The following is a 56,795-nucleotide window of genomic DNA, read 5'->3' as shown; positions in this document are numbered from 1 at the left end:
CACAGACCATGGGGCCGCTCGATATCGGGCGGGTCATGGCGGCGCTGCCGCATCGCTATCCGATGCTGCTGGTCGACCGGGTCGAGGAGATCGTCCTCGACCGGTCGATCGCGGCGATCAAGGCGGTGACGATCAACGAAGGCTTCTTCCAGGGGCATTTCCCCGGTCGTCCGATCATGCCGGGCGTGCTGATCGTCGAGGCGCTGGCGCAGGCCGCGGGCGTGCTTGCGGTCGAAAGCCTGGGCCTCGCCGGATCGGGCAAGCTCGTCTATTTCATGGCGATCGAGGGTGCGAAGTTCCGCAAGCCCGTCGAGCCCGGCGTGCTGCTGCGCCTGGAGGTCGAATTCGTCCAGAAGCGGTCCAGCGTCTGCAAGTTCGCAGGTGTTGCGAAGGTCGGCGGGCAAGTCGTTGCAGAGGCTAATTTTACTGCGATGATCGCCGATCCGCCCAAGGCGTAACGCGTGTGACTTTCGCTGACTTTTGACTTTTCGGCGGCGCTCCGTTACGGGCGCCGCTTCCCTTTCAGGCTGGTCGGAACCAGCCGCATACGGAGCGTGTGACGTGAAGAAAGATACCCACCCCGACTACCACATGATCAAGGTCCAGATGACGGACGGCACCGTGTTCGAAACCCGCTCCACCTGGGGCAAGGAAGGCGACACGATGCAGCTCGACATCGATCCGCTGGCGCACCCCGCCTGGACCGGTGGCCGTGGTCAGCTGCTCGACGCGGGCGGCCAGGTCGCGCGCTTCAACAAGCGCTTCGGTGGCGGTCTCACGCTCCGCAAGAACTGATTGGATCGTTGACTCGGCGTTAACCATCGACGCGATACCTTTGATCGATGTTTGCCGCCGAGTTCGAACCTGCAGAACCCAATGGCCGGCGCCGCTCCCCGCGTGCGCCGGTTTCGTTGGATGCGCATATCGGCAAGGCCGCTCGCACCTTGTGCAAGGTGGTCGATCTTTCGATCCACGGCGTTCGCCTGCAAACCTATTCCGCGCTGGCCAAGGGCAGCACGATCTGGCTGACCTTGCCCGAAGCGGGCACGATCGCGGCCGACGTGATGTGGTCCGACGATTATCTCGCCGGCTGCCAGTTCAAGAAGCCGTTGGAAATCGACGTCTTCGACAGATTGCTCGCGCAGAATCGCTGACTGCGCTATGACGGACGCGTAAAGCGTCTTGCTGCGATGCAGCATCAGCGATTATGGATGCGAGGATGAACCAGCCCTCTGCGCCGACCGGACCGGTGCCGACGATGTTCGAAGCCATCGTCCGCCAGATGACCGTCACCGCCACCTACAACAAGGGTGCGGTTACGATCGCCCCCCACATCCTCTACACTCGGCACGGCGAGATTTACGTCGATGCGACCACGGTTGAGCGTGATGGCAAGCCGCCGCGCGAGGAGAAACTGGGCACGTTCAAGCTCGATGGCCTGGGCGATCCGACGCTGACCGCGAACACCTTCCGCCCGAGTGCGCTGTTTGAACCCGAGGCGGAGAAGTATGTCGGCGTGACGCTGATGGCGGTGGAGCTGGGGTAAGGCTCGGGAAGCTTACGGCTTACGCAAACTCCCCCGTCACTCCGGACTCGTTCCGGGGTCCACTCTGCGGCGAGGGGGGTGGTTTGAGCCTCCTGCCACCCCCTAGCGGCCCGGTGAACCCCGGAACGAGTCCGGGGTGACGGGGTGTGAGGGGACGCACCGTCGTCGGCGCGCCCCGTGAACTTCAGCGGCAGCGGACCTGCGACTGGTTCTGGTCGATAGCCTTGCCGGCGAGCGCACCGGCCGCACCGCCGAGCAGGGTGCCGACGATGCGGCTGCGGCCGCCATCGATCACATTGCCCAGAATGCCGCCCGCGGCGCCGCCGATGACGAGCCCGGTCGTGCCGTCGCTGCGCTTGCAATAATAGCGACCGTCATTGCCGGCATAGACACGCTCGTCCGCGCTCAGCACGCGTTCGCGATAATTGTCGCCGCTGCGATAATAGCGCGACGGATCGTAGCCGTTCTCGTCGCGATCGCCGGGGTAGCTGTTGTTGTTGTAATAGTTCGCGGCCGGTGCCTCGCGATAGCCGCCGGTGCCGGTGTAGCCGCCGCGCGACGCGCGATAGCGATCCACTTCGGCACGATAGCGGGCCAGTTCGGCGTCGAACCGCTGCTGCGCGGCGGTGAAGCGCGCCTCATCCTGCGCCGACTGGGCGACGACCGGAGTGGCGGCGGTCAGCGCGGCGGCCGCGGCAGCGGCGAGGGACAGCGACTTGAGCATGGCGATCGTCCTGAGCTTCTTAGTCCGTTGATTCGGAACCGTAACGGCCATACGCGGAACCTACCCTGCCGGTTCCTGAACGGATGGTGGGCGGCATGTCGCAGAGGCGCGGTTGCCGGACGACGCCAAGGTGGGATCGGTCGCCTCAGTCCGTCGCCTCAGTCCGTCGCCTCAGTCCGTCGCTGCGCTCGCAATGACGAGGAGGGTAGTACTCGGGTGGGGACGCCTGGCTCACCCGATCGTGACGAAGCTGTCCATCACCCGCTTGCGGCCGGCGGCTTCGAAGTCGATCTCCAGCTTGTTGCCTTCGATCTCGGCGATCGCGCCATAGCCGAACTTCTGGTGGAAGACGCGCATGCCGACGCTGAGGTCGCTGCGCCCCTTGTTGCCGATGCTGACCGCGCTCGCCCGGCTCTCGACGATCCGCGTCGGCTGGGTGGTGAAGCCGGAGCCGGACCCCGCCGCGCGCTGCCAGCCCGGACCGCGGCCGGTGCCGCGTGCGACATTGGCGAAGGGATCGGCGCGCTCGCTCCAATTGGCACGCCACAGGCTTTCGCCACCCGACATGGTGGTGTCGCTGTCGGTATGTTCGGGCGGCAACTCGCCGACGAAGCGGCTGGGAATGCTGGAGGTCCACTGGCCGTAGATGCGGCGGTTGGCGGCGTGGAGGATCGTCGCGCGGCGGCGCGCACGCGTAATCGCGACATAGGCGAGGCGGCGCTCCTCCTCCAGGCTGCGCGTGCCGCCTTCGTCGATCGCACGTTGCGAGGGGAACAGGCCCTCTTCCCAACCGACCAGGAAGACGGTGTCGAATTCGAGGCCCTTGGCGGCGTGGATCGTCATGATCGTCACCTCGGGCGCCTGCACCGCGCCGTCCTTGTCCATGACGAGGCTGACGTGCTCGAGGAATGCGCCGAGGGATTCGTACTCCTCCATCGCGCGGATGAGTTCGGACAGGTTTTCGAGCCGCCCGGATGCCTCGACCGACTTTTCGGCCTGCCACATCGCGGTATAGCCCGATTCGTCGAGCATCTGCCGCGCCAGCTCGGCATGCGGCAGGTCGCGCGCCCGGTCGCGCCAGCGGGCGACGTCGCCGACGAAATTGCCGAGCGCGCGGCGCGCCTGCGGGGTCAGTTCGTCGGTGTCGAGAATGCGCGCCGCGGCGATGGTGAGCGGTACGCCCTCGGCGCGGGCGAGCTGGTGGATCTTGGCGATCGCCTTGTCGCCAAGGCCGCGTTTGGGGACGTTGACGATGCGTTCGAAGGCCAGATCGTCCGACGGCTGGTTGACGATGCGCAGATAGGCGAGCGCGTCGCGGATTTCGGCGCGTTCGTAGAAGCGATAGCCGCCGACGATGCGGTACGGCATGCCGATCGAGATGAAGCGGTCTTCGAACTCGCGCGTCTGATGCTGCGCGCGGACGAGGATCGCGATATGGTCGAGCGGGGTGCCGTTCCGCTGCGCGGCCTCGATCTCGTCGCTGACCCGGCGGGCTTCTTCGGGCCCGTCCCACACCCCCAGCACGCGCACCTTTTCGCCTACGTCGAGTTCGGTCCACAGCGTCTTGCCGAGCCGACCGCCGTTATGCGCGATCACGCCCGATGCGGCGCCGAGGATGTGGGGCGTCGACCGGTAATTCTGTTCGAGGCGGATCACCTTGGCGCCGGGAAAATCCTTCTCGAACTTCAGGATGTTTTCGACCTGTGCGCCGCGCCACGAATAGATGGACTGATCATCGTCGCCGACGCAGGCGATGTTCTTGCGTGTCTGGGCGAGCAGCCGCAGCCACAGATACTGGACGATGTTGGTGTCCTGATATTCGTCCACCATGATGTATTTGAAGCGTTCCTGATACGTCCGCAGCACATCGGCATGCGTCTTCAGGATGGTGAGCATGTGGAGCAGCAGGTCGCCGAAGTCGCAGGCGTTCACGTTGCGCAGCCGCGCCTGATATTGCGTATACAGCTCGCCGCCGCGTCCGTTGGCGTAGCGCTCGCTCTCGCCGGCATCGATATCGGCGGGGACCAGACCCCTGTTCTTCCAATCGTCGATCAGGCCGGCGAGGCTGCGCGCGGGGAAGCGCTTTTCGTCGATGTCCGCGGCGACGATCAACTGCTTGAGCAGCCGCAACTGATCGTCGGTGTCGAGGATGGTGAAGTTCGACTGCAATCCGACCAGCTCGGCATGGCGGCGGAGCATCTTGGCGCCGATCGCGTGGAAGGTGCCGAGCCACGGCATGCCCTCCACCGCGTCGCCGACCATCCGGCCGACGCGCTCGCGCATCTCGCGCGCGGCCTTGTTGGTGAAGGTGACGGCGAGAATCTCCGACGGCCACGCCTTGCGCGTCCACAGCAAATGCGCGAGCCGCGCGGTCAGCGCCGCGGTCTTGCCCGTGCCTGCGCCGGCCAGCATCAGCACCGGGCCTTCGGTGGTGAGCACCGCGTCGCGCTGCGGCGGGTTCAACCCCTTGAGATACGGCGGATCCTGCAGGGCGGCGGGGGAGGCGGTGTCGGTCACCGGCGAACAGGTAGGGAACGGCGCTTGGCTCGGCAAGCTGCGAGCGCGGCAAGCCCGGAAAAATCGGGGCAGCCACCGGTGCGGCCGCCCCGTAGTTCAGGGAGCACCAGTCGACAGAAAGGCGACCGATACATCGCGACCCACAGGGGGAGGGGAGCCGCGGTGGCATCGCGGTAGCGGCGGAATGTTGCGAAGGGATGGCAACTTTGTTGCCAGATGCCTTTATTTGGGGGTTAGAAGGGCGGCATGAGCCAATTCCCTGCCGCCAAAGTTCCGGACGCCGCCGTCGCGCCAGCCTCGCCGCGCCGGATCCTGACCGCGAGTCTGGTCGGTACGGCGGTGGAATTCTACGATTTCTACATTTACGCCACCGCCGCGGCGCTGGTGTTTCCGGCGCTGTTCTTTCCGGGGGAAAGTGCGTCGGCGCGGCAGATGATGAGCTTCGCGAGCTTTGCCGTGGCCTTCTTCGCGCGGCCGATCGGTGCGGCGCTGTTCGGGCATTTCGGCGACCGGATCGGGCGTAAGTCGACCTTGGTCGCCAGCCTGTTGCTGATGGGCGGGTCGACGGTCGCGATCGCCTTCCTGCCGACCTATCAACAATTCGGCATCTGGGCGCCGCTGCTGTTGTGCCTGATGCGATTGGGGCAGGGGCTGGGGCTGGGCGGCGAATGGGGCGGCGCGGCGCTGCTCGCGGTCGAGAATGCGCCGCCGCATCGGCGCAACACCTGGGGCATGTTCCCCCCGCTGGGGGCGCCGGTCGGCTTCATCCTGGCGAACGGGCTGTTCCTGCTGCTGGGTCTGGTGCTGAGCGACGGGCAATTCCGCGCCTGGGGGTGGCGCCTGCCGTTCCTGGTGAGCGCGGTGTTGGTCGCGCTCGGCCTGTGGATCCGGCTGAAGCTGACCGAGACGCCCGCCTTCGTCGAGGCGGCCAAGGCGGAGGCGCTGCCCAAGGTGCCGCTGGCGACGCTGTTCGCCGGTCATGGTCGCGCGCTGCTGGCCGGCACCGGCGGGGTGGTGGCGTGCTTCGCGCTCTTCTACCTCGCGACCGCCTTCACGCTGAGCTACGGCACGACGACGCTGGGCTATGACAAGACGGCGCTGCTCGGCGTCGAGTTGGTCGCGATCCTGTTTCTGGCCGCAGGCGTGATCGTGGCGAGCGTACTGGCAGACCGGACGGGGGCGGAGCGGATGCTGGTGATCGGCTTTCTGGGCTGCATCGTCGCCGGCGCGCTGATGGGGCCGATGCTGGGCGCGGGATCACTGTTCGTGGTGTTCGCGTGGCTGGCCTTCGCACTGTTCGTGATGGGCTTTGCCTATGGCCCGCTCGGCGGCTGGCTGCCGACGCTGTTTCCGGCGGGCGTGCGCTACACCGGCGTGTCGATGACGTTTAACGTCGGCGGCATCCTGGGCGGGGCGCTCGCGCCGATCGCGGCGCAGGCGCTGGCTGCGCGCGGGCTGTGGTGGATCGGGCTGTATCTGGTCGCGGCGGGCCTCGTGAGCCTCGCCGGCCTCGCGCTGTTGCCGCGGGTCAGGACCGTCGACTGAACCAGCGCGGCCAGCGCGACACGCTGCGTTTCGGGACGTCGGCCTCGGAATAGCCCGTCGCGTTGAGCAGGAAGCTGGCGAGCAGCAGCGCCTGGTTGCGGCTCAGCACCAGCCGCGTCGTCGCGATCTGCTGATTGTCGAGCGCCTGTGCGGACGGCGTCGTCTGCACCTCCAGCTCGATGCCCTTGGGCAAGGGATGATGCACCCATCCGACCACCGCCTGCGGCCCCGACCGCCGCGGAGCATCGTAATGGTGGGGAATGAACTGCGTCGCCATGGCTCCCTCCTGTTGCGATCAGGCGGCCCGCAAGAGTGTCACGCGGGCCTTTCCATGCACGCGGCTGGTGTCGATGGCGAACCCCGCGACCTCGACCGCCTCGTCGCGTGCGGTCTCTATGCTGACCCAGGTCGCGGCGTTCGTCCAGCCCAGCCGCGCCAATTTATCCAAGGCTACCAGGCCTGCACCGGTGCCGTAGGGCGGGTCCATCATGATGAGGTCAAGCGGCGCGCGCGCCGGCCCCAGCGCCATCACCGACCCGCTGCGCACGTCGCCGCGCGTGCCGAGCTTGGCGAGGTTGGCCTTCAGCGCATCCAGCGCCGCGCCGTCCTGTTCGACGAACAGGCACGATGCCGCACCGCGCGACAGCGCCTCGATCCCCAGCGCGCCCGATCCGGCGAACAGATCGGCGACGGCGAGCCCTTCGAAGCTGCCGAGCCGGCTGGTGAGCATCGAGAACAAGGCCTCGCGCGTGCGGTCGGCGGTGGGGCGCGTCGCGTCGCCCTTGGGCGCGACGAGCGGACGCCCGCGCCACTGGCCGGCGATCACCCTCACGAGCGGCCCCCGCGCGGTCCGCCCTTCGGCCCGCCCTTGAAGCCACCGCCGGGAGGACGCCCGCCCGATGGGCGCGGCGACCCGCCGCCGCTTGCGGGGCCGCCGCGCGTCGGTCCGTCGCCACGCGGGGCGCGGGGGCCGGAGCGGGAGGCGTCGGGCTTGTTCCGGCCGAAGCGGGGAGCACCCGAGCGGTTGCGGTCGCTGCTGCGATCGGCGCCGCGCTCATCATGAAGCTCCCACGGCTTCATCGCCGAGCCGCCGGTGGGGACGTTGGCCTTGCCGGCGCGGGCGTCGTCGCGGGCGCGCGCGTCGGTTCGGGTCCGCGTGCGGGCGCCGCGATCGGTCGTCGCGGGGATGCGGAAGCCGGGGCGGGGCGCTTCGCCCGCGGCGGCGGCGCGCGGGTTCGCGGTGCGGGCGGCGGCAGGACGGTCCATGCTACCCTCGGCGCGCGGGCGCGATCGCGTCGGGCGCTCGCCTGGGGTGGTCGGCCGTGCAGTTGCCGGCCGCTCCACGCCACGCTCGGCGCCGCGACGCGTGCGGGTGGTGCGATCGACGCTGGGCGCGGTGCGGAAGCCGGCACGGGGGGCGGCCGCGATCGGCTCGTCCGGCGCGCCGCCCTTCAGCGTCTTGCGGAAGCCGACGATCTCATGCTGCTTCACCTCGCCGATCCCGCCGACCGGCAGGTCGCCGAGCACGAACGGGCCATAGCGGGTGCGGATCAGGCGGCTGACCTGCAGCCCGAGATATTCGAGGACGCGGCGCACCTCGCGGTTCTTGCCTTCGGTGATCGTGATCTCGATCCACACGTTGGCGCCGGTGCGCCGCTCGATATTGGCGTCGATCGATCCGTAACGAATGCCCTCGATTTCGACGCCCTCGGCCAGCTCCTCGAGCTGCTGCTGCGTGACGTTGCCATAGGCGCGCGCGCGATAGCTGCGCTCGACGCCGGTCGCGGGCAGCTCCAGCTGCCGCTTGAAGCCGCCGTCGGTGGTCAGCAGCAGCAGCCCCTCGGTATTGAGGTCGAGCCGCCCGACCGGCACCAGCCGCGGCAGATCGTGGGGCAGGCGATCGTAGATCGTCGGCCGCCCCTTGGGGTCGCGTTCGGTGACCAGCAGCCCGGTCGGCTTGTGATACAGGAACAGCCGCGTCGGTTCGGGCGAGCCAACGGGCTGGCCATCGACGGTCACGCCGCGCAGCGACGTCAGCACGGTGGCGGGGGTATCGAGCACCGTGCCGTCGAGCGCGACGCGCCCTTCGGCGATCATCCGTTCGATCTCGCGGCGGCTGGCGACGCCCGCGCGGGCCAGCAGTTTCGCGATCCGGTCGCCGGGCGTCTTGCCCGCGGCGGCAGGGGTGCGGGGGTCTTTGGGGTCGGCCATCGTCGCCCCATACGCGCAATTGTGCCGGACGTGAAAAAATTTGCGTCACTTGCCGCCAGATGCGCGTTAACCGAATCGGGCGTGACACGGGATAACGCCGTCAACCAAGGGGCATAGCGGCATATGTTGTTCGGGCGGAAGAAGCGGCTGATCGAACGGCTGCTGGTGGTCGAGGATGAACCACTCATCGCCTTCGATACCGAACATATCCTGCGGGAGGCGGGCTACACGATCATCGCGACGGTGGACCGGGTGGCAGAGGCGGTGTCGGTGCTGGAATCGGGAGAGGCGCTCGATCTGGTGCTGGTCGACGTCAATCTGGCGGACGGATCGGGGCTGGACGTAGCGCGCAGTGCCCGTGCCGCCGCGGTGCCGGTGCTGTTCGTCACCGGTCGCTTCCCGCCCGAGGCGGAGGCGCTAGCGACCGGGCGCCTCGTCAAACCCTATCAGCAGCGCGACCTGATCGGATCGATCGAGGCGATCGACGCCGCGCTCGCCGGCAAGCGTCCGCGCAAGCTGCCCACCGGCTTCGCATTGTTCGCCGTGCCGCCGGGGGAAGCGCCCGCGGCGTAATCCCGCTGGTCGGCGGCGAATAAGCCGTTAGTGTTGCCGCCATGTTGACCGGCAACAACCTCTACTTCCTCATCGTCGCGGCCCTCGCCGCACTCGTCATCGCGATCATGCGCCGCTCGCCGGCGATCCGGGCGCGGCTGACGCCGCTGGCGCCCTATGCGGAACGCGGGCCGATCGCGGTGTTCTTCATGGGCATTTCGTCGGGCCTCGCCTTCACGATGATCGGCGCGACGCTGACGACGCGGCTGAAGCAGGACGGGCTGGACAAGGCGACGATTACCGCCTTCACGCTGGGCTTCCTCGTCTACAATCTGAAGCCGTTATGGGCGTGGATGGTCGATGGCGTACGGCTGCCGCTGATCGGCGCGCTGGGGCAGCGCGTGTCGTGGATCCTGCTGGCGGGCGTGATGGTGATGGCGGCGGTCACCAATCTGGCGCTGGTCGATCCGGCGGCGAATTTGCAGGCGACGATCATCGCTGTCGTGCTGGTCGGCTTTGCCGGCGCGACCTACGACATCGTCATCGACGCCTATCGTATCGAGACGCTGGAGCCCGAACAGATGGGCGTCGGATCGGGCATGACGCAATATGGCTGGAAGATCGGGTCGGTGCTGGCCGGCTCGCTGGCGCTGGTGATCGCGGCGCGATCGAACTGGCATGTCGCCTATCTCGCCTGCGTGCTGTTCGCGTTGCCGGCGATGATCGTCGCGCTGACCCGCGGCGAGCCGTCGCGGCGGCGCGAACCGGCGCAGCGGCGCGGGCTTGCCGAGGTGCAGGCGTCGATCGTCGGGCCGTTCCTGGAATTCTTCCGCCGCCACGGCGCGTGGCTGATCCTCGCGTTCATCCTGCTCCACAAGATCGGCGATACGCTGGGGCAGCAGGCGCTGCGGCTTCTGCTCGACGACCTGGGCTTCACCAATGACGAGATCGCGCTGTACGACGTGGTCATCGGCTTCTGGGCGTTCTGGATCGGTCTGGCACTCGGCGGCGTGCTGTATGCACGGCTGGGGCTGAAGCGATCGGTCATGCTCAGCCTGATCCTGATGATGGTGTCCAACGCCAGCTTCGCGCTGCTGGCCGCATCGGGGCATTCGAACCTCGGCCTCGCGGGCGCGATGGCGTTCGAGAATATGGCGAGCGGCATAGGCGGCGTCACCGTCGTCGCCTATTTCTCGGCGCTCTGCGACCTGCGCTTCACCGCGTCGCAATATGCGTTGATCTCGGCGGCGGCGAGCATCGTCGGCCGTATTCTGACCGCGACGACGACGGGCCAATTGGTCGATCGCTTCGGCTATGTCGCCTTCTATTGGGGCACGACCTTTGCCGCGCTGCCCGGCGTGCTGCTGTTCTGGTGGATGAGCCGGTCGGGCCTGATCGACCGTTCGATCGGCAGCGCCGGCACGGCGGGCGAGGGCGACGTGCGCGAAGCGCCGAAGGACTGACGCGTCAGAAGGCGTTGCGGTGTACCAGCACCCGCAGCGTCATCAGGATGATGCGCAGGTCGCGGAACAGCGTCCAGCCGCGCAGATAGGCCAGGTCGTGGTCGACGCGGCCGTGCAGGTCGTCGGCATGTTCCGTGGCGCCGCGATAGCCGCGGACCTGCGCAAGGCCGGTGATGCCGGGCTTGATCGCGTGCCGCTGCCAATAGCGGGGCTCGACGTCCCAGAACAACCGGTCGCCCGCCAGGCTGCCGAGCGCGTGGGGACGCGGACCGACGATGCTCATCTCGCCCCGCAGCACGTTGAGCACCTGCGGCAGCTCGTCGATGCTGGTCGCACGAATGAAGCGGCCGACGCGGGTGACGCGCGGGTCGCCGCGCTGCGTCGACCGATCACCCGCCAGATCGGCGCCATCGACGCGCATGCTGCGGAACTTGAGGACGTGGAACAGCCGGTTGCCGCGCCCGACGCGCGGCTGGCGGAACAGCACCGGCCCACGGCTGTCGAGCTTGATCGCCAGCGCGGTGAGGAGCAGGATCGGGGAGAGCAGCACCAATGCGCCCCCCGCGACCGACAGGTCGAAGGCGCGCTTGAGCAGGCGGCTGCGCGTGTCGAGCGGCCCCAGCGACACCACCGCGCTAGGCATGTCGGCAAGGTGCGAGAGGCGGACGGGCGCCAGGCACTGCCATTCGGGCAGCAGCACTTCGCCCTGGACGTTGGCACCGCGGAGCAGCCGCGCCCACGCCTCGCGCCGGTCCGCCGCGCAGGCGACGATGACGCGCTCGGCGTCGGCGGTGCGTTCGCTGAAGGTAGCCAGGATATGGTGGGGTAGCGCGGGTGCCGTGATGTCGATGCCGGTCATGTCGATCGCCGGCAGCCGCGCGATCGATGGATCGTGCAACGCGGCGGGCTGAATGCCGTCGATGACGACCATCGTGGCGATATGCCAGCCGCCGGTATGCGCTTCGGCGAGTTTGTGCAGAGCCCAGCGGCCCGCCACCATCAGCGCGGCGGCGATCACGACCCCGGCCAGCAGCAGGCGGAACGACACGTCGACTTCGGCATGCAGATAGGACACGAGCAGCAGCGCCGTTCCCGTCGCGGTCAGCAGCGCCGTTACCGCATCGCGCGTCGTCCGCCGCCAATTCTGGAAGAACCGGCCGCTGTACGGCTTTCGCTGCAGCACGATGCCGAAATAGATCGGCAGCAGCACGGCGAGATCGTTAACCACCCACACGTCGAGCGCGTCGTTCAACGTGACCGCGCCGGCCAGGGTGAAGGACGCGAACAGCGCGGTGAGATCCAGCGTGATCAGCGCCGCATAAATGCCGAGGCGAAATCCGCGTCCGGCGATCGTGCCGCTGGCCGCTTCGGGCCGCACCGAAGCGGCCTGGGTCACTCGGCCGCCGCCGGCAGCTCCGTCCGCGGCGAGGCGGAGGGCAGGCCGGCACCATGCGCGGCGACCGCGTCGGTCATCGCGGCGATCATCATCGCGATATGCCGATTGCGCGCGAGCGTGCCGTTGAAGTGATGGTCGGCGCGGTCGAGCGTGACCATCCGGACGGGCGGATATTGGCGGAGCAGGCGCGCGCCGCGGCCGAGCTTCATGCCCATGTCGGCAAGGCCGGGGTCTTCGTCGCTGAAGACGAGGTGGACGTGGGCGCCGCGCGCCGACAGCGTCTGGAGCTGTTCGCGAACCTGCGCGGCTTCCGATCCGGGCTTGGGCGGCAGCAGGCTGGTCGCCGCGTGACGCAGGCGGACGGCGCTCCGCTTGGCGAGGACGCGGGCGATACCGGGCAGGTCGGCCTCGCCCTTCAGCATCCGGCGCCATTCGCCCGGATTGCGCATCGCGCGGATATAGCCCTTCAGCGACCGTTTGTTGTCGCGCACTGCGACGCGGATATCGTCGCCATAATGCCAGATGAACTTTTGCAGGTTGAGCACCACGCTGCCCACCGCGCGCTCGTCGGCGAGCGTCACCTGCAAGGCGGTGTGCGCGCCCGAACACAGGCCGGCGACAATCGCGCGGGGGAAGCCCTGCGCCTCCAGGCAATCGAGGCTGGCGACGCCTTCGGGAATGCGTTCGGGGTCGTAATGCGGGTGGCGCGGATTGTCGCCCGCCGGGCTGTCGCCCATGCCGGTCAGGTCCATCCGCAGCGAGGCGAAGCCCTCTGCCGCCAGCCGGCGCGCGAGGCGCACATAGGCGCGCCCGTTGCCGATGTGATGGGTGCTGCCCTCGTGCATCAACAATGCCGCGACCGGCGCCGCCGGGCGTGCGGCGGGCCGGCACAGCATGCCGAACAGCGCGTCGTCCGGACCGAAGCGCAGCGGCTCTTCGATATAGGCATCGGTGGCGAGCGTTGGGTCGTCACGCAGCGGCGCGATGGCAGCGCCCGCAGGCGTTCCGGCATGCCGGGCCACCCAATCGGCGACGGCGGCGAAGGTGTCGACCGGCGTCTCGTTGGTTGTGGGATCCTGCATCCAGCCGTCGTAATCGGCGAAGGGCAGTTCGGTGGTTGCACCGCCCGCGTCGCGCCAGCGCTGAGCCAGCTTGCCCGAACGCCGGTCCGTCCGCGGCGGCACGAACAGCGCCGTCTCGACGGGCGCCTCTACGACCGTGAGGTCGATCGCCGCCACCTCGCGCTGGAAGGCGGCGGTCCAGCGGAAGCCGTTGGTGTTGAGCGGCTGATCGCTCTCCAGAGGCGGGACGGGGTCGAGACCCGAGAGGCTCGCGACCGCCGCCGAGGCGCGGGTTTCGCGCAGGAACGCCTGCCCGGATAGCGCCGGCGCGAGCAGGATGAGGGCACTGACATCATCGAGCCGCTTCGCCGCCAGCATAGCGATCGCCGCGCCCAATCGCACGCCGGCCAGCATCACGCGATCGACGTGGGCATGGCCGCGCAGCCATGCCGCCGCCGCTTCGGCATCGGCGATCAGCCCATCCAGCGTCACCGGCCCGTCGATCGAATCCCCGGTCCCGCCATAATCGAAGCGGACCGCTGCGATCCCGCGCGCGGCAAGCGCCTCGCCCAGCGCCATCAGGCCGTGGTGGGTACACACCTCTTCCTGCGCGAAGGCGGGGCACAGCACGACGCCGACCGGCGCGTGTGCGCCTTCGGTCGGCGCATGCAGCCAGCCGAACCGGCCATCGATATAGATCGGGGTCATCGCCATCGGATGCGCTCAGCCGAGGCCCAGCGTCGCGCGCACGCCTGCGGGCCAGGCGGCGAGGTCGAAGCCGTGATGACGCAGCAACGCCAGCACCAGCCGCTCCATGCCGAACGCGCAACAGGCAGTCTGCGCCGGTGCGCCATCGGGCGTCCGGATGTTCCAGGTGTCGCCGAAATAGGTCATGTGATAGTTGAAGCTGAGGCAGGCCGTGGGTCCGGCACCGTCATTGACCGGCACCAGCAGCTCGAATTTCAGATTCTGCATCCGCTGATTGTCGGCGAGCAATTTACCCGCACGGCCGAAAAACGGGTCGTTGGCGACATCGACCTCGAACGGCAGCTCCAGCGTGCGGACGAAGTCCTGCCCGCGCTCCATCCAGTCGGCGCGGAAGGCGAGCACCTGTTCGGGCGTGCCGATCCGCACATATTCGCGCATGCGGAACAGCTGCAGGCGCGTCGGTTCCAGCGAGGGTTCGTGCCGGAAGCAATAGGACGCGACATCGACGAGGTGACCGTCCTCACGGAGTACGCCGCGTTCGGCGACGATCGGGTATACCGCGTAACAGGCGGCGGGCGTCAGCACGAGGTCGGCGGGTTGCTGGTTCCCCATCCAATCCTCGCCGCGCTCCATCTGGCCCATCAGCTTGTGATGCGCGCGATCGTCACCGCAGAAGCAATGCACCGTTCCCGCGAAATGCGGGAAATTCTTCATATAGCCGCTCTTCTCGAACGTCTTCTGCGCCATGGCCGGTGGAAAGCGCATGACTTCCGGCTTGTCCTTCAGCCCCGCCGCGGTGATCGCGCGCTCAAGACCGTCGAACACCGCCTCGAACGTGCCGCTGCGACCCCACAGGCCGTCGATGCCGGTCGGGAAGACGAGGCCGGCCTCGATCAGGCGGGTGCGGAAGCTGGTGGGCATGTCCATGGTTCAGAGCGTTCCCAGTTCGGCGCGCTGTGCGAACAGCATGGCGCCGGTGCCGCTGGCGATGCGGTCGTTGTTGATCATCAGCTGCGCCGACAGGATGTCGCGCAGATGACGGCCGATGCTGAATTCGGTGCCGTTGCGATATCCGGCCATGCCGCAGATACGCAGCGCCTCCAGCACCACCTCGTGGGCTTGCGTCGATACGTCGTGCTTCAGCATGTTGAGCACGGTCGCGCGCGCCATGCCTTGCGGCCAGCCCGTCTCCTGCGGATCGGCCACGGCGCGGTCGCTGCCGAGCGCATAGGTCGCGTCGAACTGGTCGATTAGCGTGCGCAGTCGCGCCTGCATGCCGTCGAGCAGGCCGGCGGCGTGCATCAGGCGATGCGCGCCGGGCTGCGTCTGGCCGGGCTGGCGGCGCGCGGCGGTGCGCAGGAAGGTGCGCGCGCGGGTCAGCGCCTCCACCGCGATGCCGGTCCACACGCCGCCCCACATCAGGTGCGATGCGGGCACCATCGCCTCGGCGGCGATATCGGCGAAGGGCACGGCCATGATCTGCGCGGCCACGCCCTCGGCGCGGAAGGTGAAGCCGACCGTGCTGGTGCCGCGCATGCCCAGCGCGTCCCAGCCGCCCGTCGATTCGAACGAGGCGTCCTCGCGTGGCACGACGACGAGGACCTGATCGGACGGCGGCGCCTCGGCATGGGTGCGTGCGGTCACGAAGAAGACATCGGCATAATCGCCGTAGGAGACGGTCGGCGCCTGCTTTTCCAGCGTGAAGCGGCCATCCTGCACGTCGACCGCGCAGCGGCTCGACCGCATGTCGCCGCCGATGCCGACCTCCGACGTGATCGAGGCGATCAGCAAATTCTCGGTCGCGATCCGGCGCGCGAAATCGCGCTGCCAGGGGTCGTCCAGCGCATGCATCACCAGGCAGGCGAGCTGGCTGTGGTGCATCGCATAGACCATCGCGGTCGATGCGCAGACGCGGCCCAATCGTTGGCATTGCCCGACGATCTCCGCCATCGTCGCGCCGCTGCCACCCAGCGCGACCGGCACCAGCGCGCCGAGCAATCCTTCCTGCCGCAGCGCCGCGACGGCCTCGGCGGGAAAACGGCCTTCCCGATCCACCGCGTCGGCATGCGCGGCGGCGACGGCGACGACCCGCTCGATCGCGGCGGCCATCGCACGTCCGGTCGCGGACGGATCATGCAGCATCGGCATCTCCCCGAATGCTCTCGATCGCCGCCGTCAGCGCGGCGATGCTGCTGAAGGTCGCACGGGTGAGCAGCTGGTCCGGAAACACCACGTCGAATTCCTCTTCGATCGCGAGCATCACGCCCACGGTCTTGAACGAGGTGAGACCAGCGGCGAACAGGTCGTCGCGCGGCGACAGCGACGCTGCCGGCTTCAACAGCCCGCCGGCGTCGTCGAGGATGTTACGCAATTGGTCTTCCAAGAAAATGTCCTCAGCAAGATGAGATTATTTTAACGCGACTGACGCAGGTCTGCGACCGCTGCACGCAGAAAGCCGATCGTACTGGGTCCATAACGCTGTAGCATGCGGCGCGGCTCGAGGACGATGCGCCACAGCCATTCCAGGTTGAGCCGCACCATCAGGTCGGGTGGGGGGGCATTCATGCCGAGCAGCAATCGAAACGACTGACCGACGCACAAGGCCCATGCCGGCGGCAGCAGCGCGCGATAGCGGTAGGCGAACAGCTCGCTCTTGGGCGCGCCGATGCACAGGAAGATCAGGGTCGCGTCGAAGGTCGAGATCGCATCGGCGAGCGAGCGGCAATAGGCGGCGTCTTTCTCGAAGCCGAACGGCGGCACCAGCGTCTCGACCGCGAAGGCCGGCGCAAAGTCGTTGAGCCAGCATTCGATGCCCTCCGCCGTGGCGCGGCTGTCGACGACGAAGAACCCCCTGTGGCCCGCCAGCGCGGCGGGGTCGGCGAACATCCGCTCGATCACGGCGCGCCCGGCAACGCGGCCCGGCAGCGAGAGGCCGCGCAGCTTCGCGAAGCGATAGACCGGAAACCCGTCCGCGACGATGATCTGGGCGCTTGCTAGCGCGCGATTGAACTCGTCGTCCTTCCGCGCCAGCGCGATATGCTGGATGTTGGGCGTGACGAACACGCCCAGGCCTTCGTCGGCGCTGCGCGGCGTCTGCAGCATGTATTGCGCCGCGCCGTTTTCATCGAGATCGCGGAACCGCATGCCCAACACTGGCACACGCAGGCGGCGTTCCACACCCCGATAGGGTTCGCCGTGGTTCGGATCGGTCGTAGTGTCGGACGTCAAGACCACGGACTCCGGAAACGGGCTTGAAAACGCCTTACGCCACAAAGGCTTAACATTGCGTTTTCCGACCGCCGCCGCCAAGGAATTTATGACAACATAGCGGGCATTTATCGGCCACGTCGAGCCGTTCGCTCATTGCGGTAACGCTGTCCGGCGGTTCTGCCACATCGCGTAGACGGCACCCAGCGGCGTGAAGCCCAGTGTGTCGCGCGCGATCAGGCTGCATCCGATCGCATTGACCAGCATCGTCGCACTTGTCGCGATCGCCGCGCCCTGCGCGCCCAAAGGCGCCGACAGCAGCACCAGGCCGCCGATCAGGACGAGCGTCGCGAGGCCGTTGACGCGCAGCAGCGCGCGCGCATAGCCGGTCATGCCGAGCAGTTCCGGCGTGGTGGTGGTGAGCGCGGCGGCGATCTGACCGATAATCAGGACATGAAGCGCGGTGACGGCGGGCAGGAATTGCTGGCCGAACAGGGCGAGAATCCGGTCCGGAAACACGATGACGGCGAGGATCGGCGGGATCGCGAGCGTCAGTGCTAGGGCGAGGGCGCGCGCGGCCTCTTGTCGAAGGCCGGCGAGGTCGCCGATCATGTAGAGCCGGGCGAAGCGTGGCGCGACCATCGACGCGACGCCGCTGACGAACATGTAGATCACCAGCACCACCCGCCAGGCGATGGCGTACAGGCCCACTTCGTCCGTAGAGGCTAGGATGCCAAGGATGAAGGGCGGCGCCGCGCTGATGAGCAGCTGCACCAGTTCCAGGCTGAATAGCGACAGGCCGGTGCCCAGCAGGGGTTCGGGCGGATTGGACGGCCGGCCCGGCGTCACCGCCGGCAGATCGCGCAGCAGCATCACGCCGCCGATCAGCGTCGCGAGCGTCATACTCGCCGCCACGGCCGCCAGCGCATGCGCGTCCGACATCGGCAGCGCGAACACCAGGACGCAGAACAGCCCCGGCCACAGCCAGGTATAGACGATCTGGCTCTGCGTGACGCGATGCAGCCCGGCGAGCGCGCCTGCGACGAGATTGGCGAAATTCTGCGGCAGGATGGCCAGCGCGCCGATGACGAACAGCGGTGCCATGTCGGGCTTGCGCATCACATAGGCGGCGAGCGGCCATGCCGCGAGCAGCGCCAGGGCGGTCAGCGCGAGCGACAATAGCAGCACCATGATCGCCGCCCGCCGCATCGCTGCCCGTGCGCCCGCCGCATCGTCAGCAGCGAGCAGGCGTGCCATTTCACGGGTCAGCGCGCGGTCGATCCCCAGGCGGCCGAGGCCCGATGCGATCATCAGCGCGCCGAACACGATGTAGAAGGCACCGACCTGATCCAGCGACAGGCGCAGCGCGATCATCAGGTGCATGCCGTATCGGCAGGGAATGTCGATCAGCCGCGTGCCGACCGTCACCAGCGACCCGCCATAGCGCTGGTGCAGGCGACGCAGCAGCGAGTGTTCGGCTGCGCTACTCATCGACGACGCCCTCCAACCGCAGGCAACTCGCGGGCGTAGAGGGCGATCGCCATGATCGACGTTATCTCCCCGGGGGCGAGGGTCATGGGGAGCATTTCCGATATCAGCAGCGAATAGACGAGATAGTCGCGGAGTGCGGCGAGGAAGGGCGTGTCATGCAGGCGGCGGGCGCTATCCATCAGCAGCACGCCGCGCAAGGGGACGGCCGCGATCAGCAGCGCGCCGATGATCCCATATTCGAAGATGATCCCCATCCAGGTGATGTCACCCAGAAAGAAGAAGTGGTTGAAATAGGTCATCAACCCGGCGGGATCGATCGGGCTGATCGTGCCGACGCCGAAGATCCAGCGAAACGGATCGGTGCCCAGAAAACCGATCGCCTTCATCGTCGAGATATAGCGGACGTCGAACGCGAAGGCTTTGTCGGTGCTGAAGATCGACGCCATGAACGGCACCGAGAACAGTGCGGCGAGCGCGAAGGGAATGAGCGCCAGCATCAGCAGCCGCAGGCGCGGGCCCGCCGCCAGAAAGCCGTTGATCGCCGCCATCAGCGTCAGGCCGAGCACGAAGGTGCGCATGCGGACGAGGCCGAACACCATGGCAAAGCCCGCCCCCCAGGCCGCGAACCAGCGCGGTTGCCAGCGCGCGGTGAAGCGGCGCCAGGCGTAGAGGATGCCGATCAGGCCGAAGTACATCGGCATGCGGATGCGATTGCCGCGGGCGTCCGCCGACAGAAGCGGGGAATCGCCCGCCACATAATGTTCGGCATAGGCCGATTGCGGCGCCAGCCGCCAGATCGCGAGCAACACGACGAAGGTGACGACCGCACAGATCAGGAAGGCGGCGGCGATCTCGCGCAGCGTCGGCCGCAGCCAGCGCAGCAGCCCGAGCAGCGAGAAGATATAGAGCAGCGGCAGCAGCTTGAGCTGCGAGGCCAGCGCGATGAAGAAGGTCTGCTGGAAGGTGAAGAGCGAGATGAAGGTGGGGACGAGCACCAGCCACAGGATCGTCACGACCATCTGCCGCGACCCTTCCGGCCGGCGCCCGGCGAACAGGATCAGGCATAGCGGCAGCGACAGCAGCGGAAATGCCTTGGACAAGGCCCAGGCGGGCTTGAGCAGCTTCACATAATGAAAGCTCTGCCCGAACAGCGGCAGCAGCGCGACCAGCAGCGCGACATAGGCCCAGCGGACGTCGGCCGCCTGCATCCAGCCGCGCAGGCTGCGTCGCGGAAAGGGCAGGGCGCGCGTCGCGGCGGTCATGTCAGCGGCCGAAAACGGCTCCGCCGCCCAGATTGTAGTTCAGGCTGCGGCTGAACGGCAGCAGCTTGTTGATATGCTGGTCGATCCACAGATTGGCCTCGGCGATCGACGAACGTGGTACGAACACGATATCCTGCGATTGCAGATCGATGCCGGTCGCGACGCCGCTTTTCGTATAGGCCTTCAGATCGACCTGACGCTGGGCGATCGTGCCGTCGGCATTGCGGTGGATCACCACCACCTTGCGCGTGCGCGCGGTGTCGAGCAGGCCGCCGGCGCCGATCACCGCCTGCATCGGGTCCATCGTCGCGGTGAGCTTCACCGGTCCGGGCTGGCGGACCTCACCACCGACATAGACGACGCCGCCATATTGCCGCACCGCCACCGTCGGGCGGGCATCCTCCACCACGCCCTGCCGGCGCAGATCGGCCGAGATGAGCGCCGCGACCTCATCGATCGTGCGGCCGCCAGCGGGGACGTTTCCGACGAGCGGAATCGCGATGCGGCCATCGGGGCCGACCGGCCCGGCATGATCCAGTTCGGCGTTGTAGGGGAAGCTGATCGCCAGCTCGTCGCCGGGCGCGATCCGATAGGCGGTGCGATCGACCACCGGGGCAGGGGCAGGAGCAGGGGCGGGGGCTGGCGTCGATGCCATCGTCCCGCGCGCGGGCGGCCGCACGATCGGCGCGACCTGCGCCAGTGCGTCCATCGTCGGCGCGACAAGCGTCAGCACCGCTGCCATGGTCGCTAAGCCGTATCTGCCCATCGTCACCGTCCCGTTGCCCGCGCGCCACCGGCCGTCCCACTGCAAGACACGGGACGGGCCGCTTCCGATAAGTCGATATAGCGGAAGGCTTAATGGAAAGGTAAGAGGAACCGACCATAAGGCGCACCAGCCCTTTCCAGCAGCCTTGGACAATCCACCAGATGCTTGATTTCACGTCTTCGTCCGAGCAGCAGGAAACGGAGACGCGCCACGGGCAATTCGCACTGCGCGACCTGCTGAACGGCATTTTCTATTATCGCCGACTCGCGCTGATCGTCGCGGGATCGATCATCGGGCTGGGCATCCTCGTCGCGTTGCTGTTGCCGCCAAGCTATAGTGCCGAGGCGCGGTTGCTGCCGCTGAGCGCCGGCATCTACGACATGCAGGACGCCGGGCGCGCGCCCTTGCCGGGGCAGGTGCTCGACCCGGGGGCGGTCGCCAATGTCGAACTTCAGATGCTCGACAGCCTGGAGCTGCACCGCGACGTGGTGCGCGCGCAGCTCGGCCCTGCCGCCTCGCCGGCGGAGATCAATGCGGCGCTGGAGAAATTTCAGTCGCACCTCCACGTCACCAAGGCGAACGAAGCGAACGTCATCCAGCTGACCTATACGGCGCGCGACCCGCAACAGGCCGCCGATGCGCTGCGCCAGCTGATCCGCCGCTATTTCGAAAGCCGCGCGACCGTGCTGACCTCGGGTCGCGTCGCCTTCCTCGAACAGCAGCGCAACGCAATCAAGCGCCAGCTGGACGAAGCGAGCGCGCGGATCACCGCCTATCAGCAGCAGAACGGCATCGTCGATATCGCGGCGCAGGTGGCGGGCGCGGTCGCGCAGGACGATCTGCTGCGCAAGAGCAAGCTGGAAAGCGATGCGGAGCTGGCCGATGGGCGCCGCAGCCTGTCGAGCCTCAGCAGTCAGGCCAAATCGGTGCCCGCCGATATCCGCCTGTACAACGACAATACCGAGGCGGCACGGGCGCTGGGCGAGATGCAGGCGCAGCTGCTGGGCCTGCAGGCCAAGCGCGCCGATCTGGCGTCGCGCTTCATGGCGACGTCACCGCAGGTGACGCAGCTCGACAAGCAGATCGCCGCATTGCAGGCGACGATCACCCAGCAGAAATCGTCGCTGGTTATGACGCAGCGCACCGGCCGCAATCAGTATTTCGATTCGACCAAGGACAAGTTGATCCAGTCGCGCGCGACGGTGGCCGGCGCGGAGGCGCGCGGCGCCGAACTGGCGGGGCAACTCGGCCAGTCGCGGGCGCGGCTGGCGCAACTCAATGCGATCAGCGACCGGCTGACCACGATGAAGCTCGACCGCGACGTGCTGGCGGACAGCTTCAAGTCGCTGTCGTCGCAGGTCGAACAGGCGCGCGTGCAGCTCAACCAGACGACCGAGGCGGGCAGCCCCAACGTCCGCGTCATCGAGGCGCCGACGCCCCCGACCAAGCGCACCAATCCGCCGCTGCTGCTGATCGCCGGCAGCATCTTCGCCGGCATCCTGATCGCGGGTGCGGCGGTGTTCATCGCCGGCAGCCTGCGCGAAACCTTCCTGACCCCGGTGGAGGTCGAGCGGGCGCTGGGCCTGCCCGTGCTCGCCGCCCCGGTCGCCGAGCAGGGTGAGGGCGTGGCGCGCGATTACAGCCGGCTGATCGCGGCGGTCGACGCGCACCATCAGGGCAGCGGGCGGGCGGTGCTGCTGGTCGCGCCGAGTTCGCGGATGAGCCTGCAAACCGCCGCATTGGGCCTGGGCCGCGCGATGGCGCGTCGCGCCGGCGCGCGCGTGCTGCTCGTCCGCTTCGCCAGCGATGCGCCGGTGCCGGAGACCGCCGCGAGCCTGGAACTCGAACCGTTCGAAGACATGATGACGACGATCATCGGCACCGCGGCCTGTTCGCTGCAACGGCGCGACGTGCGCCTGCTCGCCGAGCTGCGCGAGCGGTTCGATTATATCGTCGTCACCGCGCCGCCGATGGCAGTGGGTTATGAGGGGATCGAGCTGTCGCAGGCGGTCGATGTCGTCGTCCCCGTGGTCGAGGCGGAGGCGACGCGTCGCCCAGTGGCGCGGACGCTGGTGACGCAGCTGCGCGATGCCGGCGCGGTCCTGATCGGCGCGATCCTGCTCGGCCGGCGCTGGCATATCCCGCAGCGGCTGTACCGCCTGCTGATCGAGCGGCGCGCCTAGGCAAAGCGACGCGCGCCGGCCCGTAGCGGCTTGACGACACACGCCATTCGGGGCGACGCCCTTCGGCAAACGCTGGAGAGGACGCCCGATGCCCGATGCCTTCATCTGTGACGCGATCCGCACGCCGATCGGCAAATTGAACGGCGCGCTCGCGAGCGTGCGGGCCGACGACCTCGCCGCGATCCCGTTGCGCGCGCTGATGGAGCGCAATCCATCGGTGGACTGGGGCGCGGTGGACGATGTGCTGCTCGGCTGCGCCAATCAGGCGGGCGAGGACAATCGCAACGTCGCGCGCATGGCGGTGCTGCTCGCCGGCCTGCCCGACGGCGTGCCGGGCGCGACGGTCAACCGCCTGTGCGGATCGGGGCTGAACGCGGTCGGCAGCCTCGCACAGGCGATCCGCTGCGGCGATGCGGCGTTGGGGATCGCGGGCGGCGTCGAGAGCATGACGCGCGCGCCCTATGTGATGGGCAAGGCGGCCGGCGCCTTCGACCGGGCGCAGCAGATCGAGGATACGACGCTCGGCTGGCGCTTCGTGAACCCGGCGATGCGCGCGGCCTATGGTGTCGACACGATGCCGCAGACCGCAGAGAATGTCGCCGACCAGTGGCGTGTGGCGCGTGAGGATCAGGACGCCTTTGCGCTCGCCAGCCAGCAGAAGGCGGCGGCGGCGATCGCCAGCGGGCGGCTGGCGGCGGAAATCGTGCCGGTGACGATCGCGCAGCGGAAGGGCGATCCGATCGTCTTTTCGACCGACGAGCATCCCCGCGCCACCAGCCTCGACGCGCTGGCGAAGCTGAAGCCCGTTGTGCGGGCGGACGGCACCGTCACCGCGGGCAATGCCTCGGGCCTGAACGATGGCGCCGCGGCCATGCTGGTGGCAAGCGAGGCGACGGCGGCGCAGCACGGCCTGACGCCCCGCGCGCGAGTGCTGGGCATGGCGGCGGCGGGGATCGCACCGCGGATCATGGGCGTCGGCCCGATCGAGGCGGCGCGCAAGCTGTGCCGGATCACCGGCATCGGCCTCGACCAGCTCGACGTGATCGAGCTGAACGAGGCCTTTGCCGCGCAGGCGATCGCGACGCTGCGCGATCTGGGCATCGCCGCCGACGATCCGCGGGTGAACCGCAACGGCGGGGCGATCGCACTGGGCCATCCGCTCGGCATGTCCGGCGCGCGGATCGTGATGAGCGCGGTGGAGGAGCTGCATCGCAGCGGCGGCCGCTACGCGATGGCGTTCATGTGCATCGGCGTCGGCCAGGGGATCGCGCTGATGCTGGAGCGCGTCTGACCGACGCGCCCCAGCCGGTGGGTCAGCCGATCGCCATCAAACTCGCGTTGCCGCCCGCCGCCGTCGTGTTGATCGACGTCGACACCTCCTCGACCAGCCAGTCGAGGCGATAGCCCGCGCAGCCCGCCTGGGGCAGTACGATCGGACCGGGCAGCTCGGCGAGCGCGGCCAGCGCGGCGGAGACGTGCGCGGCCTCGCCCTCGATCAGCGCGCCCGCGAAAGCAGGCGCACGCCGCCAGTCGTCGGCGATCCGCACGCGGGCGGTGACGCTCGGCGGCAGCGCGGCCAGCGCCGCGGCCAGCGATCCTGCCTCGCCGACGACCGCGTCGTTCCCGGCGGCGAGCGCGGCGCCGATCTGTTCGATCAGGCCGTCGCGCGTCTGCGGCAGCAGCAGCACGCGTCCGCGCGGGTGGAGGGCGTAGAGGTTGCGTTCGCCGACCGGGCCGGCCAGCTCGGTCGCCGCGCCGAGCATCGACGTGGCGATCGCATCGCGGACGCGCGTGGCGAGCGCGCGCTCGCCACGATCCTCCAGCCACAGCGCCAGATTGCGCGCGGCGGGATCGGCATGGTCCGACACAACCGCTGGCGGCAGGTCTGCGCCCGACACCAGCCGGCCGAGGTACAGCGGCCCGCCCGCCTTGGGGCCGGTGCCCGACAGGCCGCGCCCGCCGAACGGCTGCACGCCCACCACCGCGCCGATGACGTTGCGGTTGATGTAGAGATTGCCCGCCTTCACCCGGCTGGTGACATGCGCGATCGTCTCGTCGAGGCGCGTGTGCAGGCCGAACGTCAGGCCATAGCCGGTGGCGTTGATCCGGTCGATCAGCCGGTCCAGCTCGGCGCGGCGGAAGCGGACGACGTGCAGCACCGGCCCGAACACCTCGCGCTCCAGCTCGGCGATGTCGGACAGTTCGACGATCGTCGGCGCGACGAAGGTGCCGTGCGCGGTGTCGCCCGCGAGCGCGAGCTGTTCGACGCGGTGGCCGCCGTCACGCATCTTCGCGATGTGCGCGTCGATATTGGCCTTCGCCTCGGCGGTGATGACCGGGCCGATGTCGGTCGCCAGCGCGTCGGTGCGGCCGATCGACAGCTCGTGCAGCGCGCCCTTGATCATCGCGAGCGTGCGGTCGGCGACCTCCTCCTGCAGACACAGGATGCGCAGCGCCGAACAGCGCTGGCCTGCGCTGTCGAAGGCGGAGGCGATGACGTCCGCCACCACCTGTTCGGCGAGCGCGGAGGAATCGACGATCATCGCATTCTGCCCGCCGGTTTCGGCGATGAAGGGGATGGGCGATCCGTCCGGCAGCAGACGCTTGGCCAGTTCCTTCTGGATCAGCCGCGCGACCTCGGTCGATCCGGTGAACATCACCGCCATCGTCTCGGGCGCCGCAACCAGAGCCGCGCCGATCGCGCCATCGCCGGGCACGAAGTGCAGCACGTCCGTCGGCACGCCGGCCGCATGCAGCAGGCCGACGCCCTGCGCGGCGATCAGCGGCGTTTCCTCGGCGGGCTTGGCGAGCACCGCATTGCCCGCGACCAGCGCCGCGGCGACCTGTCCGATGAAGATCGCCAGCGGGAAGTTCCACGGGCTGATGCAGGTGACGACACCCAGCGGGCGATGGCCGGTGCCCAATGTGGCGCGCGCCTGCTCGGCGTAGTAGCGCAGGAAGTCGATCGCCTCGCGCACCTCGGCGATGGCATTGGGCAGCGACTTGCCCGCCTCGCGCACGATCAGCGCCAGCAGCTGCGGCATGCGCGCTTGCATCGCGTCGGCGGCGCGGTCGAGCATCGCGGCGCGTTCCGCCGGGGTGGTCGCGGCCCAGCCAGGCGCGGCGGCCTGCGCGGCGCGGGCGGCGGCCCGAGCCTGATCGACCGACACCTCATGCACTGTACCGACGCGGTCGCGATGATCGGCGGGGTTTAGCACCGCGCGGGGCGTGCCGACGACGCCGGCGTCCCACGGGCCTTCGCCCGCCATCGTCTCGCTGAGCATCGCCAGCGTGGTTTCGTCGCTGAGGTCGAGGCCGGCGGAATTGCGGCGCGAGCTGTACAGGTCCTGCGGCAGGGCGATCTGCGGGTTCTTCTGCCCCGGCGCGGCCATCGCGCGCACCGCCTCCACGGGGTCCGCGACCAGATCGGCGATCGAGACTTCGGGATCGGCAATGCGATTGACGAAGGACGAGTTCGCGCCATTTTCCAGCAGGCGGCGGACGAGATAGGCGAGCAGCGTCTCATGCGTGCCGACCGGCGCGTAGATGCGGCACGGGCGGTTCAGCTTCTCCGCGCCGACGACTTCGTCGTACAGCGGTTCGCCCATGCCGTGCAGGCACTGGAATTCATAGTCGCCGACGGTGAAGTCGGGGCCCGCCAGATGGTAGATGGTGCTGAGCGTCTGCGCATTGTGCGTCGCGAACTGCGGGAACACCGCATCGCGCGCGCCCAGCAGTTTCCGCGCGCAGGCGATATAGGCGACGTCGGTGTGGATCTTGCGGGTATAGACCGGGAAGTCGGCAAGGCCATCGACCTGCGCGCGCTTGATCTCAGCATCCCAATAGGCGCCCTTGACCAGCCGCACCATGATCCGCCGGTTGGCGCGGCGGGCAAGGTCGACGATCCAGTCGATCACGAACGGGCAGCGCTTGCCATAGGCCTGCACGACGAAGCCAAGGCCATCCCAACCGGCCAGATCGGGATCGGTGGCGAGGCTTTCGAGCAGGTCGAGCGACAGCTCCAACCGGTCGGCCTCTTCGGCATCGATGTTGAAGCCGATGTCATAGCCCTTGGCCATCACCGCGAGCGCCTTCACGCGCGGCAGCAGCTCGCCCATCACCCGCGCCGCCTGCGCGCGGACGTAACGGGGGTGGAGCGCCGACAGCTTGATCGAGATGCCAGGCCCGTCGAAGATGCCGCGGCCGGCCGACGCCTCGCCGATCGCCCGCACGGCGTTTTCATAATCGCGATAATAGCGGTCGGCATCCGCTGCCGTGGTCGCCGCTTCGCCCAGCATGTCGTAGCTGTAGCGGAAGCCGCGCGCCTCCAGCGGGCGGGCGCGCTTCAGCGCCTCGGCGATCGTCTCGCCCGTGACGAACTGTTCGCCCATCATGCGCATCGCCATATCGACGCCGCGGCGGATCACCGGCTCACCCGCACGCGCGATCAGCCGGGTGAGTGCGGCGCCCAGGCCGCTGTCGTTGACGCTGCCGGTCAGCTTGCCGGTGACGACCAGGCCCCAGGTCGCCGCATTGACGAACAGCGAGCGGCCGTCGCCGACGTGGCTGCGCCAGTCGCCGCCCGCGATCTTGTCGCGGATCAGCGCGTCGCGCGTTGCCGTATCGGGGATGCGCAGCAGCGCCTCGGCAAGGCACATCAGCGCGACGCCCTCCTGGCTGGACAGCGCATATTCCTGCACCAGCCCCTCGACGCCGGTGCCCTTGTGCTTGGCGCGTAGCGCGGTGACGAGCGCCGTCGCCGTCGCGGCGGCGTCGCGGCCGATCGCGTCGGGCAGCGTCGCGGCATCGAGCAGCGGCGCGAGGCATTCTGCCTCCGGCCGGCGATAGGCGGCGGTGATCGCGGCGCGCAGCGGCGTCTGCGGGCGGACGGGCGGCGCGAAATCGGCGAAGGGCGGGCGGGTCATGGGCGAAGGTCCTCTCTACGATCCGCCCATATCGACTTTCGCGCTGGCGATCCGTCCGAAATGCGCGCAGGATCGCGCCGAACGACCCGATTTTTGAGAGTGTCACAGGCCAAATGGACGGCAAACCATCCCAGAACGCGCCGATCGATACGTTCGACCGGCGCATCATCGAAGCACTGCGCGACGATGGCCGCCTGTCTGTTACCGAACTCGCCCGCCGTGTCGGCCTGTCGAAGACGCCGTGCCAGGTGCGTCTGCGCCGGTTGATCGATCAGGGCTATATCCTCGGCTTTCGCGCGGTCATCGATCCCGTGCGCCTGGGGCTTGATCATATCGCTTTCACCGAGGTGAAGCTGTCCGACACGCGCGAAGCCGCGCTCGATGCGTTTCGCCGCGCCGTGCTGCGCATTCCGGAGGTGGAGGAATGCCATATGATCGCCAGCAGCTTCGATTATCTGCTGAAGGTCCGCACCCCCGACATCCGCCGCTATCGCGAGGTGCTGGGCGAGCGTATCTCGGCGCTGCCGCATGTCGCCAACACCTCCACCTTCGTCGCGATGGAAACGATCCGCGACGCGGGCGTGTAGCGCTTGCGCGTCACGATCGGTTGGGTCACGCTGCCGGCATGACCCGCTGGCTCCCCCTTCTGTTGCTGACCGCCGCCACGACGGCGTCGGCCGATCCCCGCGCACCCATCCTGTCGGCGGCGCGGATCAAGGCCGATGTGAAGACGCTGAGCGCGGACGATTTTCACGGGCGCGGGCCGACCCAGCCGGGTGAGGCGATCACGCTCGCCTTCCTCGAAAAACGGTTCGCGGCGCTCGGGCTGCGACCGGCGGGGGATGCGGGCTATCGCCAGACCGTCCCGCTGCTGCGCTGGACGCGCGAGACCGCGCGGTTCGACCTGTCGCTGGGCGGCAAGACTGAGGCGCTGCGGCCCGGCGTCGAGATTGCGGCATCGTCGCGCATCGTCGGAACGACGACGCTCGATCGCGCGGGCGTCGTCTTCGTCGGCTATGGCGTGGTCGAGCCGCGGCTGGGCTATGATCCGTATCGCGGCGTCGATGTGCGCGGCAAGGTGGTGGTCGCGCTCGCCGGCGATCCCGATGTCGAGGCGGGGCGCGATCTGGGCTTCGGCGGGCGCGCATCCAGCCCGGCGGCGCGCACCAAATTGGCTGAGGCGCAGAAGCATGGCGCCGCCGCCTTCTTCCAGATCCACGATACCTTTCCGTCGAGCTACCCCTGGCTGCAGCTCGCCAACAGCGATGCGGTGCCCGGCTATGCGCTGGACACGGGCAGCGTTCCGCCGGCCTTCGGCATTCGCGGCACGTTGCGCAACGATATCGGCGTCGCGCTGCTGCGGCAGGGCGGCCTCGATTACGCTGCCGCCAAGCGCGCGGCGCAGCGGGCGGACTTTCGCGGCGTCGCGTTGCAGGGCGTGGCCTTGTCGGCCGATGTCCGCACCAGCCTAGACCGCGCGGTCAGCCACAATATCGTCGGCATTCTGCCCGGCACCGATCCCGCTGCGGGCAGCATCCTGTATGGCGCGCATTGGGATGCCTATGGCGAGAATGCGTTCGATCCGCCCGCCGACCGGATCCGCAACGGCGCCGTGGACAATGGCACCGGCACTGCGACCCTGCTGGAGATCGCGCGCGCCTTCGCGGGCGCGCCGCGCCTGCGCCGCTCGGTCGTGTTTGCCCTCTGGACGGCGGAGGAAAAGGGCCTGCTGGGCGCGACTTGGTATGCCGACCACCCCGCGCTGCCGCTGGCCACCACGGCGGCCCAGTTCAACCTCGACCCGCATGTCGTGCTGGGGCGGACGCGCGATCTGGAGCTGATCGGCGTCGGCCGTACCCCGCTGGAGCAGGACCTCGCCCGCGTCGCCGCGGCGCAGGGGCTGCGGATCGTGCCGGAGGAGAATACCGAGGCGGGCTGGTATTACCGTTCCGACCATTATGCCTTCGCGCAAAAGGGCGTGCCGGGCGTCTACTTCCGCGCGGGGCGCGATCTGGTGCGCGGGGGTGCCGCTGCGGGCGAGCGGGAGCGGGCGCGCTACAATGCCGAATGCTATCACCAGACCTGCGACGCGTTCAAACCGGGCTGGGACATGACCGGCGCGGCGCAGGAAGGCAGCGTCGCCTATGCGCTGGGCCGCGAGATCGCGGCCGGCGCGACCTGGCCGACGTGGAACGCCTCCGAACCGTTCGCCGCTGAACGCGCGAAGAGCGACGCGGCGCGCCGCTGACGCGCCGCCATCGCGGTCCGGCTCCGGCCGGCGTCCCCGGTCAGAAGGCGCCGTGGGCCCGGAAGGCGAACACGTTGGCCGGCCCGCGATCCCGATTGTAGCCGGGATTGGCGATAAACTGATAATCGACGGTCAGCTCGACACCCCGCGCGGCGGCGATCTTGTAATAGGCCTCGCCGATCCGTTCGGCGCCGGGGTTCGGCAGGCGGCCGTCCCCGACGAGGACGCCCAGGCCCCCGGCATCGAGATAACGTTGGTGGTCCCGGCTGATCGCGTTGACGATGACGACCGCCCCCAGCGTATCGCCGCTCCGTCCCCAACCGGCACCGCGCAGCGACAGCCCGGCCTGCGCCGTCCGGTCGATGTCGGTGAAGTCATAGGGCTCGACCTGCCCGTCCGCGATGCCGGCGCGGGCGAAGACGCCGAGCGTGTCGCTCGCCGCCTGTTCGACGTTGATGCCGATGCCCGCCCGCGTGCGACGGCTGCGCACCAGGCCGGTATCGGCGACGTCGCCGGTCCGCGCCGCCAGCGCCAGTACCTCGTCGAAGCGCCCGAACCGGCCGCGGTTGCGGAAGAGCGTGACGCGCACCGCGCCCGGCCGACCGGCCAACTGGTGGCGATGCTCCACCTCGGCATCGAGCTGATACTGGCCGAAGCCCCTCTCCAGCGTCTCGCCGTTGGGGACCTTCGACAGGTTGAAGGCGCCCAGGCGCAGCGTCCAGGCGGCCCGATACCATTCGGCGGCGATGCCGGTGCTGTAGCCCCAGGCGTCGGCGGCATAATCGAAGCTGCCCGTGTCGACCGCCGACCAGTTGAGGAAATCGGCGCGCGGATCGTGGGCGTAGATGTTCGTGTCGAACACGTCGCCGACGCCGAACTTGCCGATGGTCAGCACCAGACGATTCGCGGTGCGCGATCCGGCGAGCTGGTTGGCGAAGCCGGCCACCGCCTCGCGCGCGCCGCCCAGGTCGATGGTCTGGCGCAGGAACAGCCGTTGCAGGCGCGTGTAGGGTGCAGTGCGGCCGACCTTATAGGCTTCCGCGCTGGGGAAACCGGCGACGCCGAGCGTGTTGGACAGGCCGAAGCCCTGGTCGATCTCGGGGTTCACCCACAGCTCGCCGCCCGCCCAGGGCCGCACGCCGGCATAGAGCGTGACGTCGACGGTCTCCTTCGCCTGACGCGGGGTCAGGCTGTTGGCACCGGCATAGGGCGAGGCGAAGCCGGGCGTGGCTTGCAGGACGACCGTCGCCTGCCCGTGGACCGCGTACCGTTGATCGTCCGGCATGGCTTCGGCCGCGATCGGCGTGGCGGGCGCGGTGACGGCCGGCGCGCGGTCCTGGACGGTCTGCGCTGCAGCGGGCGCGTGCGGGATGAGGCCGGCGAGCGCGCAGGCGCCCGCCAGTGGGAAAAGCCGGGTCATGATAAGTCCCCTTGGACGGTGCCGGTTACAGCTGATGTGTCAGCGCGAGGTGAATGATGCGGACCAGCACGAAGCCGCCGGCGACGACGAGATAGAGCCGCAGGATGCCGAGCCAGGCTTTCTCGCCGCGTCCCAGCATGGCGGGCGCGAGGGTATCGAGCGGCGGCATCCGCCAGTCCGCGCGGCCGCGACGGTCGATCGCCTCCGCCGTCCCGCCGGTCAGCAGGCGCAGGCCCACCCAGCCGATCAGCGCCAGCGCCGATCCCCCGCCCAAAATCCACAGCATCGCCGCCGCGCCGATCGTCGGGAACAGCACCGAGGCCGTCAGGATGACCGACAGCAGGACGAGGACGGCGATCACCGCACCGGTGAACAGGTTCAGCCAGCGCCCGTTGCGCCATGGCCCCAGCACCGCCGTGTCGTTGCACAGCAGCAGCAGGAACACGGTCGCGCTGGGCAGCAGCACGCCCGCGAGCGACTGCACCGCATTGGTCAGCAGGCCCAGCGGCGTGCCCGGGATCAGCACCAGCGCCGCCGCGACCCCGATCAGTCCGGCGAAGACGAGGTAGAAGGGGATCGAGTCCTTCGGTGAGCGGTGCAGCGAATGCCGGATGCCGAACGTGTCGCCGATGGCATAGGCCGTGCTGAGCGACACCGCTGCCGCGCCGATGATCGAGGCATCGATCAGCGCGATGGCGAACAGGATGCCCATCAGCCGACCGGCATGCGCCTCGATCCCGCGCGCGATCGCGCCGGCATCGGTGAAGTGGCCCACGCCCGCGGTGCCGGCGAACGCGGCGGCGGTAAACGCCATCATCGCGACCGCGCCAACGATCACCACGGCGATGCCGACCCACAGATCGATCCGGCTATAGGCCATGAAGCGCGGCCCGATCCGCTTGTCGATCAGATAGCTCTGCTGGAAGAACAGCTGCCAGGGCGCGACGGTGGTGCCCACGATCGCAATGATCAGGAGCATGACGTCGGCGAGCTGCCCGCCCGCGGGCATGTGCGGCACGACCATGTCGCGCGCGATCTGCCCGACCGGCGGGTGGATCGCGACGGCGATCGGGACGAGCAACAGCGATCCGAACACCAGCACCATCATGAAGCGTTCGAATCGGCGGAAGCTGCCCGTGCTGGCGGCGGCGACGATCAGGACCGATGCGATCGCCACGCCGGCAAGCCGCGGCACGCCGAGATAGTCGAGGCCCAGCGCGATGCCGATGAATTCGGTGACGATCGTCAGGGCGTTGAGCAGGAACAGGTCGATGACGCTGAACGCCCCCCAGAAGCGGCCGAAGCGCTGGAAGATCAGCCGGGCATGGCCGACCCCGGTCACCGCGCCGAGGCGCAGCACCATTTCCTGGTTCACATAGATGACGGGGACGAGCAGCAGCAGCGTCCACACAAGGCTAGTGCCGTAATTCTGCCCCGCTTCGGTATAGGTGCCGAACGCGCCGGCATCATTGTCGCCGACCATGACGATCAGGCCGGGGCCGACGATCGCGGCCAGCGTCAGCAGGCGGCGCCGCCAGCCACGGCGCGCGCCGGTGTCGGTTTCGGCGATGGTGCCGAACGCACCGATGATGTCGCCCGTGTGGGCGCTGTCGAGATGAGCGGTGGCGCGCGGCGGGCGCGCACCGCCGGGGCCGCTCAGGGCCAGGGCATGCAAGGTCATGGCACGAACTCCGCGTGCGGGTAATCTTTCAGGGGTGCGGCAGATCAGGCGGCGCGGAACGCCGCCACGCGTCGGCGCGGGTCATCGTCCGTCGCGTGCAGGGGGCGGGACGCGGCGAGGCGGATGCGTCGGCTGAAGGCTTCGACGCGGGTGGTGTCCACGTGCCGTTCGACACGCGCGAGATAGATGGTCATGGGCGACCTCCTTGGTTCCGGTGGATGTCCGGTCCAGGAGATCGCGGCACCGCGTCAGGCGGTGGGCACGAACTCCCCGACCGGGTCACGTCCGGCGATGCCGATCAGCGGAGCAAAGCTCCTACTGTCGCCCTCGCTGGACATGGGGCTAGATCGAGGTTTCATTGCTGTCCTTCTTCGACGCGCAGACGCGAGCCGTGAAATCGAGTCGCGACCGCCGCGACCGATGGCGCCAGATACGCCTCCGGGGCACAGGATCAACCCCTCTTTCGTCCCGTCGCGACGCAGGGACGGGGCGGGGTGGCGAGGCGGGAGAGGCGGGCGGATATGGGATGCCGCCCTGCCGATCCGGTGACGGGCGGCAAACGACAGGGCTGCCGCGGCGACCCGGGGATCGTCGCGTGTTCGGCGCGTGCGCCGATCCAGCTTTACGGGATCAGCCGGTCGGCGCGCAGGCGTTCGAACAAGGCGAAGAAGGCATCGTCGGTCGGCTGGTATCCGGTGAACCCCAGCCGGCGGCTCTTGCTCATGTCGGTGACCACCTCGATCGGCCGGCCGAGGTCGGCATCGGTGTGCCAGGGGGAGGCGAGACGGCTGAGGTCTGGCTCGGCCAGCCCCTCGCGCGTCGCGATTGCCCGCCAAAGCGCGGCGTCGTCCGCCATCTGCCGTTCCAGCGGGCGCACGATGCCATCGAACGGCGCCGCCGCGATGCCGAACCAATCGGCGATGCGGTGCCACATCCACTGCCAGCGAAAGACGTCGCCGTTGACGACGTTGAACGCCTCGTCATGCGCCGCCTCGGTGTCCGCCGCCCAGATGAGGTGGCGGGCGAGCTGCCGCGCGTCGGTCATGTCGGTGAGGCCCGACCATTGCGCCGCCGATCCGGGAAACGTGAACGGACGCCCCGTCTCGCGGCACAGCGTCGCATAGACCGCGAGCGTCGTGCCCATGTTCATGGCATTGCCGACGGCGAGACCGATCACGGTATGCGGGCGATGGACGCTCCGGGTGAAGCCATCGCGCACGGCGGCGGCGAACACCTCGTCCTCCTGCGCGTAATAGAAATTCTCGACGTCGAGCCGTCCCTGCTCCTCGCGGAACGGCGTTTGCGGCAGCGTGCCCTGCCCATAGGCCTCGAACGGCCCGAGATAATGTTTCAGGCCGGTGACCAGCGCGACATGGCGCGGGCCCGTCGGCTTGGCGAGGCCGTCGAGAAGGTTGCGCACCATGGCCGCGTTGACGCGGATGTTCTCCGCCTCGCTGTCCTGCCGCAACCATGTCGTGATGAAGACGGCGTCGGGGTCGATGCCGCGCAGCGCCGCGGCCGTGGCGCGCGCGTCCAGCAGATCCGCCGCGACTGGTTCCACGCCCGCCTGACGGGATGGGCGACGGGCGAGGCCGTGGACCGTCCAGCCCTGCTCGACCAACAAGGCCGCCGTCGCGCTGCCGACGATCCCGCTCGCGCCAACCACCAATGCCGTCTTCGTCATAGCTATCTCCTTGATAGGCGGAAGCTAGGCACGGCCCCGACACGCTTCTAGACGGCACCATTCGCCTACCCAGGCACCAGGAGGTAACCACATGCAACCGGGAACGCCCGATGAGGAATGGCGCGAGGATTGCGCGCCCCGCCGCGTGCTGGAGCTGTTCGCGACCAAGTGGACCAGCATGGTGCTCCACACGCTGTCCGCCCGTCATGGCGGCGCCGCGCGCACGGGTGTGCTGCACCGCAGCCTGCCGGGCATATCGAAGAAGATGCTGACCCAGACGCTGCGCGATCTGGAGGCGAGCGGATTGCTGAGCCGGCACGTGCAGAGCGCCATACCGCCTGCCGTCGAATATCGCCTGACCGACTTGGGCCGGCGCTTCGTGGAGCCCGTCGAACTGCTCTACGCCTGGGGGCGGGACAATGCGGACGCGCTGGACGCGCTGCATCCCCGTGCGACGTCGCGCCGGGCGTGACCGATCCGACGACCGGCTTTCAGGGAGGGAACGGTCGGCGCGAACGCGACGAGTCGCGCACGAAGACAGTGGTGTCGCCCGGTCATGTCCCGTACACTTGCGAAAACGTACCCGACCACGGGTGTTTAGGATTGAGGTGTACCGTGGACAAATGCAGCATGCAAAAGGCGTTCGATCACCTCGAGGCCGCGATGACCATTTTGGATGCGGAGGGGCAAACCGCTGCGGCGGCGCAGCTCGATCACGTGATGCAGATGGTTCAGGCCACCATCACCGCAGCGTCGGGCGCATCGTAAACGGTCGCGAGCATCGCTTCGACCCGCTGCAACCCCGATTGGGTCAATAACAGGTCGATCGTCGGGTCTCCGTCCCGTTCGATGATGCCGCGTTGCTGCAGCACCGCGACCCAGCGCTGCGTGGTCGAGCGGGCGATGCCGGCATAGGCGGCGATCTGGCTGATGCCGATGCTGCGCCCCTCCGCTTCCGCCAGATAGACGCCTATCAGTATCGATCCGATCGGGTCCGTGCTCAGATCGGGTCCGAACAGCCTGACGCGCGTCTCATGGACATGGCGGATGCTGAGGGCGGTCGCCCATAGCCGGGCCGGCGGCAATTGCCGCCCGTTATCCCGCCAGAACAAGGTCGCGATCAGGCGATCGGGGTCGGAGAAGCGCGTGACGAGCAGATTGGCCGCGATCGTCGTGCCATCCGGGCGCAGATAGCGTTTCTGGAACCGGAGCGGCGCGGCGCCGTCCTCCAGCATCGCAAGCATATCGACGCTGCGCTGCAAATCGCGCGGGTCGGTAATGTCGCGAAACGAGGCGCCGATGACATCGCTCTCCTCGCGCTTGAGCAGATCAAGAAAGGCCTGGTCGGCCTGAAGGATGACCCCCTCCAGTGAAGACACGCAATGTGCAGCTGGCATTTGTCTCACCGTTAGACCCGTATCGGCAATATACATCAGTCGAATTAACCCGCAAGTCGGTTATGGGCTGATCGACAATTGCAAGCAAACGGCAAAACCTCTTCGTCATGTAATGAAATATAGTCTGAACTGGATGTATATTTGGCGGAGAGCCGCGATGGGATGGGCGATTGCTATCCTGCAACCGCTCCCTGCCTTCCGCTCATGGCGCGATGTAGTCGATGCTTGGCGCCGATACGCCGCTATTGGAGCCGAAGCAGTCTGATCGCATTCGACCGCGCGTCGCCGGATGTTCGTGGCCCTGTCATGCGGGGCATCCAAAAAAAAGACGCTGCCAAAGGGCCGCGGGATGGCTAGACCCGGTCCGTGACCATCGCCGCCGTCCACGATCCCCGCTTACCGTTCCCGGCATCGGGGGGCGATTGCGCGGCGACGTTGCGGGCGATCGACTGGATCGCGCATCCGCTCGGCGATCCGCTCGGCTGGCCGGCACCCTTGAAGACCGCCGTTCAGATCGTACTGTCCTCGGCCTTTCCGATGATGGTGCATTGGGGGGCGGAGCTGTTCACCGTCTACAACGATGCCTATGCGCGCATCCTCGGCCGCAAGCACCCTGGGATGCTGGGACAGCCGGCGCGCGCATGGTGGTCGGAGATGTGGGACCAGCTGACGCCGATCTTCGATCGCGTGCTGGCGGGCGAAACGGTGTTCATCGAGAACGGCCGCTATACGCCGGATCGCGACGGCGTGTCGAAGGAAGCCTTCTTCACGCACTCGCACAGCCCGCTTTGGGATGTGGATGGCCGGGTCGCGGGCATCTTCCTCGTCGTCACTGAAACTACGTCCGAAGTCGTCGCCAGGCGGGACCGTGACGCGGCCACGGAGCAGCAGATGCTGCTGAATGAGGAACTGGCGCATCGGATCAAGAACACGATGAGCGTCGTGCAGGCGATCGCGCACCAGACGCTCGACAAGGTTGAGGATCAGGAGGCCGTCACCGCCTTCGGCAAGCGGCTGTCCGCGCTGGCCGCGGCGAACGACGTGCTGACGCGCGACCAATGGTCCACGGCCAAATTGGGCGACGTTGCGATCGGCGCGCTGGCGACGTTTGGGGAGGATCGGTTCCTGCTGTCCGGCCCCGACGTGATCATCGGGCCCAGGGCGACGCTGTCGCTGTCGCTGATGCTGCACGAACTGGCAACGAACGCCGCCAAATATGGCGCGCTGACGGCGCCGGCGGGCCGGGTGGCGGTGGATTGGGTGGTGCGCCGGGATGGCGACACGGACATTCTTGACCTGTGCTGGACGGAGCGGGGTGGGCCGCCGGCGACGCAGCCGACGCGCAAGGGATTCGGATCGCGGTTGATCCGCATGGGTCTAACCGGCTCCGGCGGCGTTGAACTCCGGTACGAGGTGCAGGGCCTGACGGTCACTGCGACGGCCCCGCTCTATCAGGTTCAAGAGGCGTAGCGCGTCAGCACACGACATGGGACAGTCCGAACCCCTTACCCGTTGGCCGGTCCTTGTGGTCGAAGACGAACCGATCCTGCGGATGGACGCGATCGGCATGGTCGAGAAGGCGGGGTTCGAAGCCGTCGAGGCGATGAGCAGCGCCGACGCGATCCGGTTGCTGGAAGAGCGGCTGGACATCCGTCTGGTGTATATGGACCTCGACATGCCGCGCAGCCGCAAGGGCATCGAGATCGCGGCGGCGATCCGCAAGCGCTGGCCGCCGATCGAAATCATCCTCACCGCCGCCTATTTCACGCGAGACAGCGTCCACCTCCCCGAAAGAACCGAATTCTACCCCAAACCCATCAACCGCGACGAAATCGTCGACGCTATGCGGCGGCTGGTAAACCGCTCAGCTGCTTGAGTTTTTTGCAGTCCTGTAGCGCTCGGATTGAGCTGGAGGATGTCGCCGCGCCGGTCGCTGTCCAATGCGTAAGGTAATTGTGAAGCGCGGCTCCTTCACATCGCGGTGACGGCACCCACCGCTGTAATCGTGGCGCGCCGTCGCGCCGTCTGCTGTTGCTCCGACAGCGGTTTGCCGAGCGCGGTCTTCCCGTCTCGCCGTTCCGGCATCCGATCGCCGAGAAAGCCGATCACGACCAGGGCGGTCAGCACGAACGCCGCCACCGCTCCAAGAACGGCATACATGGGTTTCCCTGTCTTCATGCGCTCGGCCTGTCCTGCGTTCGACTGCGCGACCAAACCACCGAACGGACAAAACGAGCCTTTAGGGGAGGGATCCGGACCTAGTGTGAGGCGGCGACTGCGGCTGACATCTCCCGGTGCGCGCTGCCGAGTCGGGGGAACCATATACCGCGCTGGAGCGGTTGCGCCTGACTTTCCCCGATCAGGAGTTTCGCATGAGCATCGCTTCGGCACTCGGCCTCGGTGGCCGCAAGGTCCGCTACGCTATCGTTGGCCTGGGCGACATTGCGCAGGAGGCGTTGATGCCGGGCGTGTCACATACAGGCAATTCGACGATAACCGCCTTGGTGTCGGGCGACCCCGAAAAGTTGACGCAGCTCGGCAAGCGATATGGCGTCAAGCATCTGTACGGGTACGAACAATTTCCGGCCTTGCTGGCATCGGGCGAGATCGATGCCATCTATCTTGCGACGCCGAACTGGCGGCATGCCGAATTTGCGGTGCCGGCGCTGGAAGCGGGTATCCACGTCCTCAGCGAAAAGCCGCTCGATGTGTCGTCGGCCAAGGCGCGCGAGATCATGGCGGCGGCGGTCAAGGGCAAGGCGAAGCTGATGACCGCCTATCGGCTGCATTTCGAACCGGCGACGCTAGATGCCATTCGCCGCATTCGGGCGGGCGAATTGGGTGACCTGATCGCCTTCACCGCCTGCTTCACGCAGATGGTCGATCCGGCCAACCATCGCGCGAAGAACGGGATCGAATCGGGGCCGCTGTTCGACATGGCGCCCTATCCGATCAATGCGATCCGCTATCTGTTCGAGGCGGAGCCGCTGGAGGTCGTCTCTGCGGTCGCGACACGTCACCCGGAGTCGGGCTTCGGCGATCTGGACGATACCTTCGCGGTGACGCTGCGCATGCCGGGCAGCCGCCTGGCCCAGTTCACGGTCAGCTATTATGCGAACCAGGTCGACACTCTGACGATCGCGGGCACGAAGGGATCGATCCAGATGGATCCCGCCTTCGGCTTCGGTCAGGGCCTCGCACACCGGCGCCGCATCGGGGACAAGGAAAGCCACGAGACGTTCAAGGCGACGGACCAGTTCGGCGGCGAGCTGAAATACTTTTCCGACTGCATCCTCGAGGATCGGAGCCCGGAGCCGGACGGCGAGGAGGGGTTAGCCGACTTGCTGATCATCGAAGCGATCGTGAAGGCGCTGGACACCGGCCAGTCTGTCAAGGTGCCTCATATCGGCCGCACGCGCCGGATCGATCCGGACGCGCAGGAGCAGACGCTGCGAGCAGTATCGGTGCCCGATCCCGTCAACGCCGCATCGCCGACCGGCGAATGATCGTTCGGTCGCGGCCGCAGGCAAGGATCCGCGGCCGCGACCAGTGATCGGCGAGCATCATTTCGACCGCCTTTGGAACCGAATGCTTGCCGCGCGACTTCAATATAAGTTGCTGATCTACATGAAAGTCGACGCGCGTGGCCCGTTTGTTTTTCCTCCACGCGCTGGGTGCGAGCGCGCGCGAATGGGATGGCGTGATCGCCACCCTTGGCGAACACTATGAATGTATTCCGCTCAACCTGCCGGGCTTTGGTGGCCGTGCGGACAGCGAGTGCGATGTCGCGGGGCTGATCGATTGGTTCGGTGGCGAAGTGGCCCGGCATCAGCCGCAGTCCTGGGCGGTGGTCGGGCACAGCATGGGCGGCAAGATCGCCACCTTGGCCGCGGCGCGCGCCCGCGATGGCGATGCGCGTTTTGCAGGTCTTACCGCAGTGGCTCTGCTTGCGGCGTCACCGCCAGCGCCGGAGCCGATGGAGGAGGATCGGCGCAAACTGATGCTCGACTGGTTTGCCGATGGCGCGATCGATGCGGACGAGGCTGCCCAATTCGTGGACGACAACACCGCTGCACGGTTGCCCGAACCGCTCCGCGAACGGGCCATCGCCGATGTCCGCTGTTCAGGGCGGAAGGCTTGGACGGGCTGGCTGGAACGCGGCAGCCGCGAGGATTGGCAGGAGGCCGCGGGTCAGATTGCGGTGCCCGCGTTGATCCTGGCGGGCGGTGAAGACGGCGATCTGGGGGAGGATGCACAGCGCCGCCTCAACCTGCCGCATTATCCCGCCGGTCGCATCAGCGTGATCGAGGGGGCGGCGCATCTGCTGCCCTATGAACAGCCCGATGCGGTTGCCCAGGCGATTGCGGACCACGTGTCTGCGGCCTTTGCCCGCGCATTGCCGCCGGCGATGATCGCGCTGCTGGCGTCGGATCGCGTCAGCTCCCGCACGCGCGCGGTCTTGACGGCGCGTCACGCGGTGCCGGGCCCGCTAACCCTGCTGTCGGATCGGCAGGCGGCGACGCTGGCGGCGTTGATCGAGGCCGTCTTGCCGGGGGCGGGCGATCCCGGCGAGCTTGCCCGGCGGATCGATGCGATGATGGCGGCGGGGCGGGGTGACGGCTGGCGGTGTGCGGAGCTGCCCGCGGATGCCATGTGCTGGCCCGCGGCGCTCGACACGCTCGACGCGATGGGCGGCGGATTTGCAGATGCCGACCCAGCTGCGCGTGAGCGCTGCTTGCGGAGCTTGGCTGCCGGCAAGGCGGCCGAAACCGGCGGAGCGCTGTCACCCCATCAGATGCAATTGTGGTTCGCGGAGGCGCGCGGCGAGATCGCACGTCAATGGATGGCGCTGCCGGCGACGATGGCGCGCATCGGTTACGACGGATTTGCGATCGGCGGCGATGGCGTGCGCAAGCAGGGCTATGTCCGCGCCGCCGCGGATACGATCGAACCCTGGCAACAGCTCGCGGGCACGCGCGCGTGAGTGCTGCCATCGGGACCGGCAACGATCCGGTCGACGTCGTGGTCATCGGCAGCGGAGCCGGCGGCGCGCCGCTGGCGGCCCGGCTGGCACAGGCGGGCGTCTCAGTCGTCGTGCTGGAAGCCGGTCGCGCCTTTCGTCCGGACGAGCATGTCGCCGACGAATTGGCAGCCGACATTTATTGGATGGAGGAACGGCTGAGCGGCGGTGCCGATGCCACCGCGTTCGGCGCCAACAACAGCGGCATGGGCGTCGGCGGATCGACGCTGCATTGGGGCGCCTTCTGCCCGCGGCCGGATGCGCGGGACCTTCGGCTGCGCTCGCTCAGTGGCCACGGCGAGGACTGGCCGATCGCGCATGGCGAACTGACCCATTATATCGAGGCAGTCGAGCGGTGCATCGGCGTGTCGGGTCCGGCGACTTATCCCTGGGACCCGGCGCGGCGTTACGAATTGCCGCCCGTGCTGCGCAACGCGTCTGCCGACGCGATGGCGCGTGGCTGTGCGGCGCTGGGCATTACGGCGACCGATGCACCGGCTGCGCTCGTGTCGCAGGACCGCGCCCAGCCGCACTGGGGCATCCGGCAAGCGTGCATCAATTGCGGCACCTGCCACCAGGGTTGCCGTGTCGCCGCCAAGGCTAGCGCGGATACGAGCTGGCTGCCGCTCGCTGTGGCGCATGGTGCCGAGGTGCGCGCGGAATGCCGGGTGATCGATCTGGAGCGCGACGGCCGCGGCCGCGTGACGGCGGTCGTCTACGATCGCCGTGGACAGCGCCTGCGTCAGCGCTGCGACGCCGTGTTCCTGTGTGCGGGCGGCGTGGAAACGCCGCGGCTGCTGCTGAACCTCGGCCTGGCCAATTCCAGTGGGCAGGTCGGGCGCAATTTCATGGCGCATGTCGCGACGCAGGTGTGGGGTCGGTTCGATGCGGATATGCGCATGAACCGCGGCTATCCCTCGTCGCTGATCAGCGAGGATATGATGCGCCCCGCAGACCTCAATGCCGCGGGTGGGTATCTGATGCAGAGCCTGGGCGTGCTGCCCGTCACGCTGGCGACCAATCTGGCGCGTGGGGCCGGCCTCTGGGGGCAGGCGCTGGTCGATCTGCTCGACGATTACAATCGGCTGGGCGGCATCGGCATCAACGGCGAATGCCTGCCGTCCGACGCCAATCGTCTGACGCTGTCGGATGAGACCGACGCCTACGGGCTGCGCAAGGCGCGGATCGACTTCAGCTATGGCGAAAACGAACGTGCGATCGATGCCCATGCGCGCGCGACGATGACCGCGATCTGGGAAGCGGCGGGGGCCCGCGACATCCTGGCGGTGGATCGCTCCGCGCATACGATCGGCACGTGCCGGATGGGCGTCAGCGGCGATCGCGCGGTGGTCGATCCCGACGGCCGCAGCTTCGATATCGCGAACCTGTTCATCTGCGACAATTCGGTGTTCCCGAGCGCGCTCGCCGCCAATCCGGCGTTGACGATCATGGCGCTGTCGCTGCGCACGGCCGACCGTTTCCTCGCCAATCGACGTTAAGGAGAAGACTATGGATCTGGGTATCACGGGACGGATCGCACTGATCAGCGGCGCGGATTCGGGTATGGGCAAGGAAACCGCCCGGCTGCTGCTCGAAGCGGGCGTACGCGTCGCGGTCACCGACAAGCCGGGCGGCACGCTGAATGATGCGGTGCGCGAGTTGTCCCCGCTCGGCGAGATCGTCGCGGTGACGGGCGACGTGACCAAGGTGGACGAGGTGACGGCGATCTGGCGGCAGGTGCGCGAAAAGCTGGGCGACCCCGACATCTACGTCAACGCCGCGGGCGTCACCGGTGCGACCGGGGATTTCCTGGAGGTGGACGATGCGGGCTGGCTGGAGACGCTAGACATCAACCTGATGGGTGCGGTGCGCATGTGCCGTGAGGCCATCCCGGCGATGCGCACGAAGGGCTGGGGCCGCATCGTGCTGTTCGCGTCGGAGGATGCGGTGCAGCCCTATATCGACGAGCTCGCCTATTGCGCATCCAAGGCCGGGATCCTCAGCCTCGCGAAGGGATTGTCCAAGGCCTATGGCTGCGACAACGTGCTGGTGAACACCGTGTCGCCCGCCTTCATCGCGACGCCGATGACCGACAAGATGATGCGCAAGCGCGCCGAGGAAAAGGGCGTGTCGTTCGACGAGGCGATCGCCAGCTTCCTGGAGGAAGAGCGCCCCGGCATGGTGCTGAAGCGGCGTGGCAAGCCCGAGGAAGTCGCCGCGGCCGTCGCCTTCCTGTGTTCGGAGCGCGCCAGCTTCATCAACGGCGCCGGCATCCGCGTCGACTCCGGATCGGTGTTCACGATCGCCGGCTGAGGTGTGGCCGGGAGGCCGCCTGCTCAGTCGCAGGCGGCTTCGTCGTTAAGGACGGACAGCGCCATCAGATGCGCGAGGTGGCTGAGGCCCTGGGGCAGGTTGCCGAGGAAGGCGCCGGTGTCGGGGTCGACCATCTCGGCCAGGATGCCGTGGCCGTGTGACAAAGCGGCGGTCAGCTCGTCGAGCATCGCGCGCGCCTGATCGCGCTGGCCGAGCAAGGCGCGCGCCTCCACCATCCAGAACGAACAGGCCAGGAAACAGCCCTCTTCCCGCGGCATGCCGGTGTAGCGATAGTGGAAGGGGCCGGCGCCCAGTTCACGGTCGATCGCGTCGAGCGTCAGGCGCAGCCGTTCCTTCCCATCGAAGCCGAAGCGAACCGCGAGCGCCAGCGACGCATCGATCGCGTCGGCACCCGGGTACATGACGAACGCCTGGCGCACGTCCGACCAGCATTCCGCCTCGATCCAGTCCTTGATCCGGTCGCGTTCGCGCTGCCAGCGTTCGCGGCAGGTGGTGGGCAGCTGGCCCTGATCGGCAAGTTCGACCGCGCGGGCGAGCGCCTGCCAGCAACTGATCTTCGACATCGTATAATGCCGTTCGTCCTGCAATTCCCACATGCCCGCATCCGGCAAGCGCCAGCGATCCGCGCATTGATCGGCGAGGTGCGAGAAGAATTCGGCGCTGGCGCTGTCGAGGATGTTGCCGCAGGCGACGAAGCAGGAGGCGGTTTCGAAGATATCGCCATAGACGCCGTGCTGCGCCTGATCGGTTGCCAGATTGCCGGTGACGACGGGCTGGCTGTCGCGATAGCCGGGCATCGCCCATTCGGACACGTTCGGCACCACGCCGCCACCGAGCGTGTAGCAGACGCGCGTTCCCGTCTCGCGCAGCTGGTTGAGCAGCCAGGTGAACGCGGCCTTCGCCTCCGCCTGCGCGCCCGCGGTCAGGAACGCCTTGATCGTATAGCCGGCGTCGCGCACCCAGGCGTAGCGATAGTCGTAATTCTTCTCACCCCCGATCCCCTCGGGCAGCGACGTCGTCGCGGCAGCGGCAATCGCGCCCGACGGCGAGTAGAGCAGCAGCTTCAACGCGAGCGCACTGCGCAGGAAGGCGGGGCGATCGGCGCCGCGATAGGTGACGCCGGCGGCCCAGTCGCGCCATTCGGTATCCGACGTGTCGATGCGGGCGTCGATTTCCGCAATCGGCGGCACGACCAGCGGCTCGTCGCGTCCCGCGACGATCGCCACGGTGCGCCGTTCGCCGGCTGCGACCGTCACCGAACCGGTGATGCCTTCGTCGGACCAGCGGCATTCGACCGCGTCATCATGGATGAACAGGCCGAGCACACGCTCGACATGGAAGACGGTGTGTTCGCCGATCGTCGAATGATAGGGATTGACCGTATCGCCGCGCCGTCCCGGACGCATCGTCAGCACAAACCGGACTTCCCCTTCCAGCCCTTCGATCCGCCGGGCCAGTTCCGCCCAGGGCAGCCGCCCCGCAGTGCCGCTGTTGAGCGATTCGGTCAGGCGGGCTTTTCCCGTGGCCGTCGTGAACACGGTTTCGAGGACGTTGCTGTCGTCGCGGTAGCGGCGGTCGATCGTAAACGGCCCGTCCGGCGTCAGGCTGAACCGGCCGCCGCGATCCGCGTCGAGCAGGCGGTCGAACAAAGGCGGGGAATCGAGGTTCGGCACGCACCACCAGTCGATCGACCCGTCGCACCCGGACAGCACCACCGACCGCCCGTCGCCAAGCGCGCCATAGCCGGCGAGCGGGAGATAGCCGTCCTTGCGCACATGTGCCGGATCGGCGGTCGGGGCACGCAGGCGCTCGATCAACCCGGTCAGCATGCGGAGGGACGCCGGTTTCGCCGCGTATAGTCCTGAATCATCCGCGGCAGTCCCAAATGGTTGTGCCGCTTACAATGTTTGTGATCCATGTTGGTTTCTGGGCGCCGGCACGCTGGCGTCAGGTTTGCGCGCCGGCAGACATCCGGCAGCCGCCCATCGGCAGCGCTGCCTGCCTGCCTAAGGGCGGATCGTGGCTGGCCGCACGCCGGGGCCAGCCACGCTTACGCTCAGGCTAGAGTGCGAACGCTGGCCTCCCGGTCCCAATAGCGCTTCTTGGCCGCCTCGACGAACCCAGGCAGATCGGTGATCCCCTCGTCGGGCTCGACGCCGGCCTTATCGAGCAGGGGCTTGGCTGCGGCATTGTGCCCGATCGCTTTCAGATGGCCGAAGGCGTCCATCACCCATTGGACCGCAGCGCCCTCCTTGACGAGTTTGGCACAAGCCGCCTCCGACAGTATGACCGCACAGGCATCGACCGTCACCGACGGCTGGCCGAACAGCTGCGCGTCGGCGGCGATCGTGCTGCCATTGGATAGCGGGACCTTGCCGACCTTGGGCGCGATCGTCATCGCCGTGCCACCGGCGGCCTTCACCGCATCCTGCACCGCCTTCAGCCCGCCGGCGTCGGTGCCGTCGGCGATCAGGATGCCGACCGTGCGCCCCTCCAGAGTGTGCTTTTCGAGCGGACCACGGATGATCCGCAGCGCGGGCGAGGGGGCCATGTCGAGCACCGGCGCTGCGGTCTTCGACGCGGGCGGCAGGTCCATGGCGAGGCCATCGGCGACGCGTTGCGCCAGATCCTCGTCAACGTTGCGCAGATTGGCCATCATCGCGATGCGGATATGCTCCAGGCTGACCTTGCTCAGCTCGAACACCAGGGCAGAGGCGATGTGCGCCTGTTCGGCCAGGTCCATCGACCGGAAGAACATGCGCGCTTGGCTGTAATGATCGGCGAAGCTCTCCGGGCGGATGCGCAGCTTCTGGCCCTGTTCTTCGGACGGGAAGGTCTTGTAACCGCCATCCGGGTCCTCGCGCGCACCGGCTTCCTCGCCCGCCCGTGCGAGGCTGTTGGGCTCGTAATTGGCGCGGCCCTTGGGCACCGCCATCTGCATGTGCCCGTCGCGCTGCTGGTTCATGAACGGGCAGCCCGCCGCGGCGGCGCGCCCCTTCGCACTGTTGATCGGCAGCTGGTGGAAATTGACCGAGCCCAGTCGCGACAGCTGCGTGTCGGTGTAGCTGAACAGGCGCCCCTGCAGCAGCGGATCGTTCGAAAACCCGATGCCGGGCACGACATGGCTCGGCACGAACGCGGCCTGCTCGGTTTCAGCAAAGAAATTGTCGGGATAGCGGTCGAGCACCATCCGCCCGACGATGCGGACCGGCAGCACCTCTTCGGGAATGATCTTCGTCGCGTCGAGCACGTCATAGGGCTGGCTGTTGGCGAAGTCCTCGTCGAACAGCTGCACGCCCAGCTCCCATTCCGGGAAGTCGCCGCGATCGATCCGCTCGAACAGGTCGCGGCGCTGGAAATCGGGGTCGGCGCCCGCGATCTTCACCGTCTCGTCCCAGATCGTCGAGGCGAGGCCCGCTTTCGGCTTCCAGTGGAATTTGACGAAGGTCGACTTCCCTTCCTTGTTGATGAAGCGGAAGGTGTGGACGCCGAACCCCTCCATGTTCGCGAAGGTGCGCGGCAGCGTGCGGTCCGACATCGCCCACATGACCATATGGGTTGATTCGGGCATCAGGCTGATGAAGTCCCAGAAGGTGTCGTGCGCGGTCGCCGCCTGCGGATAACCGCGATCCGCCTCCATCTTGGCGGCATGGATCAGGTCGGGGAATTTGATCGCGTCCTGAATGAAGAAGACGGGGATGTTGTTGCCGACGAGGTCCCAATTTCCCTGCCGGGTATAGAATTTGACCGCGAAGCCGCGCACGTCGCGCGGCGTGTCGATCGATCCCGCACCGCCCGCGACGGTCGAGAAGCGCGTAAACACCTCGGTCCGCTGGCCCTTCTTCTGGAACAGGTCGGCGACGGTGATGTCGGCGAGGCTGTCGGTGCATTCGAAATAGCCATGAGCCGCGCTCCCGCGCGCATGCACGATGCGCTCGGGGATGCGCTCGTGGTCGAAATGGTTGATCTTCTCGCGGTAGATTTCGTCTTCCAGCAGCACCGGGCCACGCGCACCCGCCTTCAGCTGGTTCTGATTGTCGGCGATCGGCGTGCCGTGATTGGTGGTCAGTACCGGATGCGCATCGTCGGTGATCTGATGGGTCTCGCCGCCCGAATAGGGGGCGTTTGGCGTGGTCTCGGTCATGATGGCTCCTCGTACTTTGACACTGCAAACGAGCCGTCGGGCCGGTCGGGTACGGGGATGATCTGGATCAATACGATTTCAGGTCGGTCGCGGGACTGCGGCGATGGTGGGCGCGGGCGATCAATACGGACCGCCTATTCGGTCCGTCTGCTGCCGATATGGTACGGGCTGCTATTTAAAACCTCGCCGATCTGATCCGCACGGTCAGGGCCAGTTCGTCGCGCGCGGTCAGCACCTTGCGGCGCACATCGAGAGGGAGTGCCGGGTGCGCTTCCAGAAACCGATCGACGACATCGAGCGCCGCGGCATCGCGCTGTCCGCCGATGAAGGCATCGATCCACGCGGGCAGGAAGAAGATGCGGCGGTTCTGGCGGATCCACTCCAGCCGGTCGAGCGCCGGGCGGAGGAAGGGGAGGGTGAGGGGCGCCTGCTCGATCGTGTTGAAGGCGCCGAGACTTTCGCTCGCCCACGCCTCGTTCAAGGTCGCATCGTCGAAATAGCGCGTGAAATAGGCTGCCTTGACCGCGCGGTCGGGTGTCGCGGCATGGGCGACGAAGGCGTCCTTTACCGCCTCGCTCGATCGGTCGAGCTGTTGCTCGGCTGTGTAGAGCGTCGCGGCGTCGGGCGCGCCGATGGCGATCAGGCGGCGGACGATCGCCCAGCGCGTCGGCTGGCGGATCGCGATGCCGACCAATGTCGCGCGCCCGGCGAGCAAATCGCGCAGGCGATCGATCGCCAGCGGCGTCCGCGCGGTCGCGATCAGGCGATCGAGGGCATCCTTCCGCAGGCCGTAGCCGAGCCTGGTATCGTCGATACGCGCGAGCAGCGCCTGTTCCCAGCGGGCCGCAGCGGCGCGGAGATGTCATCGGGCAGATAGACATCGAGAGCGGCGGCGCCGCGCGACAGGATGGTCCGCGAAATCTGTTCGTCGGTTTCGCCGGGCAGGTGTTCGAGCAGCATCGCGATGTAGCGTGCCGGCGAGAAGCGGACGTCGCGGACCGTGTCCCACACCGCGCTCCACAGCATGGCGCGCAACAGCGGGTCCCGCACCGTCCCGACGTGCCCGATGATCCAGGCGATCGTGCGATCGTCGGGCAGGAACAGGCCGTATCCCTGATCGTCGTCGTTCGGCCAGACATAGTCCGGTATCGGCAGCCCAGCGGCTCCTGAGACGATCGCGCGCGTCCCGTCGAAAGCCGCGTCGAGCACCACGTCGGCACGGGTCGTATAGCCCAGCCGCACGCGCACTTTCATCGGCCATGCGCCCCCGCGATCGCCGGGCAGCGACCGCGCCGGCCGCTGGACGAGCGTCAGCGACCCGACCCTGTCGCCGTCCGCCTTCATCTGCGTGTCGATGCGGGGCAGGCCGGCGCGCAGCATATATTGGCTGCCGAAGGCGGTCAGGTCGACGCCCGACGCGGCGCCGACCGTGCCGAGCAGGTCCTGCCAGGTGGCGTTGCCATAGGCATGGTCGGCCAGGAAGCGGTGGAGGCCGCGGCGGAACCCCGCCTCACCGACCAGGAAGGCGAGCTGTTTGATGACCGCCGGCGCTTTGTTGTAGACGATCGGGCCGTAATTGCTCTTGGCGGCATCGAGGTTGTCGAGCGGCTGCCACAGCGCCTGCGTGCCGCTGGTCGCATCGGCGCGATAGGCGGGTGTCTTGGTCGACAGGAGGAAGGTGGTCCAGGCGTTGCTGTCGGGCTGCAACTCGGCCTGAATGCGCGCGGCCATGTAGGTGGCGAACCCCTCCTTCAGCCACAAATCGTCGAACCAGCGCATCGTGACGAAGTCACCGAACCATTGATGGCTGATCTCGTGATAGATGGTGGCGTCGCGGCCGAGGCGTTGCGGCAGCGTCGGCGGTTCGCGGAAGATGAAGCGATCCTCGTTGTAGAAGACCGCGCCAACATGCTCCATGCCGCCGAACGGAAAGGCGGGCGCGAGCAGCAGGTCGAGTTTAGCGAAGGGGAAGGGGACACCGAACCAGTCGCTGAGCCAGCGCACGGCGGCGCGATTGGTCGCGATCTGCACCTCGGCATCGACCTCGGCGCGGCGCGAGGCGCGCGCGTACAGGCTGATCGGTCGCTCCCCCGCCGGCGCGGAGGTCCAGCGCGTCCAGGGGCCCGCGGCGAAGGCGGCGAGATAGGTGGAAATCGGCTCGGTTTCGGCGAAGCGCCAGCGCGTGCCGCCGGTCACCGGCTGTTGGGCATCGAGCGGGCCGTTGGCGATCACCGTCCAACCGCTCGGCGCGGTCAGCGTCCAGCGGAACCGCGCTTTCAGATCGGGCTGGTCGAAGCAGGGGAACAGCAGATTGGCGTCGGAGGGGACGAGCAGGGTGTAGAGATAGGTCTGGCCGTCCTTGTCGTCATGATAGCGGATGATCGACGCCCCCGACGCGGCGATCGGCGTCACGAAGCGGGCGGAGACGACGTTGGCGCCCGTCTTCAGCAGCGCCGCGGGCAGGATGAGGTGGCCGTCGACCCGCTCGGCCCTGGACAGTGGACGGCCGTTGACGATCAGATCGCCGAGCGTCGGACCGCGAAAGTCGAGGACCAGATCGCCGCTGTTGCCCATGCGATCGAAGCGAATGACGGCCGAGCCCGCCGCCGTGTCCTTTGCCGTCAGATCGAGCGACAGGTCGTAACGGACGCTGGACAGCTGCTTTGCCCGACGTCGCGCGAGGTCGAGCGAAATGCCGCGGCCGATGCCGTCGTCCCGCGTCGTACCGTCGGCACGTGCCTGTGCAGCGCTCCATACCCCCATCGGTACCAGCATCGCGGTGCGAAGCAGCGCGCGGCGCGTATCGAGAACGTGCAGGTCGGCCCCCTGTCCCGGTGAAGCGCCGATCCTAAGACGATCCACCCCTGCCTGTCGATCGGACGGACGAAACGCGCGTGAGCACGCCATGGATCAGGCTTTCCGCGGTCACTGCGGGCCCGCCGGCCGAACGCGTCGCGCGTACCGCAACTACCGTAAAACTACGCAAATTTAGGTTTCGGTAACCGCGTCGGCCGAAGTCCTGTGTCGTCACATCAGCGGGATGGTAGCATGTCGATCTACAACCCAATTCATCGGACGGACAGCGGCGCGGCCGACGTGCTCGGGCAGGTCGCGCTGGAGCTCGATCGCGAGATCGCATCGCTGGAGCATCGGGCGCGAACGCAGGAAGGGCGGCTGACCGAGCTGACCAACCTCGCCACATTTCAGCGCGAGGCACTCGATGCGGCGGCGATCGTCGCCGTCACCGATCGTGCCGGCCGGATCACGTCGGTCAACCACAAATTCTGCGAGCTGAGCGGCTATTCGGAAGCCGAGCTGATCGGGTCGACGCATCGCATCGTCCATTCGGGCGTCCACGATCGCGACTTCTTCCGCCATCTGTACCGCACCATTTCCGGCGGCGAAATCTGGCACGATGTCATCTGCAATCGCGCCAAGAGCGGGAAGCTCTATTGGGTCGATACGACGATCGTGCCACACCACGACGGGTCGGGCTATACCGCGATCCGCTTCGACGTCACGCCCCAGAAGGAGGCCGAGCAGCGGCTGTGGCGGCTCGCCAACATCGATCCGCTCACCGATCTGCCAAATCGCCGCAACTTCATGGACGTGCTGGCCGCCGCGACCAACCGATGCGAGCCCTTCGCCACGGCCATTCTCGACCTCGATCATTTCAAGGACGTCAACGACAGCGCGGGCCATGACGCCGGCGATCGCCTGTTGACCTGCGTCGCGCGCGCCTTGCAGTCGGCGATCGGAGCGGACGAGGTCATCGGTCGCCTCGGCGGCGACGAATTCGCGCTGATCCTGCACTTCGACGGCGACCTCGCCCGATTGAACGACAAGCTGGCGACCCTGGTCGGCGTGGTGGGCGACCATACGGAGGCCAATGCCTTCGGCTGGCGCATCCAGGCGAGCATCGGCGCTGCGGTCTTTCCCGACGACGGCAGCGACCACCGCGACCTGCTGAAATGTGCGGATATGGCGCTGTACGCGGCCAAGCAATCGGGCCGCGGCTGCGCCCGGGTGTTCGAGGGGCGCTACCGGCGTGAGGCGGAATGGCGTGCCGACATCCGCTCCGCCATCCAGCGCGCCTTGGCGGAGGACGAATTGTTCGTGCAATATCAGCCGATCGTCGACCTTCAGGCCGCGCGCCCGATGGCCTTCGAGGCGCTATTGCGCTGGAAGGTGCGGGACGGTTCCGTGATGACGCCGGCCGTCTTTGCCAACGTGTTCGACGACGAACGGACCGCCGCCGATATCGGTGCCTTCGTGCTGACCGAGGTGCTCAGCCAGATCGACCGGTGGAACGCGCAGGGCGTGCCGTTCCAGTCGATCGCGATCAACGCGACGCTGGGGGATTTCCGCTCGTCGAAGTTCGTCGATCGCATCATCCAGGCGATCGATACGGGGCGCATCCGCGGCGACCAATTGTGCGTCGAGATCACAGAGGGAATGTTGCTCGATCGCGGTGCGCGGACGGTCTGGCCGTCGATCGATCGCCTGCACGACCGCGGCGTGCATATCGCGTTCGACGATTTCGGCACGGGCTTCGCCTCGCTCACCCATCTGCGGCAGCTGCCGATCGACCATGTGAAGATCGACCGCAGCTTCATCGAATCGATCTGTGCCGGGGGCAAGGATCGCGTCATCGTCGAAAGTGTGATCGATCTGGCGCATCGGCTAGGGCTGCGCGTCGTGGCGGAGGGCGTGGAGGCGAGCGAGCAGGAAACGCTGCTGCGCGGGCTGCACTGCGACAGCATCCAGGGATTCCTGATCGCCCCGGCGCTGAGCGAGCAGCATGCCGCCGCGTTCACGCGCGACTATCCGATCGCGGCCTGACGGGCGCCTCAGCCCGGCCCGTCGGCGCGCATGATCGCGCCCTTGGGCTCCAGCCCCGCCTCAAGCGCCAGGCGCACCGCGTCCGACAGGCTGGACACGTCCAGCTTGTCCATCAGATGCGCGCGATAGGTTTCGACTGTGCGGGTCGACAGGCCCAGGCGGTAGGCGATGATCTTGTTCGCCAACCCCAGCACCAGCCCCGCCAGCACGTCGCGCTCACGATCGGACAGGCGTTCCAGGCAGCGCTGCGCGGCGGCCGTCCGGCCGCGTGCGCGCTGGTCCTGCCGCAACCGTTCCAGCGCGCGCATCACGGCTTGGCGCAACGTGGCGGGGCGCATCGGCTTTTCGATGAAGTCGGCCGCCCCCGCATGCAGTGCCTCGACGGCCAGCGGCACGGTCGCCGCGCCGGTCAACATCACGATCTGATGGTGGCTGCCGGTGCGCCGCAACTCGTCCTGCACCTCACGACCGCTCAATCCGGGCATATTGACGTCGAGGACCACGCAGCCTTCGGGCAGCATTGCCTGTTCGTGTAGGAAGGCGCGGCCATCGGGAAAGGTACGCACCTGAAGCCCGGCAGCCGCCAGCGTGTCCGCGAGCTCGGCGCGCAACGCCGCGTCGTCGTCCACGACATAAGCATGGGCGGTGGGCGTGTGGGGGACGGGGGTGGTCATGGCGGCGCTACCTCCGCGCATCGATCGGAAAGCTGAGGGTCAACATCGCACCGCGTCCGTCGGGCTTGTTGGCCAAAGCGATCGTGCCGCCCACCTCGTCCATGATCTGGCGGCAGACGAACAGCCCCAGTCCCGTGCCCTTGCCGATCGGCTTGGTTGTGGAAAAGGCATCGAACGCCGTTCCGGCCACCGCGTCGGCCAGCCCGGTGCCGGTATCGTCGATGACGACCTCGACCATCCTGTCGCGCTGCGCGAGGTCGATCGCGATCCGGGCGGGTCCCGCGTCGCCCGCGGCACGGGCGGTATCGATCGAATCGGCGGCGTTCTGCAGGGCGTTGACGATGATCTGCTCGATCCCGACGCGTGGCAGTTCCAGGATGGGGAGCGACGCCGGCGCGGTGATCCGCAGCGCGATGTCGCGTTCGGACAGCACGGGACGCATGAACCGTGCGGCATTCTGGATCGCGTCGATGATGCTGATCGGCTCGCTGCCGCCGCGCTCCAGCCGTGCATAGCCCGACGTGCGTTCGACGATGGCTGTCGCGCGGTCCACCTGTTCGATGATCCGATCGAATTTCTGTGCGGCGCGCCCCGACGCGTCCTCCGACTGGGTGAGGGAGAGCCGCCCGTTCTCCGCGGCGAGCGCGATGGTGAACAGCGGTTGCCGCAGCTCGTGGCTCAGCGCCGATGCCATGCCGCCCAGTTCCATCAGGCGGGCATGGTGCCGCATCTCGGTCTGGAACGCCTTGGCGGTGCGCAGCCGCACGACGCAGCCGAACCGCCAGCGCTCGAACATGGGGTCGTGGTCATGCGCCAGCAGCAGGTGCCATTCGGCCTCCGCGCCGGAGCCGACGCGAAATTCCGCCATCACATCGTCGTGTGCGTCGAGGTTCGCCAGCGTCGGGCGGTCGGCCTGATGCACGGGCAGGCTCATCTCGCGCCGGCCATGCTGTGGATCGATCTTCACGAACCGCAGGGTCCCGCTTGCCGCATCGTAGCGTACGTCGCTGAACACCTTGAACCCCATGGTGGTCCGCAGTTCGTCCACCGCGCGGGCCAGGCGCTGGCGTTCGTGGTCGCTCGCCAGCAAGGCATTGTTGATGGTGACGAAGCGGTCCAACAGCGTGTGCGTTTCGCTGAACGGGACATCGACGGGCGGGATCGGGGCATGACGGTCGAAATGCGCCAGCGCATCCTCCCATACCGCCACCGACCGGCGGATCGCATGGCGAAAGGCGACAAGCCCCAGCTCCGCGAGCAGCAGATATGCCAGTAGCGGGATCAACCCCATGAACACGCCGACCATCGTCGCCCGTACGAATGGGCGGGGAGACACGATCGCGATATGCCCGTCGGGCGCGCGCTGCGCGACGCAGGTGGTCAACCAATAGCCGATCGTCTGCCGCTCGATCGGACCGGCGGTCCCGTCGTCGATCCGGCGGCACCCCAGTAGTGCCGCGGCGGACGCCGCATCGGCCTGCGGCGTATGAGTCATGCGGAGGGCGTCGGAATGGCCGGGCATCGGCAATGCGCGGATCTGGCCTGTCGGTCGGTCCGCCGCCGGTGCGAGCGCGGCGGCCGTCCGCGCCTGATCGGCAAATCGCAGCATCTGGTCCGGCACGGATCGCATGGCGCCGAGCAGGAACAGCATGGCGCCGCCCGCGACCGTCAGCGACACGAGCACATCCAGCGCACCGGTGAGCGACACCAGCGGACGACGCATCAGGCCGCCCGTTGCCGGATCGCGCGCGATGAAGAGTATGGCGGCATCGGTGATCGCGGCGGCCGCAACGGTGAACAGCACGGTGCGCAGGAACGCGATCAGCGCGGCCTCCGCTGCGAGGCCCCAGGGGTTGTGCAGCAGCAGCCCGGCCGCCACGCTGGCGATGGCGACGCTATAAAGGACCGTCACCGTCGACAGGCCGCGATCCCCGCGGCAAAACCGATCGGCCACGGCGATATGGCCCAGCGCCGCGGCGATCAGCAGCGGCTGGCCGAACCACGCCAGGGTCGGCAGCGTGGTCGCGATGGCGACGGCGATCGCGACGCGAACGCCATACCATCGCAACGCCGGCAAATAGGCGAAGGGCGCGAGGATCAGCTCGAACCCCGGCGCGGCCACCAGGCGGTGGCTCGACAGGACGATCGCCACACCGAGCAGCGCGAGCGGCACGACGGGCGCAGCGCGCCATCGTGTCGCCAGCGTCGGGAACGACAGGCCGGCGGCCATCAGGCGTCGCCGGTGCTGCCGGTTTGACCCGTCACGAGCGCGCGTAGCGTTGCGGTGCGCAGGGGTTTGGTGAACAGGCCGCTCGTCGTCGTCGCGATGTCGGCTAGCGCCGCGGCGGTGAGATCGAGATGACCGGTCATCAAGTACATCGTCGGCTCCGTCGTGCTGGTGGATCGACGATGACGCAACATGCGTAGGACGTCTAGGCCACTCTCGGCCTTAAGTCTTAGATCGCAAAGGATAACATCTACCGAACACGCTGCGTCCAGCAGGACCAATGCCTCATGGCCGGATCGCGCGCCGATGGCATGGCCGCCCAGCGCCTCGACCAACTCGACCAGTTCGTGCCGCAGGTCGTCGTCGTCTTCGATGATCAACAGGTGTCGCATCACCGATCGTCCCATGGGAGCGGGGAGTGACGACGACGATCAGGCCGCGTCGGCGAGCAGGGCGTCACCGTCGATCGCCATGCACCGCAGGTCGAGGACCATCACCATCCGGTCGTCGACGGCGATCAGCCCGGACAGGTGTCGCGACGAACCGCCGCCCAAGTCTGGCGGCGGCTGCAGCGCGGCCGGTTCGATCGTCACGATGTCGTTGACCGAATCGACGACGAGGCCGTGCATCTGCTCGCCGATCTGGATGACGATGATGACGTGCCGCGGCGACGGGGCGATCGCATCCCAGCCCAGCCGGTCGCTCAGATCGACGACCGGCAGGACGGTGCCGCGCAGGTTAACGATCCCGCGTACGAAGGCGGGCGCATGCGGGATGGGTGTCGGTGGCGTCCAGGCGCGGATCTCGCGGATCGCCATGATGTCGACGCCCAGGCGCTTGTCCGCGATTTCGAAGGTGATGAGTTGCTTCGTCATGGCACGACCACCGTTCAGAACTGGCTCCAGTCATCGTCCGCCGGCGCGACGGCGAGCGCGAGATTGCCGCGGCTGGCACGGCGCGCCGCGCGCACCGGCGGCCTCGGGGCCGCCACCGCGATGGGCTTGGCGACCGCAGGCCGAGCGGGCGGTGCCATGGCGTCGTCCAACGTGAAGCGCGCGACGAGGCCGGTGAGTTGGTCCGCTTCACTGGCGAGGCTCCGCGCGGCGGCGGTCGATTCCTCGACCATGGCCGCATTCTGCTGCGTCGTCGCATCCATCTCGCCGATCGCGATATTCACCTGTTGCAGGCTGTTCGACTGAACCTGCGCGAGCTGCGAGATATTGGCGGCCAGCGTCGCGATCTCGGCCACCTTGCCGACGATCCGGTCGAGCGCCTCACCCGATTGGCCGACCAGCGCCACGCCGCGCGCGACCTGTTTCGAGCTTTCGCCGATCAGGTCCTTGATATGTTTGGCAGCGTCCGCGGATCGCTGGGCAAGCGCGCGCACTTCGCTGGCCACGACGGCAAAGCCCTTGCCCGCATCGCCCGCGCGTGCCGCCTCGACCCCTGCGTTCAGCGCCAGGAGGTTGGTCTGGAAGGCGATGCCGTCGATGACGTTGATGATCTGCGCGATCTCGGCGGCCGAACGCTGGATGTCGTCCATCGCGCCCACCGCTTCCTTGACGAC

50 protein-coding genes (1 of these 50 cut by a window edge) are annotated in these 56,795 nt (G+C 67.9%); 20 read left to right on the top strand and 30 right to left on the bottom strand.

Annotated elements, in window-relative coordinates; genetic code table 11:
- Positions 1 to 8 precede the first annotated feature (8 nt).
- From fabZ to SPHME3_RS0115355, 4 genes are all read left to right on the top strand, one after another.
- The gene (gene fabZ / locus SPHME3_RS0115370) at positions 9 to 458 is read left to right on the top strand and encodes a 3-hydroxyacyl-ACP dehydratase FabZ (RefSeq protein WP_018251026.1); all 450 of its coding nucleotides are present in this window, start codon (positions 9 to 11) and stop codon (positions 456 to 458) included.
- Positions 459 to 561: 103 nt separating this feature from the next.
- Positions 562 to 795, top strand: coding sequence for a 50S ribosomal protein L31 (gene rpmE, locus SPHME3_RS0115365; RefSeq protein ID WP_024310513.1), 234 nt, complete (start codon positions 562 to 564; stop codon positions 793 to 795).
- Positions 796 to 842: 47 nt separating this feature from the next.
- Positions 843 to 1,154: a PilZ domain-containing protein gene (locus tag SPHME3_RS0115360; protein ID WP_017978425.1), complete on the top strand. Its 312-nt coding sequence runs from the start codon at positions 843 to 845 to the stop codon at positions 1,152 to 1,154.
- Positions 1,155 to 1,219: 65 nt separating this feature from the next.
- Positions 1,220 to 1,546, top strand: a complete 327-nt coding sequence (locus tag SPHME3_RS0115355; protein WP_017978426.1) for a WYL domain-containing protein — start codon at positions 1,220 to 1,222, stop codon at positions 1,544 to 1,546.
- 184 nt (positions 1,547 to 1,730) lie between these two features.
- Here SPHME3_RS0115355 and SPHME3_RS0115350 read toward each other — a convergent pair whose 3' ends face one another.
- A complete protein-coding gene (locus tag SPHME3_RS0115350) occupies positions 1,731 to 2,270 on the bottom strand; it encodes a glycine zipper 2TM domain-containing protein (RefSeq protein WP_017978427.1) in 540 nt (179 codons plus the stop codon).
- A gap of 231 nt (positions 2,271 to 2,501) precedes the next feature.
- Positions 2,502 to 4,787: an ATP-dependent helicase gene (locus tag SPHME3_RS0115345; protein WP_017978428.1), complete on the bottom strand. Its 2,286-nt coding sequence runs from the start codon at positions 4,785 to 4,787 to the stop codon at positions 2,502 to 2,504.
- A 246-nt stretch (positions 4,788 to 5,033) separates the two neighbouring features.
- Between SPHME3_RS0115345 and SPHME3_RS0115340 the strand changes: the two genes are divergently transcribed.
- Entirely contained in the window at positions 5,034 to 6,332 is a 1,299-nt protein-coding gene (locus SPHME3_RS0115340; RefSeq protein ID WP_017978429.1) for an MFS transporter, read from the top strand.
- On the opposite strand, the gene SPHME3_RS0115335 is transcribed toward SPHME3_RS0115340, so the two are convergent.
- From SPHME3_RS0115335 to SPHME3_RS0115325, 3 genes are read right to left on the bottom strand one after another with little or no spacing between them, the layout of a single operon-like run.
- Positions 6,316 to 6,609 carry a hypothetical protein gene (locus SPHME3_RS0115335; RefSeq protein WP_017978430.1) on the bottom strand — a complete coding sequence of 98 codons (294 nt, stop codon included), beginning with the start codon at positions 6,607 to 6,609 and terminating at the stop codon, positions 6,316 to 6,318. The two genes, SPHME3_RS0115340 and SPHME3_RS0115335, sit on opposite strands and share 17 nt — an antisense overlap.
- Positions 6,610 to 6,627: 18 nt before the next feature.
- The gene (gene rsmD, locus SPHME3_RS0115330) at positions 6,628 to 7,164 is read right to left on the bottom strand and encodes a 16S rRNA (guanine(966)-N(2))-methyltransferase RsmD (RefSeq protein ID WP_024310514.1); all 537 of its coding nucleotides are present in this window, start codon (positions 7,162 to 7,164) and stop codon (positions 6,628 to 6,630) included.
- Positions 7,161 to 8,543 (bottom strand): pseudouridine synthase, encoded by a 1,383-nt coding sequence (locus tag SPHME3_RS0115325; RefSeq protein ID WP_017978432.1) that lies wholly within the window; start codon positions 8,541 to 8,543, stop codon positions 7,161 to 7,163. Before SPHME3_RS0115325 ends, rsmD begins: the two co-directional genes overlap by 4 nt.
- A gap of 123 nt (positions 8,544 to 8,666) precedes the next feature.
- Here SPHME3_RS0115325 and SPHME3_RS0115320 point away from each other — a divergent pair, with 123 nt between their 5' ends.
- Entirely contained in the window at positions 8,667 to 9,116 is a 450-nt protein-coding gene (locus SPHME3_RS0115320; RefSeq protein ID WP_017978433.1) for a response regulator, read from the top strand.
- Between the two features lie 41 nt (positions 9,117 to 9,157).
- Positions 9,158 to 10,558 (top strand): AmpG family muropeptide MFS transporter, encoded by a 1,401-nt coding sequence (locus SPHME3_RS0115315; RefSeq protein ID WP_017978434.1) that lies wholly within the window; start codon positions 9,158 to 9,160, stop codon positions 10,556 to 10,558.
- Between the two features lie 4 nt (positions 10,559 to 10,562).
- Here the strand turns inward: SPHME3_RS0115315 and SPHME3_RS0115310 are convergent, their stop codons facing one another.
- The 9 genes from SPHME3_RS0115310 to SPHME3_RS0115270 are packed head-to-tail and all read right to left on the bottom strand — an operon-like array spanning position 10,563 to position 20,449.
- Positions 10,563 to 11,954, bottom strand: coding sequence for an exopolysaccharide biosynthesis polyprenyl glycosylphosphotransferase (locus SPHME3_RS0115310; RefSeq protein WP_018251025.1), 1,392 nt, complete (start codon positions 11,952 to 11,954; stop codon positions 10,563 to 10,565).
- Positions 11,951 to 13,723, bottom strand: a complete 1,773-nt coding sequence (locus SPHME3_RS0115305) for a serine aminopeptidase domain-containing protein (RefSeq protein ID WP_231291999.1) — start codon at positions 13,721 to 13,723, stop codon at positions 11,951 to 11,953. The genes SPHME3_RS0115310 and SPHME3_RS0115305 overlap by 4 nt, the downstream gene beginning before the upstream one ends.
- Positions 13,724 to 13,738: 15 nt before the next feature.
- Positions 13,739 to 14,650: an amino acid--[acyl-carrier-protein] ligase gene (locus SPHME3_RS0115300; protein WP_017978437.1), complete on the bottom strand. Its 912-nt coding sequence runs from the start codon at positions 14,648 to 14,650 to the stop codon at positions 13,739 to 13,741.
- Between the two features lie 3 nt (positions 14,651 to 14,653).
- Entirely contained in the window at positions 14,654 to 15,865 is a 1,212-nt protein-coding gene (locus tag SPHME3_RS0115295) for an acyl-CoA dehydrogenase family protein (protein ID WP_147036799.1), read from the bottom strand.
- The gene (locus SPHME3_RS0115290; RefSeq protein ID WP_017978439.1) at positions 15,855 to 16,106 is read right to left on the bottom strand and encodes an acyl carrier protein; all 252 of its coding nucleotides are present in this window, start codon (positions 16,104 to 16,106) and stop codon (positions 15,855 to 15,857) included. Before SPHME3_RS0115290 ends, SPHME3_RS0115295 begins: the two co-directional genes overlap by 11 nt.
- A gap of 29 nt (positions 16,107 to 16,135) precedes the next feature.
- A complete protein-coding gene (locus SPHME3_RS0115285) occupies positions 16,136 to 17,032 on the bottom strand; it encodes a WecB/TagA/CpsF family glycosyltransferase (RefSeq protein WP_231292000.1) in 897 nt (298 codons plus the stop codon).
- A 51-nt stretch (positions 17,033 to 17,083) separates the two neighbouring features.
- Entirely contained in the window at positions 17,084 to 18,421 is a 1,338-nt protein-coding gene (locus SPHME3_RS0115280; RefSeq protein ID WP_017978441.1) for a lipopolysaccharide biosynthesis protein, read from the bottom strand.
- Positions 18,418 to 19,683, bottom strand: a complete 1,266-nt coding sequence (locus SPHME3_RS0115275) for a hypothetical protein (protein ID WP_017978442.1) — start codon at positions 19,681 to 19,683, stop codon at positions 18,418 to 18,420. Before SPHME3_RS0115275 ends, SPHME3_RS0115280 begins: the two co-directional genes overlap by 4 nt.
- Before the next feature lies 1 nt (position 19,684).
- On the bottom strand, positions 19,685 to 20,449 hold the full coding sequence (locus tag SPHME3_RS0115270; protein WP_231376768.1) for a polysaccharide biosynthesis/export family protein: 765 nt from the start codon (positions 20,447 to 20,449) through the stop codon (positions 19,685 to 19,687).
- A 161-nt stretch (positions 20,450 to 20,610) separates the two neighbouring features.
- On the opposite strand from SPHME3_RS0115270, the gene SPHME3_RS0115265 reads away from it, so the two are divergent.
- On the top strand, positions 20,611 to 22,632 hold the full coding sequence (locus SPHME3_RS0115265) for an exopolysaccharide transport family protein (protein ID WP_017978444.1): 2,022 nt from the start codon (positions 20,611 to 20,613) through the stop codon (positions 22,630 to 22,632).
- Positions 22,633 to 22,720: 88 nt separating this feature from the next.
- Positions 22,721 to 23,923 (top strand): 3-oxoadipyl-CoA thiolase, encoded by a 1,203-nt coding sequence (gene pcaF / locus SPHME3_RS0115260; protein WP_017978445.1) that lies wholly within the window; start codon positions 22,721 to 22,723, stop codon positions 23,921 to 23,923.
- Between the two features lie 22 nt (positions 23,924 to 23,945).
- Here the strand turns inward: pcaF and putA are convergent, their stop codons facing one another.
- A complete protein-coding gene (gene putA / locus SPHME3_RS0115255) occupies positions 23,946 to 27,557 on the bottom strand; it encodes a trifunctional transcriptional regulator/proline dehydrogenase/L-glutamate gamma-semialdehyde dehydrogenase (protein WP_017978446.1) in 3,612 nt (1,203 codons plus the stop codon).
- Positions 27,558 to 27,670: 113 nt separating this feature from the next.
- On the opposite strand from putA, the gene SPHME3_RS0115250 reads away from it, so the two are divergent.
- Positions 27,671 to 28,144 (top strand): Lrp/AsnC family transcriptional regulator, encoded by a 474-nt coding sequence (locus tag SPHME3_RS0115250; RefSeq protein WP_017978447.1) that lies wholly within the window; start codon positions 27,671 to 27,673, stop codon positions 28,142 to 28,144.
- Between the two features lie 38 nt (positions 28,145 to 28,182).
- Positions 28,183 to 29,805, top strand: a complete 1,623-nt coding sequence (locus SPHME3_RS0115245) for a M28 family peptidase (RefSeq protein ID WP_017978448.1) — start codon at positions 28,183 to 28,185, stop codon at positions 29,803 to 29,805.
- A gap of 40 nt (positions 29,806 to 29,845) precedes the next feature.
- Here the strand turns inward: SPHME3_RS0115245 and SPHME3_RS0115240 are convergent, their stop codons facing one another.
- The 4 genes from SPHME3_RS0115240 to SPHME3_RS0115225 all read right to left on the bottom strand — a co-directional run bounded on the left by SPHME3_RS0115240 (position 29,846) and on the right by SPHME3_RS0115225 (position 34,590).
- Complete coding sequence (locus SPHME3_RS0115240) at positions 29,846 to 31,225, bottom strand: carbohydrate porin (RefSeq protein WP_017978449.1); 1,380 nt, start codon at positions 31,223 to 31,225, stop codon at positions 29,846 to 29,848.
- Between the two features lie 25 nt (positions 31,226 to 31,250).
- Positions 31,251 to 32,906 (bottom strand): NRAMP family divalent metal transporter, encoded by a 1,656-nt coding sequence (locus SPHME3_RS0115235; RefSeq protein WP_017978450.1) that lies wholly within the window; start codon positions 32,904 to 32,906, stop codon positions 31,251 to 31,253.
- A 44-nt stretch (positions 32,907 to 32,950) separates the two neighbouring features.
- Complete coding sequence (locus SPHME3_RS21395; protein ID WP_017978451.1) at positions 32,951 to 33,100, bottom strand: hypothetical protein; 150 nt, start codon at positions 33,098 to 33,100, stop codon at positions 32,951 to 32,953.
- A 428-nt stretch (positions 33,101 to 33,528) separates the two neighbouring features.
- On the bottom strand, positions 33,529 to 34,590 hold the full coding sequence (locus SPHME3_RS0115225) for an SDR family oxidoreductase (protein WP_017978452.1): 1,062 nt from the start codon (positions 34,588 to 34,590) through the stop codon (positions 33,529 to 33,531).
- Positions 34,591 to 34,681: 91 nt separating this feature from the next.
- Between SPHME3_RS0115225 and SPHME3_RS0115220 the strand changes: the two genes are divergently transcribed.
- The gene (locus tag SPHME3_RS0115220) at positions 34,682 to 35,062 is read left to right on the top strand and encodes a winged helix-turn-helix transcriptional regulator (RefSeq protein WP_017978453.1); all 381 of its coding nucleotides are present in this window, start codon (positions 34,682 to 34,684) and stop codon (positions 35,060 to 35,062) included.
- Between the two features lie 158 nt (positions 35,063 to 35,220).
- On the top strand, positions 35,221 to 35,358 hold the full coding sequence (locus tag SPHME3_RS21135; RefSeq protein WP_017978454.1) for a hypothetical protein: 138 nt from the start codon (positions 35,221 to 35,223) through the stop codon (positions 35,356 to 35,358).
- Here the strand turns inward: SPHME3_RS21135 and SPHME3_RS0115210 are convergent.
- Positions 35,322 to 35,987: a helix-turn-helix domain-containing protein gene (locus tag SPHME3_RS0115210; RefSeq protein ID WP_018251022.1), complete on the bottom strand. Its 666-nt coding sequence runs from the start codon at positions 35,985 to 35,987 to the stop codon at positions 35,322 to 35,324. The two genes, SPHME3_RS21135 and SPHME3_RS0115210, sit on opposite strands and share 37 nt — an antisense overlap.
- A 366-nt stretch (positions 35,988 to 36,353) precedes the next feature.
- Here SPHME3_RS0115210 and SPHME3_RS0115205 point away from each other — a divergent pair, with 366 nt between their 5' ends.
- Together SPHME3_RS0115205 and SPHME3_RS0115200 are read left to right on the top strand one after the other, a co-directional pair.
- The gene (locus SPHME3_RS0115205) at positions 36,354 to 37,457 is read left to right on the top strand and encodes a sensor histidine kinase (RefSeq protein ID WP_017978456.1); all 1,104 of its coding nucleotides are present in this window, start codon (positions 36,354 to 36,356) and stop codon (positions 37,455 to 37,457) included.
- Positions 37,458 to 37,512: 55 nt separating this feature from the next.
- The gene (locus SPHME3_RS0115200; protein ID WP_017978457.1) at positions 37,513 to 37,863 is read left to right on the top strand and encodes a response regulator; all 351 of its coding nucleotides are present in this window, start codon (positions 37,513 to 37,515) and stop codon (positions 37,861 to 37,863) included.
- 95 nt (positions 37,864 to 37,958) lie between these two features.
- Here SPHME3_RS0115200 and SPHME3_RS0115195 read toward each other — a convergent pair whose 3' ends face one another.
- On the bottom strand, positions 37,959 to 38,147 hold the full coding sequence (locus tag SPHME3_RS0115195) for a hypothetical protein (protein WP_017978458.1): 189 nt from the start codon (positions 38,145 to 38,147) through the stop codon (positions 37,959 to 37,961).
- Between the two features lie 212 nt (positions 38,148 to 38,359).
- Here SPHME3_RS0115195 and SPHME3_RS0115190 point away from each other — a divergent pair, with 212 nt between their 5' ends.
- From SPHME3_RS0115190 to SPHME3_RS0115175, 4 genes are all read left to right on the top strand, one after another.
- The gene (locus SPHME3_RS0115190; RefSeq protein ID WP_017978459.1) at positions 38,360 to 39,493 is read left to right on the top strand and encodes a Gfo/Idh/MocA family protein; all 1,134 of its coding nucleotides are present in this window, start codon (positions 38,360 to 38,362) and stop codon (positions 39,491 to 39,493) included.
- 137 nt (positions 39,494 to 39,630) lie between these two features.
- Positions 39,631 to 40,971: an alpha/beta hydrolase gene (locus SPHME3_RS0115185; RefSeq protein ID WP_024310516.1), complete on the top strand. Its 1,341-nt coding sequence runs from the start codon at positions 39,631 to 39,633 to the stop codon at positions 40,969 to 40,971.
- Positions 40,968 to 42,506, top strand: a complete 1,539-nt coding sequence (locus SPHME3_RS0115180; protein WP_017978461.1) for a GMC family oxidoreductase — start codon at positions 40,968 to 40,970, stop codon at positions 42,504 to 42,506. Before SPHME3_RS0115185 ends, SPHME3_RS0115180 begins: the two co-directional genes overlap by 4 nt.
- A gap of 10 nt (positions 42,507 to 42,516) precedes the next feature.
- A complete protein-coding gene (locus SPHME3_RS0115175; RefSeq protein ID WP_017978462.1) occupies positions 42,517 to 43,320 on the top strand; it encodes an SDR family NAD(P)-dependent oxidoreductase in 804 nt (267 codons plus the stop codon).
- 23 nt (positions 43,321 to 43,343) lie between these two features.
- On the opposite strand, the gene SPHME3_RS0115170 is transcribed toward SPHME3_RS0115175, so the two are convergent.
- From SPHME3_RS0115170 to SPHME3_RS0115155, 4 genes are all read right to left on the bottom strand, one after another.
- Positions 43,344 to 45,170: a glycoside hydrolase family 15 protein gene (locus SPHME3_RS0115170; protein ID WP_017978463.1), complete on the bottom strand. Its 1,827-nt coding sequence runs from the start codon at positions 45,168 to 45,170 to the stop codon at positions 43,344 to 43,346.
- A 227-nt stretch (positions 45,171 to 45,397) separates the two neighbouring features.
- The gene (locus SPHME3_RS0115165; RefSeq protein ID WP_017978464.1) at positions 45,398 to 47,485 is read right to left on the bottom strand and encodes a catalase; all 2,088 of its coding nucleotides are present in this window, start codon (positions 47,483 to 47,485) and stop codon (positions 45,398 to 45,400) included.
- 175 nt (positions 47,486 to 47,660) lie between these two features.
- Positions 47,661 to 48,245 carry an ERAP1-like C-terminal domain-containing protein gene (locus SPHME3_RS0115160; RefSeq protein WP_330981723.1) on the bottom strand — a complete coding sequence of 195 codons (585 nt, stop codon included), beginning with the start codon at positions 48,243 to 48,245 and terminating at the stop codon, positions 47,661 to 47,663.
- Positions 48,245 to 50,347 (bottom strand): M1 family metallopeptidase, encoded by a 2,103-nt coding sequence (locus SPHME3_RS0115155; protein ID WP_020486458.1) that lies wholly within the window; start codon positions 50,345 to 50,347, stop codon positions 48,245 to 48,247. The genes SPHME3_RS0115160 and SPHME3_RS0115155 overlap by 1 nt, the downstream gene beginning before the upstream one ends.
- Positions 50,348 to 50,533: 186 nt before the next feature.
- Between SPHME3_RS0115155 and SPHME3_RS0115150 the strand changes: the two genes are divergently transcribed.
- Positions 50,534 to 52,327, top strand: a complete 1,794-nt coding sequence (locus SPHME3_RS0115150) for a putative bifunctional diguanylate cyclase/phosphodiesterase (protein WP_017978467.1) — start codon at positions 50,534 to 50,536, stop codon at positions 52,325 to 52,327.
- 8 nt (positions 52,328 to 52,335) lie between these two features.
- Here SPHME3_RS0115150 and SPHME3_RS0115145 read toward each other — a convergent pair whose 3' ends face one another.
- The 5 genes in view from SPHME3_RS0115145 to SPHME3_RS0115125 are tightly spaced (at most 39 nt apart) and all read right to left on the bottom strand, a layout consistent with a single transcriptional unit that may run on beyond the window.
- Positions 52,336 to 53,001 (bottom strand): response regulator transcription factor, encoded by a 666-nt coding sequence (locus SPHME3_RS0115145; RefSeq protein ID WP_018251021.1) that lies wholly within the window; start codon positions 52,999 to 53,001, stop codon positions 52,336 to 52,338.
- A 7-nt stretch (positions 53,002 to 53,008) separates the two neighbouring features.
- Positions 53,009 to 55,231, bottom strand: coding sequence for a sensor histidine kinase (locus tag SPHME3_RS0115140; protein WP_017978469.1), 2,223 nt, complete (start codon positions 55,229 to 55,231; stop codon positions 53,009 to 53,011).
- Positions 55,231 to 55,620 (bottom strand): response regulator, encoded by a 390-nt coding sequence (locus tag SPHME3_RS20480; RefSeq protein WP_017978470.1) that lies wholly within the window; start codon positions 55,618 to 55,620, stop codon positions 55,231 to 55,233. The genes SPHME3_RS0115140 and SPHME3_RS20480 overlap by 1 nt, the downstream gene beginning before the upstream one ends.
- A gap of 39 nt (positions 55,621 to 55,659) precedes the next feature.
- Positions 55,660 to 56,103, bottom strand: a complete 444-nt coding sequence (locus SPHME3_RS0115130; protein ID WP_017978471.1) for a chemotaxis protein CheW — start codon at positions 56,101 to 56,103, stop codon at positions 55,660 to 55,662.
- 14 nt (positions 56,104 to 56,117) lie between these two features.
- A protein-coding gene (locus tag SPHME3_RS0115125) for a globin-coupled sensor protein (protein WP_017978472.1) crosses the window boundary here: on the bottom strand, positions 56,118 to 56,795 show its end. 864 nt of this gene lie beyond the right edge of the window; 678 of the gene's 1,542 nt are visible here — the last part of the coding sequence; the start codon falls outside the window, past its right edge; it ends in the stop codon at positions 56,118 to 56,120.

It is taken from the genome of Sphingomonas melonis DAPP-PG 224, assembly GCF_000379045.1.
Lineage (GTDB): Bacteria > Pseudomonadota > Alphaproteobacteria > Sphingomonadales > Sphingomonadaceae > Sphingomonas > Sphingomonas aquatilis.
Note: the sequence above shows the minus strand (reverse complement) of the source record. Positions and strands in the feature narration are given on the sequence as shown.

Excerpts from the sequence above, each read along its gene's own strand:
- fabZ (WP_018251026.1), top strand. The coding sequence starts at position 9 with ATGGGGCCGCTCGATATCGGGCGGGTCATGGCGGCGCTGCCGCATCGC.
- SPHME3_RS0115360 (WP_017978425.1), top strand. The coding sequence starts at position 843 with ATGTTTGCCGCCGAGTTCGAACCTGCAGAACCCAATGGCCGGCGCCGC.
- SPHME3_RS0115355 (WP_017978426.1), top strand. The coding sequence starts at position 1,220 with ATGAACCAGCCCTCTGCGCCGACCGGACCGGTGCCGACGATGTTCGAA.
- SPHME3_RS0115350 (WP_017978427.1), bottom strand. The coding sequence starts at position 2,270 with ATGCTCAAGTCGCTGTCCCTCGCCGCTGCCGCGGCCGCCGCGCTGACC.
- SPHME3_RS0115340 (WP_017978429.1), top strand. The coding sequence starts at position 5,034 with ATGAGCCAATTCCCTGCCGCCAAAGTTCCGGACGCCGCCGTCGCGCCA.
- SPHME3_RS0115335 (WP_017978430.1), bottom strand. The coding sequence starts at position 6,609 with ATGGCGACGCAGTTCATTCCCCACCATTACGATGCTCCGCGGCGGTCG.
- SPHME3_RS0115325 (WP_017978432.1), bottom strand. The coding sequence starts at position 8,543 with ATGGCCGACCCCAAAGACCCCCGCACCCCTGCCGCCGCGGGCAAGACG.
- SPHME3_RS0115320 (WP_017978433.1), top strand. The coding sequence starts at position 8,667 with ATGTTGTTCGGGCGGAAGAAGCGGCTGATCGAACGGCTGCTGGTGGTC.
- SPHME3_RS0115315 (WP_017978434.1), top strand. The coding sequence starts at position 9,158 with ATGTTGACCGGCAACAACCTCTACTTCCTCATCGTCGCGGCCCTCGCC.
- SPHME3_RS0115305 (WP_231291999.1), bottom strand. The coding sequence starts at position 13,723 with ATGACCCCGATCTATATCGATGGCCGGTTCGGCTGGCTGCATGCGCCG.
- SPHME3_RS0115300 (WP_017978437.1), bottom strand. The coding sequence starts at position 14,650 with ATGGACATGCCCACCAGCTTCCGCACCCGCCTGATCGAGGCCGGCCTC.
- SPHME3_RS0115295 (WP_147036799.1), bottom strand. The coding sequence starts at position 15,865 with ATGCTGCATGATCCGTCCGCGACCGGACGTGCGATGGCCGCCGCGATC.
- SPHME3_RS0115280 (WP_017978441.1), bottom strand. The coding sequence starts at position 18,421 with ATGAGTAGCGCAGCCGAACACTCGCTGCTGCGTCGCCTGCACCAGCGC.
- SPHME3_RS0115275 (WP_017978442.1), bottom strand. The coding sequence starts at position 19,683 with ATGACCGCCGCGACGCGCGCCCTGCCCTTTCCGCGACGCAGCCTGCGC.
- SPHME3_RS0115270 (WP_231376768.1), bottom strand. The coding sequence starts at position 20,449 with ATGGGCAGATACGGCTTAGCGACCATGGCAGCGGTGCTGACGCTTGTC.
- SPHME3_RS0115265 (WP_017978444.1), top strand. The coding sequence starts at position 20,611 with ATGCTTGATTTCACGTCTTCGTCCGAGCAGCAGGAAACGGAGACGCGC.
- pcaF (WP_017978445.1), top strand. The coding sequence starts at position 22,721 with ATGCCCGATGCCTTCATCTGTGACGCGATCCGCACGCCGATCGGCAAA.
- putA (WP_017978446.1), bottom strand. The coding sequence starts at position 27,557 with ATGACCCGCCCGCCCTTCGCCGATTTCGCGCCGCCCGTCCGCCCGCAG.
- SPHME3_RS0115250 (WP_017978447.1), top strand. The coding sequence starts at position 27,671 with ATGGACGGCAAACCATCCCAGAACGCGCCGATCGATACGTTCGACCGG.
- SPHME3_RS0115245 (WP_017978448.1), top strand. The coding sequence starts at position 28,183 with ATGACCCGCTGGCTCCCCCTTCTGTTGCTGACCGCCGCCACGACGGCG.
- SPHME3_RS0115240 (WP_017978449.1), bottom strand. The coding sequence starts at position 31,225 with ATGACCCGGCTTTTCCCACTGGCGGGCGCCTGCGCGCTCGCCGGCCTC.
- SPHME3_RS0115235 (WP_017978450.1), bottom strand. The coding sequence starts at position 32,906 with ATGACCTTGCATGCCCTGGCCCTGAGCGGCCCCGGCGGTGCGCGCCCG.
- SPHME3_RS21395 (WP_017978451.1), bottom strand. The coding sequence starts at position 33,100 with ATGACCATCTATCTCGCGCGTGTCGAACGGCACGTGGACACCACCCGC.
- SPHME3_RS0115225 (WP_017978452.1), bottom strand. The coding sequence starts at position 34,590 with ATGACGAAGACGGCATTGGTGGTTGGCGCGAGCGGGATCGTCGGCAGC.
- SPHME3_RS0115220 (WP_017978453.1), top strand. The coding sequence starts at position 34,682 with ATGCAACCGGGAACGCCCGATGAGGAATGGCGCGAGGATTGCGCGCCC.
- SPHME3_RS21135 (WP_017978454.1), top strand. The coding sequence starts at position 35,221 with ATGCAAAAGGCGTTCGATCACCTCGAGGCCGCGATGACCATTTTGGAT.
- SPHME3_RS0115210 (WP_018251022.1), bottom strand. The coding sequence starts at position 35,987 with ATGCCAGCTGCACATTGCGTGTCTTCACTGGAGGGGGTCATCCTTCAG.
- SPHME3_RS0115195 (WP_017978458.1), bottom strand. The coding sequence starts at position 38,147 with ATGTATGCCGTTCTTGGAGCGGTGGCGGCGTTCGTGCTGACCGCCCTG.
- SPHME3_RS0115190 (WP_017978459.1), top strand. The coding sequence starts at position 38,360 with ATGAGCATCGCTTCGGCACTCGGCCTCGGTGGCCGCAAGGTCCGCTAC.
- SPHME3_RS0115175 (WP_017978462.1), top strand. The coding sequence starts at position 42,517 with ATGGATCTGGGTATCACGGGACGGATCGCACTGATCAGCGGCGCGGAT.
- SPHME3_RS0115170 (WP_017978463.1), bottom strand. The coding sequence starts at position 45,170 with ATGCTGACCGGGTTGATCGAGCGCCTGCGTGCCCCGACCGCCGATCCG.
- SPHME3_RS0115165 (WP_017978464.1), bottom strand. The coding sequence starts at position 47,485 with ATGACCGAGACCACGCCAAACGCCCCCTATTCGGGCGGCGAGACCCAT.
- SPHME3_RS0115150 (WP_017978467.1), top strand. The coding sequence starts at position 50,534 with ATGTCGATCTACAACCCAATTCATCGGACGGACAGCGGCGCGGCCGAC.
- SPHME3_RS0115145 (WP_018251021.1), bottom strand. The coding sequence starts at position 53,001 with ATGACCACCCCCGTCCCCCACACGCCCACCGCCCATGCTTATGTCGTG.
- SPHME3_RS0115140 (WP_017978469.1), bottom strand. The coding sequence starts at position 55,231 with ATGGCCGCCGGCCTGTCGTTCCCGACGCTGGCGACACGATGGCGCGCT.
- SPHME3_RS20480 (WP_017978470.1), bottom strand. The coding sequence starts at position 55,620 with ATGCGACACCTGTTGATCATCGAAGACGACGACGACCTGCGGCACGAA.
- SPHME3_RS0115130 (WP_017978471.1), bottom strand. The coding sequence starts at position 56,103 with ATGACGAAGCAACTCATCACCTTCGAAATCGCGGACAAGCGCCTGGGC.